General features: G+C 74.7%; 50 protein-coding genes (2 of these 50 running past the window's edge). 29 read left to right on the top strand and 21 right to left on the bottom strand.

Going from position 1 to position 57,671, the window contains the following annotated elements:
- A protein-coding gene (gene murA / locus ABIH81_RS16485; RefSeq protein ID WP_036345331.1) for a UDP-N-acetylglucosamine 1-carboxyvinyltransferase crosses the window boundary here: on the top strand, window positions 1-20 show its 3' end. The gene continues 1,336 nt to the left of window position 1, outside the view; the window shows 20 of its 1,356 coding nt (coding positions 1,337-1,356); its start codon lies off the left edge, out of view; it ends in the stop codon at window positions 18-20.
- Between the two features lie 113 nt (window positions 21-133).
- Window positions 134-742, top strand: a complete 609-nt coding sequence (locus ABIH81_RS16480) for a DUF3043 domain-containing protein (protein WP_349875833.1) — start codon at window positions 134-136, stop codon at window positions 740-742.
- A gap of 76 nt (window positions 743-818) precedes the next feature.
- Here ABIH81_RS16480 and ABIH81_RS16475 read toward each other — a convergent pair whose 3' ends face one another.
- Window positions 819-1,127, bottom strand: a complete 309-nt coding sequence (locus tag ABIH81_RS16475) for an AzlD domain-containing protein (protein ID WP_091421090.1) — start codon at window positions 1,125-1,127, stop codon at window positions 819-821.
- Entirely contained in the window at window positions 1,121-1,867 is a 747-nt protein-coding gene (locus tag ABIH81_RS16470) for an AzlC family ABC transporter permease (RefSeq protein WP_349875832.1), read from the bottom strand. Before ABIH81_RS16470 ends, ABIH81_RS16475 begins: the two co-directional genes overlap by 7 nt.
- A 67-nt stretch (window positions 1,868-1,934) precedes the next feature.
- Here ABIH81_RS16470 and ABIH81_RS16465 point away from each other — a divergent pair, with 67 nt between their 5' ends.
- The gene (locus ABIH81_RS16465) at window positions 1,935-2,495 is read left to right on the top strand and encodes an XRE family transcriptional regulator (protein ID WP_349875831.1); all 561 of its coding nucleotides are present in this window, start codon (window positions 1,935-1,937) and stop codon (window positions 2,493-2,495) included.
- Here the strand turns inward: ABIH81_RS16465 and ABIH81_RS16460 are convergent.
- From ABIH81_RS16460 to ABIH81_RS16445, 4 genes are all read right to left on the bottom strand, one after another.
- A complete protein-coding gene (locus ABIH81_RS16460; protein WP_349875830.1) occupies window positions 2,479-3,471 on the bottom strand; it encodes an ATP-binding cassette domain-containing protein in 993 nt (330 codons plus the stop codon). The genes ABIH81_RS16465 and ABIH81_RS16460 overlap by 17 nt on opposite strands.
- Window positions 3,468-4,280 carry an ABC-2 family transporter protein gene (locus ABIH81_RS16455; RefSeq protein WP_349875829.1) on the bottom strand — a complete coding sequence of 271 codons (813 nt, stop codon included), beginning with the start codon at window positions 4,278-4,280 and terminating at the stop codon, window positions 3,468-3,470. The genes ABIH81_RS16460 and ABIH81_RS16455 overlap by 4 nt, the downstream gene beginning before the upstream one ends.
- 46 nt (window positions 4,281-4,326) lie before the next feature.
- A complete protein-coding gene (locus ABIH81_RS16450) occupies window positions 4,327-5,178 on the bottom strand; it encodes an ABC-2 family transporter protein (RefSeq protein WP_349875828.1) in 852 nt (283 codons plus the stop codon).
- Between the two features lie 2,195 nt (window positions 5,179-7,373).
- Complete coding sequence (locus ABIH81_RS16445; RefSeq protein WP_349875827.1) at window positions 7,374-7,664, bottom strand: hypothetical protein; 291 nt, start codon at window positions 7,662-7,664, stop codon at window positions 7,374-7,376.
- 1,003 nt (window positions 7,665-8,667) lie between these two features.
- Here ABIH81_RS16445 and ABIH81_RS16440 point away from each other — a divergent pair.
- The gene (locus tag ABIH81_RS16440) at window positions 8,668-10,704 is read left to right on the top strand and encodes a WG repeat-containing protein (RefSeq protein WP_349875826.1); all 2,037 of its coding nucleotides are present in this window, start codon (window positions 8,668-8,670) and stop codon (window positions 10,702-10,704) included.
- Between the two features lie 101 nt (window positions 10,705-10,805).
- On the opposite strand, the gene ABIH81_RS16435 is transcribed toward ABIH81_RS16440, so the two are convergent.
- Window positions 10,806-11,285, bottom strand: coding sequence for a cupin domain-containing protein (locus ABIH81_RS16435; protein ID WP_216928362.1), 480 nt, complete (start codon window positions 11,283-11,285; stop codon window positions 10,806-10,808).
- A 79-nt stretch (window positions 11,286-11,364) separates the two neighbouring features.
- Here ABIH81_RS16435 and ABIH81_RS16430 point away from each other — a divergent pair, with 79 nt between their 5' ends.
- Window positions 11,365-12,024 (top strand): helix-turn-helix domain-containing protein, encoded by a 660-nt coding sequence (locus ABIH81_RS16430; RefSeq protein WP_349875825.1) that lies wholly within the window; start codon window positions 11,365-11,367, stop codon window positions 12,022-12,024.
- A 44-nt stretch (window positions 12,025-12,068) separates the two neighbouring features.
- Entirely contained in the window at window positions 12,069-13,067 is a 999-nt protein-coding gene (locus tag ABIH81_RS16425) for an aldo/keto reductase family protein (RefSeq protein ID WP_349875824.1), read from the top strand.
- 49 nt (window positions 13,068-13,116) lie between these two features.
- Here the strand turns inward: ABIH81_RS16425 and ABIH81_RS16420 are convergent, their stop codons facing one another.
- On the bottom strand, window positions 13,117-13,914 hold the full coding sequence (locus ABIH81_RS16420) for a site-2 protease family protein (RefSeq protein ID WP_349875823.1): 798 nt from the start codon (window positions 13,912-13,914) through the stop codon (window positions 13,117-13,119).
- Entirely contained in the window at window positions 13,911-14,111 is a 201-nt protein-coding gene (locus ABIH81_RS16415) for a hypothetical protein (protein ID WP_194801142.1), read from the bottom strand. Before ABIH81_RS16415 ends, ABIH81_RS16420 begins: the two co-directional genes overlap by 4 nt.
- 314 nt (window positions 14,112-14,425) lie before the next feature.
- Here ABIH81_RS16415 and ABIH81_RS16410 point away from each other — a divergent pair, with 314 nt between their 5' ends.
- From ABIH81_RS16410 to ABIH81_RS16400, 3 genes are all read left to right on the top strand, one after another.
- Window positions 14,426-16,342, top strand: coding sequence for a bifunctional adenosylcobinamide kinase/adenosylcobinamide-phosphate guanylyltransferase (locus tag ABIH81_RS16410; RefSeq protein WP_349875822.1), 1,917 nt, complete (start codon window positions 14,426-14,428; stop codon window positions 16,340-16,342).
- Window positions 16,332-17,105, top strand: coding sequence for an adenosylcobinamide-GDP ribazoletransferase (gene cobS, locus ABIH81_RS16405; RefSeq protein WP_349875821.1), 774 nt, complete (start codon window positions 16,332-16,334; stop codon window positions 17,103-17,105). Before ABIH81_RS16410 ends, cobS begins: the two co-directional genes overlap by 11 nt.
- Window positions 17,106-17,168: 63 nt before the next feature.
- On the top strand, window positions 17,169-18,458 hold the full coding sequence (locus tag ABIH81_RS16400) for a DUF2314 domain-containing protein (protein ID WP_349875820.1): 1,290 nt from the start codon (window positions 17,169-17,171) through the stop codon (window positions 18,456-18,458).
- Between the two features lie 10 nt (window positions 18,459-18,468).
- Here ABIH81_RS16400 and gcvT read toward each other — a convergent pair whose 3' ends face one another.
- The gene (gcvT, locus tag ABIH81_RS16395) at window positions 18,469-19,593 is read right to left on the bottom strand and encodes a glycine cleavage system aminomethyltransferase GcvT (protein ID WP_349875819.1); all 1,125 of its coding nucleotides are present in this window, start codon (window positions 19,591-19,593) and stop codon (window positions 18,469-18,471) included.
- Window positions 19,594-19,759: 166 nt separating this feature from the next.
- Here gcvT and ABIH81_RS16390 point away from each other — a divergent pair, with 166 nt between their 5' ends.
- Entirely contained in the window at window positions 19,760-21,331 is a 1,572-nt protein-coding gene (locus tag ABIH81_RS16390) for a leucyl aminopeptidase (RefSeq protein WP_349875818.1), read from the top strand.
- Between the two features lie 74 nt (window positions 21,332-21,405).
- Here the strand turns inward: ABIH81_RS16390 and ABIH81_RS16385 are convergent, their stop codons facing one another.
- Entirely contained in the window at window positions 21,406-21,735 is a 330-nt protein-coding gene (locus ABIH81_RS16385; RefSeq protein WP_064448299.1) for a hypothetical protein, read from the bottom strand.
- A gap of 179 nt (window positions 21,736-21,914) precedes the next feature.
- On the opposite strand from ABIH81_RS16385, the gene lpdA reads away from it, so the two are divergent.
- Together lpdA and sucB are read left to right on the top strand one after the other, a co-directional pair.
- Entirely contained in the window at window positions 21,915-23,306 is a 1,392-nt protein-coding gene (gene lpdA, locus ABIH81_RS16380; RefSeq protein ID WP_349875817.1) for a dihydrolipoyl dehydrogenase, read from the top strand.
- 66 nt (window positions 23,307-23,372) lie between these two features.
- Window positions 23,373-25,253 (top strand): 2-oxoglutarate dehydrogenase, E2 component, dihydrolipoamide succinyltransferase, encoded by a 1,881-nt coding sequence (gene sucB / locus ABIH81_RS16375; protein WP_349875816.1) that lies wholly within the window; start codon window positions 23,373-23,375, stop codon window positions 25,251-25,253.
- A 63-nt stretch (window positions 25,254-25,316) separates the two neighbouring features.
- Here the strand turns inward: sucB and ABIH81_RS16370 are convergent, their stop codons facing one another.
- Window positions 25,317-26,261 carry an SDR family NAD(P)-dependent oxidoreductase gene (locus ABIH81_RS16370; RefSeq protein WP_349875815.1) on the bottom strand — a complete coding sequence of 315 codons (945 nt, stop codon included), beginning with the start codon at window positions 26,259-26,261 and terminating at the stop codon, window positions 25,317-25,319.
- Between the two features lie 147 nt (window positions 26,262-26,408).
- On the opposite strand from ABIH81_RS16370, the gene ABIH81_RS16365 reads away from it, so the two are divergent.
- The 8 genes from ABIH81_RS16365 to ABIH81_RS16330 all read left to right on the top strand — a co-directional run bounded on the left by ABIH81_RS16365 (window position 26,409) and on the right by ABIH81_RS16330 (window position 33,154).
- On the top strand, window positions 26,409-26,975 hold the full coding sequence (locus ABIH81_RS16365; protein WP_349875814.1) for a helix-turn-helix domain-containing protein: 567 nt from the start codon (window positions 26,409-26,411) through the stop codon (window positions 26,973-26,975).
- Between the two features lie 45 nt (window positions 26,976-27,020).
- The gene (locus tag ABIH81_RS16360) at window positions 27,021-28,355 is read left to right on the top strand and encodes a low temperature requirement protein A (protein ID WP_349875813.1); all 1,335 of its coding nucleotides are present in this window, start codon (window positions 27,021-27,023) and stop codon (window positions 28,353-28,355) included.
- 73 nt (window positions 28,356-28,428) lie between these two features.
- Window positions 28,429-29,307, top strand: a complete 879-nt coding sequence (locus ABIH81_RS16355) for an oxidoreductase (RefSeq protein WP_349875812.1) — start codon at window positions 28,429-28,431, stop codon at window positions 29,305-29,307.
- A 128-nt stretch (window positions 29,308-29,435) separates the two neighbouring features.
- Complete coding sequence (locus ABIH81_RS16350; RefSeq protein ID WP_349875811.1) at window positions 29,436-30,383, top strand: LLM class flavin-dependent oxidoreductase; 948 nt, start codon at window positions 29,436-29,438, stop codon at window positions 30,381-30,383.
- An 11-nt stretch (window positions 30,384-30,394) separates the two neighbouring features.
- A complete protein-coding gene (locus tag ABIH81_RS16345) occupies window positions 30,395-31,408 on the top strand; it encodes an aldo/keto reductase (protein WP_349875810.1) in 1,014 nt (337 codons plus the stop codon).
- A gap of 73 nt (window positions 31,409-31,481) precedes the next feature.
- Complete coding sequence (locus ABIH81_RS16340; protein WP_116507635.1) at window positions 31,482-31,751, top strand: type II toxin-antitoxin system prevent-host-death family antitoxin; 270 nt, start codon at window positions 31,482-31,484, stop codon at window positions 31,749-31,751.
- Window positions 31,741-32,163, top strand: coding sequence for a type II toxin-antitoxin system VapC family toxin (locus ABIH81_RS16335; RefSeq protein ID WP_349875809.1), 423 nt, complete (start codon window positions 31,741-31,743; stop codon window positions 32,161-32,163). Before ABIH81_RS16340 ends, ABIH81_RS16335 begins: the two co-directional genes overlap by 11 nt.
- A gap of 91 nt (window positions 32,164-32,254) precedes the next feature.
- Window positions 32,255-33,154 carry a TIGR01777 family oxidoreductase gene (locus tag ABIH81_RS16330; RefSeq protein WP_349875808.1) on the top strand — a complete coding sequence of 300 codons (900 nt, stop codon included), beginning with the start codon at window positions 32,255-32,257 and terminating at the stop codon, window positions 33,152-33,154.
- A gap of 24 nt (window positions 33,155-33,178) precedes the next feature.
- Here the strand turns inward: ABIH81_RS16330 and ABIH81_RS16325 are convergent, their stop codons facing one another.
- Complete coding sequence (locus tag ABIH81_RS16325; RefSeq protein ID WP_349875807.1) at window positions 33,179-34,408, bottom strand: PHB depolymerase family esterase; 1,230 nt, start codon at window positions 34,406-34,408, stop codon at window positions 33,179-33,181.
- A 173-nt stretch (window positions 34,409-34,581) separates the two neighbouring features.
- Here ABIH81_RS16325 and ABIH81_RS16320 point away from each other — a divergent pair, with 173 nt between their 5' ends.
- The 3 genes from ABIH81_RS16320 to ABIH81_RS16310 all read left to right on the top strand — a co-directional run bounded on the left by ABIH81_RS16320 (window position 34,582) and on the right by ABIH81_RS16310 (window position 37,503).
- The gene (locus tag ABIH81_RS16320; RefSeq protein ID WP_349875806.1) at window positions 34,582-36,393 is read left to right on the top strand and encodes a DUF2079 domain-containing protein; all 1,812 of its coding nucleotides are present in this window, start codon (window positions 34,582-34,584) and stop codon (window positions 36,391-36,393) included.
- Between the two features lie 70 nt (window positions 36,394-36,463).
- Window positions 36,464-37,105, top strand: coding sequence for a lipoyl(octanoyl) transferase LipB (gene lipB / locus ABIH81_RS16315; RefSeq protein ID WP_030500098.1), 642 nt, complete (start codon window positions 36,464-36,466; stop codon window positions 37,103-37,105).
- 5 nt (window positions 37,106-37,110) lie between these two features.
- Window positions 37,111-37,503, top strand: a complete 393-nt coding sequence (locus tag ABIH81_RS16310) for a VOC family protein (RefSeq protein ID WP_349875805.1) — start codon at window positions 37,111-37,113, stop codon at window positions 37,501-37,503.
- A gap of 469 nt (window positions 37,504-37,972) precedes the next feature.
- On the opposite strand, the gene aspS is transcribed toward ABIH81_RS16310, so the two are convergent.
- On the bottom strand, window positions 37,973-39,259 hold the full coding sequence (aspS, locus tag ABIH81_RS16305) for an aspartate--tRNA(Asn) ligase (RefSeq protein ID WP_349875804.1): 1,287 nt from the start codon (window positions 39,257-39,259) through the stop codon (window positions 37,973-37,975).
- A 356-nt stretch (window positions 39,260-39,615) separates the two neighbouring features.
- On the opposite strand from aspS, the gene lipA reads away from it, so the two are divergent.
- Together lipA and ABIH81_RS16295 are read left to right on the top strand one after the other, a co-directional pair.
- A complete protein-coding gene (gene lipA / locus ABIH81_RS16300) occupies window positions 39,616-40,662 on the top strand; it encodes a lipoyl synthase (RefSeq protein WP_349875803.1) in 1,047 nt (348 codons plus the stop codon).
- A gap of 60 nt (window positions 40,663-40,722) precedes the next feature.
- Entirely contained in the window at window positions 40,723-42,315 is a 1,593-nt protein-coding gene (locus ABIH81_RS16295) for a DUF423 domain-containing protein (RefSeq protein ID WP_349875802.1), read from the top strand.
- 58 nt (window positions 42,316-42,373) lie between these two features.
- On the opposite strand, the gene ABIH81_RS16290 is transcribed toward ABIH81_RS16295, so the two are convergent.
- Window positions 42,374-45,298 (bottom strand): AAA family ATPase, encoded by a 2,925-nt coding sequence (locus tag ABIH81_RS16290; protein WP_349875801.1) that lies wholly within the window; start codon window positions 45,296-45,298, stop codon window positions 42,374-42,376.
- Between the two features lie 71 nt (window positions 45,299-45,369).
- Window positions 45,370-45,540, bottom strand: coding sequence for a hypothetical protein (locus ABIH81_RS16285; RefSeq protein ID WP_175438738.1), 171 nt, complete (start codon window positions 45,538-45,540; stop codon window positions 45,370-45,372).
- Between the two features lie 216 nt (window positions 45,541-45,756).
- On the opposite strand from ABIH81_RS16285, the gene ABIH81_RS16280 reads away from it, so the two are divergent.
- On the top strand, window positions 45,757-46,446 hold the full coding sequence (locus tag ABIH81_RS16280) for a DUF4191 domain-containing protein (protein ID WP_128138945.1): 690 nt from the start codon (window positions 45,757-45,759) through the stop codon (window positions 46,444-46,446).
- Window positions 46,447-46,506: 60 nt separating this feature from the next.
- Here the strand turns inward: ABIH81_RS16280 and ABIH81_RS16275 are convergent, their stop codons facing one another.
- Window positions 46,507-46,884 carry an RDD family protein gene (locus ABIH81_RS16275; RefSeq protein ID WP_222434125.1) on the bottom strand — a complete coding sequence of 126 codons (378 nt, stop codon included), beginning with the start codon at window positions 46,882-46,884 and terminating at the stop codon, window positions 46,507-46,509.
- A 206-nt stretch (window positions 46,885-47,090) separates the two neighbouring features.
- On the opposite strand from ABIH81_RS16275, the gene glnA reads away from it, so the two are divergent.
- Complete coding sequence (glnA, locus tag ABIH81_RS16270) at window positions 47,091-48,515, top strand: type I glutamate--ammonia ligase (RefSeq protein WP_349875800.1); 1,425 nt, start codon at window positions 47,091-47,093, stop codon at window positions 48,513-48,515.
- Between the two features lie 57 nt (window positions 48,516-48,572).
- Here glnA and mptB (ABIH81_RS16265) read toward each other — a convergent pair whose 3' ends face one another.
- Entirely contained in the window at window positions 48,573-50,060 is a 1,488-nt protein-coding gene (mptB, locus tag ABIH81_RS16265) for a polyprenol phosphomannose-dependent alpha 1,6 mannosyltransferase MptB (RefSeq protein ID WP_349875799.1), read from the bottom strand.
- An 11-nt stretch (window positions 50,061-50,071) separates the two neighbouring features.
- A complete protein-coding gene (mptB, locus tag ABIH81_RS16260; RefSeq protein ID WP_349881124.1) occupies window positions 50,072-51,475 on the bottom strand; it encodes a polyprenol phosphomannose-dependent alpha 1,6 mannosyltransferase MptB in 1,404 nt (467 codons plus the stop codon).
- Window positions 51,476-51,520: 45 nt separating this feature from the next.
- Here mptB (ABIH81_RS16260) and ABIH81_RS16255 point away from each other — a divergent pair, with 45 nt between their 5' ends.
- Complete coding sequence (locus ABIH81_RS16255; RefSeq protein WP_349875798.1) at window positions 51,521-53,092, top strand: hypothetical protein; 1,572 nt, start codon at window positions 51,521-51,523, stop codon at window positions 53,090-53,092.
- Between the two features lie 149 nt (window positions 53,093-53,241).
- Here ABIH81_RS16255 and ABIH81_RS16250 read toward each other — a convergent pair whose 3' ends face one another.
- Both ABIH81_RS16250 and ABIH81_RS16245 read right to left on the bottom strand, forming a co-directional pair.
- Window positions 53,242-56,265, bottom strand: a complete 3,024-nt coding sequence (locus ABIH81_RS16250) for a bifunctional [glutamine synthetase] adenylyltransferase/[glutamine synthetase]-adenylyl-L-tyrosine phosphorylase (protein WP_349875797.1) — start codon at window positions 56,263-56,265, stop codon at window positions 53,242-53,244.
- Window positions 56,266-56,267: 2 nt separating this feature from the next.
- Window positions 56,268-57,035 (bottom strand): type 1 glutamine amidotransferase, encoded by a 768-nt coding sequence (locus tag ABIH81_RS16245; RefSeq protein ID WP_349875796.1) that lies wholly within the window; start codon window positions 57,033-57,035, stop codon window positions 56,268-56,270.
- A 59-nt stretch (window positions 57,036-57,094) separates the two neighbouring features.
- Here ABIH81_RS16245 and ABIH81_RS16240 point away from each other — a divergent pair, with 59 nt between their 5' ends.
- A protein-coding gene (locus ABIH81_RS16240; protein WP_349881123.1) for an LD-carboxypeptidase crosses the window boundary here: on the top strand, window positions 57,095-57,671 show its 5' portion. The gene runs 353 nt beyond the window's last position; only the first 577 of its 930 coding nucleotides appear in the window; its start codon is at window positions 57,095-57,097; its stop codon lies beyond the right edge, outside the window.

Genomic DNA, 57,671 nt, shown 5'->3' with positions numbered 1-57,671 from the left:
CGCACGTCGAGCGTCCCTGACCGTCCCGTTCCGCGCCGCGACAGCGCCCCTGTCGCGGCGCCGCGAAACGGAGGCCGCGGCCCGGTGCACCCGTGATGTGCGCCGGGCGCGGCCGGTTGGCTACCCTTGCCGCGTGCCGTCGCTGTTTCGCCGCAAGCCCGCCGACCTCGTCGAGGAGTCCGTCACCACGGTGACGGCCGACGAGGAGTCCGCCGCCGCCCGCCCCCGGGGCTACACGCCCAGCAAGAAGGAACTCGGGCAGGTCACGCCGAAGCGCCCCGTCGCCGGCCGCCGGGCGACCGCGCCGGCCAAGCCGCTGACCAAGGAGGAGGCCCGCGCGCAGCGCCGCGCCGCCCGCGCCGAGGCCGCCGCCGAGTTCCGCCGCGAGGGCGGTCCGCGTGACCGGGGCCCGGAGCGGCTGCTGGCCCGCAACGTGGTCGACTCCCGGCGTACGATCGGCACCTGGTTCTTCGGCGGCGCGCTGATCGTGCTGTTCGGCTCCAACCAGGCCATGCCGCCGATCGTGCGGCTGCTGTCGAACGTGCTCTGGGGCGCGCTGGCGCTCGGCGTGCTGATCGACTCGGTGCTGATCTCCCGGAAGATCAAGCGGCTGGTCCGCGAGCGCTTCCCCAAGAGCACCGAGAAGCTCGGCTCGCTCTACTTCTACGCGATCATGCGGTCGATCACGTTCCGCCGGATGCGCGCGCCCGCGCCCCGGGTGAACATCGGCGACAAGGTCTGACCGGGGCGACCCGGACCGATCGGCCCCTTCCCGCTCCGGCGGTGAGGGGCCGTTCTCGTACGGGGCCGATGCCGCCTCAGGCCACGCCGAGCAGGCGCAGCACCGCGGTGGTGGCCGCCGCCGCGACCACGACCAGCACGAACGGCGCCCGGCGCCAGGCCAGCAGCAGGCCGACGAGCACACCGGCGGGACGGGCGTACCCGGCGAAGCCCCCGGCCTCGGTGAGCGCCGCGGTGGCGGCGAGCGCGGCAAGCAACGTGGCGGCGCCGACCGGCAGCAGGTGACGGGCCCACTCCGGCAGGTCGAGCCGGTCCCGCAGCAGTACCCCGGCGACCCGGAAGCCGTAGGTGCCGGCGGCCAGGGCGAGGATCACGGCGATCAGCACGAGACCTCCCCGGCCCGCACACTCCGACCGTTGCCCGTCTCGTCAGCGGTCTCGGGCGGCGCGGCGGGTGGGCGGCGGCGGGCCAGCAGGGGCAGGGCCAGCGCGGCGAGCGCGAGCAGCACCGGCAGCCCGGCCGGCAGCAGCGGGGTCGCCAGCACGGCCAGGCCGGCGCCGGCGAGCGCCACCCGGCGGGTCTCCCGGTCGCGCAGGCTGGGCAGCAGCAGGGCGGCCAGCCCGGCCGGGAACGCGGCGTCGAGTCCCAGGGCGGCCGGGTCACCGGCCGCGCCGCCGGCGAGCACGCCGACCGCGGTGCCGGCGTTCCAGGCCAGGAACAGCAGCACCCCGGCGAGCCAGAACGCCCGGCGCCGCTCCGGCCCGGCCGGGCGGGCCAGCGCGAACGCGGTCGCCTCGTCGGTCATCAGGTGGCTGCCGAGCAGCAGCTGCGTGCGCCGGGAGCCCAGCGCACCGCCGAGGGCCAGGCCGAACGGCAGGTGCCGGGCGTTGAGCAGCAGGCCGGCGAGCACCGCCGCGAGCGGGCTGCCGGCCGCGACGAGCCCGACGGCCATGAACTGGGCGCCACCGGCGTAGACGAGCGTGGACATGGCGAGCGTGGCCCAGGCGGGCAGGCCGGCGGCCACCGCCACGGCGCCGAACGACGCGCCCACGGCGAGCATCGCCGCGCCGATGGCGGCGACGTCGCGGAGCACCCCGGCGTCGCCCGTTCGGTATGCCGTACGCATGTCCATTATCCTGAACGGGAGCACGCTGGTTCGTCAAACCGAACAAACCGACCGATGGAGCGAACACATGGCGATCGACCCCGCTCCCCCACTCGCCACCATCGCCGCCTCGCTGCGCCGCGAACGCGAGCGGGCGGGCCTGTCGCTCACCGAGCTGGCCCGCCGCGCCGGGATCGCCAAGTCCACCCTGTCCCAACTGGAGTCCGGATCCGGCAATCCCAGCGTGGAGACGCTCTGGGCGCTCGGCGTGGCGCTGGACGTACCGTTCAGCCGCCTGGTCGAACCGCCCACCGCCGCCGTCCGGGTGGTCCGCGCCGGGCAGGGGCCCCGGATCCGGTCCGAACACGCCGACTTCTCGGCCACCCTGCTCGCCGCCGGAGGGCCGCACGCCCGGCGGGACGTCTACGTGATGGAGCTGGAACCCGGTGCGGTACGGCTCGCCGAGGCGCACACCCCGCGCAGCGTCGAGCACGTCGTGGTCGCCGCCGGGCGGATGCGGGTCGGCCCCGGGACCGACCTGGTCGAGCTGGAGCCGGGCGACTACGCCACCTTCCCCGGCGACACCCCGCACCGGTACGAGGCACTGGCCCCCGGCACCTTCGCCGTACTCGTCATGGAGCACCCGTGACCGCGGACGCCGCGCCCCCGGCCGGCGCCCGGTAGAGCCGGGTCACCACCTCCTCGATGTCCGGCTCCACGATCGAGATGTCCCGCAGCGTGGTCAGGCCGGCCAGCCCGGCCACCACCTCGGCGACGGTCGCCCGTTCCAGCGCGAAGACCAGCCGCCGCCCGTCCGCCTCCACCCGCTGCACCGGCGCGCCGGGCAGCACCGGCGGCTCGGGCAGCGCCGCGTCCAGCTCGGCGACCACCATCCGGCGCGAGCCGTACCGGCGGTGCAGCTCGGCGATCGACCCGTCGTGCACCACCCGCCCGTGGTCGATCACCACGAGCCGCCGGCACAGCCGCTCGATGTCGGCCAGGTCGTGCGTGGTGAGCACGAGCGTGGTGTCCCCGGCCCGGCCCAGCTCGGCCAGGAAACCGCGCACCGCCTGCTTGCTCACCACGTCCAGGCCGATCGTCGGCTCGTCCAGGAACAGCACCTCCGGGCCGTGCAGCAGCGCCGCGGTCAGCTCGCCGCGCATCCGCTGGCCCAGCGAGAGCTGCCGGACCGGCGTGTCCAGGAACCCGTCCAGGTCGAGCAGCTCCCGGCAGCGGGCCAGCCGGGCCGCGTGCGCGCCGGCCGGCACCCGGTAGACGTGCCGCAGCAGGTCGAACGAGTCCCGCAGGGGCAGATCCCACCAGAGCTGCGAGCGCTGCCCGAACACCACCCCGATCCGCAACGCCAGCCGGGTCCGGTCGGCCACCGGGCGCAACCCGCACACCCGGGCCCGCCCCGCCGACGGCGTCAGCACGCCGGTGAGCATCTTCAGCGTGGTCGACTTCCCGGCGCCGTTCGGGCCGATGTAGCCGAGCATCTCGCCGCGCTCCACCCGCAGGTCGACCCCGTCGACGGCGGTCACCGTCCGCTTCTCGCGCCGCAGCGGCCCGGCCTTCACCCGTACCGTGAACTCCTTGCGCAGCCCGTCCATCTCGATGACGCTCATGACCCCGTACTCCGGTAGTGACGGACCCCGACGCGCCAGGCCAGGGCGGCCAGCGCCGCCGCGACCACCGCGACGCCCGGCGCGGCCCAGCCCGCCCAGGGCGGCAGGCCGAGCGGGTCGGCGCGGCCCAGCAGCGCCAGCGCCGGGTGATAGCTGACGAAGGCGAACCCCATCCCGTACGCGAACAGCGCGCGGAACCAGCCGCCGTAGACGGTGATCGGGTACGAGGTGAAGTCGCGCCCGCCGTAGGTGACCGCGTTGGCCAGCTCGCCGGAGTCGACCCAGTAGAACGACACGGTGGCGGTCAGCACGAAGACCGAGCCGAAGAAGACCACGGCGGCCATCGGGGCGACCACCGCCAGCGCGATCCGGCCCGGCGTCCAGTCGATGCCGGCCGAGACGAGCGCGAACAGCAGCACGGCGAGCCCGAACACGGCCCGGGACAGCTTGCGCAGCGGCAGGTCCATCAGCAGCAGTTGCGGCAGCGCACCGAGCGGGCGTACCAGCACGGCGTCGAAGAGGCCGGTGCGCACGTACCGGGGAAGCCGTTCGATGTTGCCGACCAGCAGGTCGGCGGTGGCGAAGCCGCACGACGACAGGCCGACCACGACGAGCGTCTCGCGCAGCGTGAAGCCGCCCAGCTCCCGCGTCACACCGAAGATCACCAGGACGGTGACCACGTCGAACACGGTGGCGCCCACGTTGCCGACCAGGTCCACCACGAACGAGGTGCGGTACGCCGCCTGCGAGCGCGCCTGCGCACCGAGCAGCGCCCGGTACGCCCGCAGTTCACCCGCGCGCTCAGCCACCCTGGGCGCGCTGCCGCCCTCAGCCACCCTGGGCGCGCTCGCGCGCTCAACCACCCTGGACCACCAGGCGGCGCTCGGCGCGGCGCTGCACCAGCCGGCACAGCGCCAGCAGCAGCACCGCCCAGCCGGCCTGCACCCCGACCAGGGTGAGACCGGTGGCCATCGGCTCCCGCTCGACGAGCACGTCAAGCGGCACCTGGAGGATGCTGGGGAACGGGGTGGCGTACCGCAGGACCGCCTCCAGCGGGCCGGGCAGGAAGCCGAGCGGGAAGTAGAGCCCGGCCAGCACACCGGAGCCGAGCGTCCACAGGATCATCGGGCCCCGGACGTCCTGCAACCAGTACGCGGTGGCGTTGACCAGATAGCGGCAGCCGAAGCAGACGACCACCGCGAGCAGCGCGGAGAGCAGGAACAGCGGCACCGTGGCCCAGTGCCGGGGCACGTACACGGCGAAGAAGAACGGGCCGATCACCAGCGGCGGCACCAGCCGGGCCAGCGACGCGAACCCGGCCCGGCCCAGGTCGGTGGCCAGGTAGCTGGTCACCGGGTGCACCGGCCGCAGCAGGTCGGCGGCCACCTCGCCGGTACGGATCCGGTCGGCCAGATCGGTCCAGCCCCAGACGGCGATCACCGCCAGCAGACCCTGGCCGGCCCAGACGAACGTGGCGAGCTGCGCCCGGTCGTAGCCGGCCACGGTGCCCGCCGCGCCCGTCGCCGCGAGGAAGATGTAGCAGCGCAGGAAGCCGAACACGGTATTGGTGCACAGCCCCGCCACGGCGGCCTGCCGGTAGGTCGCGTGCCGCCGGAACCCGGCCGCCGCGATCGCGCCGAATGTCCGAAACCATGGGGTAACGTGTGCGCCGGTGGGTGGTGCCACAGTGGCGGTGACCGAGCCCACGCCGTTACCCTCCTTCCGCAGCCACGACGTGCTGGACCGGGCGACTGTACCGGCACGTCCGGCGCCCCAGCGCGAGAATTTCCAATGAGGTGACACCGCCGTGAGCGAGCGACGCGAGCCGGCCCCGGGGCCGTCCCGCGCGAGCGGCGGGAGGGGTTGCCGATGAGCGGCTGGGGCAGCTGGCGCGAGCCGGCCGAACCGGCCTGGGCCGCCGAGCCCACCCACGAGTGGAAGCCGCAGTTCCCCGGGCAGCGCTACCCGGGTGACATCGGCATCGAGAACCTGACGGCGCGCCCTCGCGCCGTGGTCGGCCGGGCCGAGGTACGCCCGGTCAGCCCCGCGCCCGACGTGGACACGTACCCGGTGAGCCCCGCGGGCTCCGGGCCCCCGGGGCACGAGGGCGGGCGCCCGGTGAGTCCGGCGGGTCCACACGACGCCTACCCGGTCAGCCCGGCCGGCGGTCGCGACGCGCACCGGCCCGGCCCGGCCGGTGTCCCGGACGCGTACCCGGTCAGCCCGGCCGGCCCGCACGGCGCATACCCGACCAGCCCGGCGGCCCCGCGCGAGGCGTACCCGATCAGCCCCGCGGTCCCACCCGGCGTGCACCCGACCAGTCCGGCCGGGCCACGTGGCGCGCATCCGGACGGACCAGCAGGGCCACGCGGCGGGCATTCAGCCGGGTCGGCCGGACCACGCGGCACGTTCCTGGACGGGCCGGCCGCCTCGCGCGGGGCGTACCCGATGGGTGCCGCCGGTCCCGGCGGACAGCGCCCCGCGGGGCCCGACGAGCGGCGCGGGCATCCCGACGGCCCCGGCGCGTACGGCCGCCGGCCCCACCGCCCCGGTCCGCCGCCGGAGCGGCTCGACCAACGCTGGGTACACCCCGACGGCCCACCGCGCCGGGCCGCCCAGCCGGGCTGGATGCCGGAGCCGAACGAGACGCCGCACCCCGCCCCGCGCCGGACCGACCGCCCGGCGGACGGCAGGCGCACCCCGGCCGACGGTCGTCCGGCGGCCTCCGGCGAGCGATGGGGCACGCCACCCGACGCCCGCCAGGACCACTCCCCCGGCGGGCGTCGCGAACCCCTGCCCGACGGGCGCCGCGGCCCCTTCCCGGAGCCGTCACCGAACGATCCCGGCCGTGGCCGGCGCGCTCCCGGCATCGACCGGCGCGACGATGCCGTGCCACCGCCGGAGCGGAGCGCGGCAGGCTGGAGCGAGCCGGGCCGCCGTGAACCGGCCTGGAGCGACCCGGGCCGGCGTGATCCCGGCTGGGGCGGGCCGGGCCACGACGGACGGCGTGAACCCGGCCGTGACGGCTGGCGAGAGCCCGGCCCTCGTCCCCCGGCGGACCGGCGCGAGCCGGCGGACAGCCGATGGGACGGGTACGCGCCGGGCCGTGAGGCCGCCGCGTACCCGGACACCCAGCGCCGGGCGCCGGAGAACGGGCGACCCGCGCGGCAGGGCGAGCCCGACCGGTACGGCGCACAGGGACACCGTCCGGCTGACCCGCACGCCACCGCCCCAGCCCGTCCGGGCGCCGACCAGCGTTGGCAGCGCCCACCGGCCGACCGGCCCCGCCCGCACCAGGGCGAGTGGCCCATCGTCGAGCCGCGCCCCCGGCCGGAACCCGACGCGCACCGGCCGGACGAACGGCACCGCCCGCCCGTGGACCGGCCGGTACCGTCCCGGCACCCGATGCCGCCCGCCGACGACTCGCGCCGCCCCCAGCAGGACGGTTCCGTCCGCCCGGATCCGCGCGACGCTCGGCCTGCCGGTCCGGGCGCCCAGCCCGACGGCGCCGGTCCGCGTACGCAGCCCCACGCCACCCGGCCGCCCACCGCCCCGTCCCGCCCGGACACCGCCCCGTCCCGCCCCGAGGCCGGCCGAGCGCAGCCGGAGCAGGACCGTCGCCGGCCAGACGGGGTCGCCGCGCGTCCGGATTCCCGGCCGCAGCAGTGGCCGGTACGGCCCGACGAGCGCCGTCCGGCATCCCCGGATCAGACCGCCGCGCGCTCCGACGAGTCCCGTCCGGCATCGCCGGATCAGTTCGCCGCGCGTTCGGGCGAATCCCGGACTGCCCGGCCGGATCAGACGGCCGCACGCTCGGACGAGCCCAGGACGGCGCGGCCGGACGAGCGCCGGACGCCGCCGCAGGCACCGAGTACGGCACGGCCCGGGCAATGGCCGGACGCTCATCCGGTCCGAGCCTCCGACAGCCGGAGCACGGCCCCGGCCGAGCCGACCGGACGCCCGCGCGCCGACGACCGTCCCCGTCCCGCCCCGGCTGCGCCCGATCCGCTGTCGGCACAGCGCGCGCCCGTGCGTCCCGGCGACGGCGCGCCTTCGGGTTCCACGTCCGGCGTGCCCGCCTCCGTGGGTCCGGTGGCCGGCGCACCCGTCTCGGGGATGCCGGATTCCAGCAGGCCCGTCTCCGGCGCGCCCATCTCGGGCGCGCCGGTTTCCAGCGCACCGTTCTCGGGCACGGTCACTCCCGCCGCGCCGGTTGCCGGCACGCCCAGCGGCGGTGCGCAGACTCCGACCGGCACCGGACGGGCGGAGCGAAGCGCGGAGCCCGCTCGCCCCACGCCGTCGCAGGGCCGGCCCGAGGAACGGCCGGGCCCGCCTCCGGCCGATCCGGTCCAGCCGGCCCAGGCCGCGTCGGCCCGTCCCGCGCCGCCCGCCTATCCCGGCCCCGCCCCTGCCCGGCCGACCGCGCCACCACCGGTCGTCCCGGCGATGCGCCCCGCCGACCCGGAAGCACAGGCCGCTCGACCCGCGGCGGTCCCCGGTACCCGCCCCATTCCGGGCACGGACGCCCACCGTGTCGAGGCCGGCGCTGGAGCGACGCCCGACACGGGTGCCCGGGCCGTCCCCGGCACGGATGCGGATCGTCCCGTAGCCGAGCCGCGTCCCCGAACCACGCTCGGCACCCCGACTCCGCCAGGCACGGACGCCGGTCGGCCCGGGGCCGATGCGGACGTTCGAGCCGCGGAAATCGACCGCCCCGGAGCCGGCACGGGCGCGCGACCGGAGTCCCGCACGGACGGAGGCCGGCCCGATGCCGAGGTGGACGCCCGAGCCACGTCCGGCACGGACGCCGGCCGTCCCGAAGCCGACACGATCGCTCGGCCCACGCAGGGCACGGACCGTCCCGAAGCCGACGCGGCCGCTCGGCCCACGCAGGGCACGGACCGTCCCGAAGCCGACACGATCGCCGACCGGAGCGACGAGCCGTCGGAGAACGGCCGCGCGGAGAAGACACCTCCGCCCGCCCACGATGCCGAGACATGGTTCCGCCCAGCCCAGCCCACGGGAACCCCGGAACCGCCAGAGATCTTGGAAGATTCCGGCCCTTCTGGGGGCCGTTCCGTACCAAGATCTCTGCCCGGTCACGCTCCCGTGCCGGGGCCGAGCGCCGGTCCGGCGCGAACGTCCACTGCCGACCCGGCCGAGGCCGCAACGACCACCGGCTCACCGGCCGCAGCCGTGGACACGCCGACCATCCCGGAAGTCGAGCGGACGACGGCAGTGGCCGGCACCCCCGCCACCGAATCCGGCAGGTCGGCCGTTGTTCCCGAGCCGCACGTCGCGGTGGCGGCGGCACCCGGCCTGCCCGGCTCCGGTCCGGAGCGCACTCCGACCGATGTCTCCTCCGGCACCGCCGATGTCCGTCAGGACGGCGCGGCACAGCAGAGCACCACCGACGAGACGGCACGGGAGACCATCGCCGAGGACGCGGCCGAGGAACCGACGGCGATCGACGGCACCACGGGTGCCGGCTACGACGGGCCCGTACCGCCCGCTTCCCAGCAGGCCGACACGACGGCCGGTGCCGGCGACGCCACGCCCGCGCAGCCTTCGCCCACCGCTGACGGGATCGCCGTCACCGACAGCGCACCCGCCGAGCACGCCGGCACCCCGGCCGGCACCGAGGGGCCTGACGAAGCGCCGCTCGTCGGCCCCCCTCCGACCGACACCGACCACAGCGAGACCGCCGGCGACGGACCAGGGCTCGACCACGACCACGACCACGACCACGCCGCGCCCGCGCAACAGGGACAGGCGCAGGCGCAGGCGCGGACCCACACCGACGACGGCGAACCGACCCCGGCCGGCACCGGCCACGCCGACGACGCGCAGGAACCGCGTACCCCGGAAGAAGCCGGGACCGACGACGGCGCGGAACCGGCGGCGGACGCCGAGCCGCCGCCTCCGGTCGACCCGGAGCAGGCGCTCGCCGCGGTCGGCTGGGAACTGGATCCGCGTACGCTGCGCGAGCAGGCCCCCGACCCGGCGCAGTTGCGGGACATCCGGGACGGGCTGACCGGCAAGCTGGACACCACGCTCGACAACCGCAGCCGGGCCCGGCTGCTCAGCCTGCGGGCGGTGGCGTCCCGGATCCTCGGTGACCTGGACGACGCGCTCGGGGACGCACGGCTGGCCGTCACGTACGCGGAGGCCACGGGCGAGTTCCGGCGGACCGTGCTGGCCCACGCGCGTCTCGCCGAGGCGCTGCGGTGGCGGGGTGACCACGCGGAGGCGGACCGGCTCTTCGCCGAGGCGAACTCGCCGGAGCTGCCGGACCGGCTGCGCGCGCTGCTGCACGAGCACGCCGGGCGGTGCTGCTACGACCAGGGCCGGCTGACCGAGGCGTGCCTGCACTTCGAGCGGGCGCTGGACCTGCGACACGGCGAGGACGCGCAGCTCAACGCCCGGGTCGAGGTCGCACTGGACGCGATCGCGGAGCGGGCCGCCGCGGACGGCTTCGGTCCCCCGCCGCGCCGGCCCGAGGAGGTGCTCGGCACCCCGCGTCCGCCGGTGGCGACGTTCGACGAGGAGCGGCAGCTCTGGGGGTACGCGGACGCCGACGGCGAGATGGCCATCGCGCACCGGTACGCCGAGGCGCAGCCGTTCCACGAGGGACTGGCCTGGGTACGGCGGCCGGAGGCGTCCCGGTGGGCACTCATCGACACGTCCGGCGCGGCGCTGATCGAGGCGAACAACGGCTACCGGTCGGTGGTGCCCTTCTCGGAGGGGCTGTCCTGGGTGTCGATGGACGGCAAGGGCCGGTGGATGGCCGTCGACCGGATGAACATCGTGAAGATCCCGCCCGGGTACGAGGAGGCCCGGCCGTTCCGCAACGGCCTGGCGGCGGTACGGCAGAACGGCGGCTGGGGCGCGGTGGACCTCACCGGCGAGGTGGTGGTGCCGACCCGCTACCACCGTCTCGGCACGCCGCTCGCGGACGGGCGGGAGGTCGACGGGTTCACCGCCGACGGGCTGGCGGTGGTCGAGCTGGCCGGCCGCCGGGGCGTGGTGAACCGGGCCGGCCGGGTGGTGGTGACGCCGGCGTACGCGACGGTGGTGGTGCATCCGGTGGCGTTCCTGGTCGCGACCGAGTCGGGCCGGTGGGGCGCGCTGGACCGGCGCGGCGAGCCGCTCATCGACCCGGTGCACCCGGGCCGCGCTGCGGTGGTCGCGGAGATCAACCGGCTGCTCGCCGACGCCAGCCCGGTGCTCTGACCCGCGTCCGCCACGCCACCCGGACCGCCACGCCACCCGGACCGCCACGCCACCCGGACCGCCACGCCACCCAGGACCGGCAGCGCCCCCGCGCCGGCCGCTCACGCCGTCGGCGGAGGGCCGAGCAGTTCGATGCCGTTGCGGGCGGCGGCGTGCCCGAGCGCGGCCGGGTCGATCGGCGCCGGGTCGGGCAGCCGGCGGTGCGGCGCCGGTACGCCGGCCTCGGCGGCGAACCGCTCGAACCCGGCCGGCGTGGTGATCTGGAGCGCGCGCAACGGCTCGTCCGGACCGACCACGAAGGTGTGCGCCAGGCCCACCGGCAGCAGGACGAAGTCACCGGGACCGGCGGTGAGCGTGTCGCCGTCGCAGTGGAACCGGGCGGTGCCGGAGAGCAGGTAGAACATCTCGTCCTCGACCTGGTGGCGGTGCAGCGGCGGGGCGAAGCCGGGCGGGTTCACGAACTCGGCGACGGTGAGGCGGTCCCGGGTGTGCCGGCCCCCGGCTTTCAGCGTGCACAGGTTGCCGAGGAACCAGTACGCCTCGCCGTCGTCGGGGCCGAGCAGGTAGGGGCGGACGGACATGGCGGCCTCCGATTTCGGTGAATGCGAGAACATTCGATAGTCAGGAGTCTATTGAATACATTGTTAGTATCGCGAGGTCATGGCTGGAGTCAAGGACGGCAAGTCGACACGCCCCTACCGCTCGGCGGTGCGCGAGGAGAGCGCCCGGCGTACCCGGCAGGCGGTGGTGCGGGCGGCGACCGACCTGTTCGTGACGCGCGGCTACGCGACGACGTCGCTGGCCGACGTGGCCGCCGAGGCGGGCGTCGCCCGGCCCACCGTGTTCGCCGCGTTCGGCTCCAAGGCCGCCCTGCTGCGCCAGGTGCTCGACGAGGCGCTCGCCGGTGACGACGAGCCGGTGCCGGTGGCGCGCCGCCCGTGGTTCCAGCCCGTCTGGGAGGCGACCGACCAGGGCGCGGTGCTCGACGCGTACGCCGGGGTCTGCACGCTGATCGGCCACCGCGCGGCCGGCGCCTTCGAGACGGTGCGCCGCGCGGCCGACGAGGCGCCCGAGGTGGCCGACCTGTGGGAGACGCTGCTGCGTAACCGTCGTGCCGGCGCCGCCATGGTGGTCGACCGGCTGCTCACCCTGGACGGCCCGCTCCGGCCGGGGGCGGGCGCCGAGCGCGCGGTCGACACGCTGTGGTTCTACAACGACCCGGCGCACTACGCGGCGCTGGTGCAACGGTGCGGGTGGGCGGAGGAGAGCTTCCGGCAGTGGCTCGCCGCCCGAATGAGAGACGTGCTGCCGGCGGTGTGAGCGCCGAACGGCGTCCGGGACCGGGCAGGTCTAGGGTCAGGAGCATGGAATTCCGTCACCTGGGCCGCTCCGGCCTGATGGTCAGCGAGATCTCGTACGGCAACTGGATCACCCACGGCTCGCAGGTCGAGGAGGACGCGGCGGTCGCGTGCGTCCGCGCCGCCCTCGACAGCGGCATCACCACCTTCGACACCGCCGACGTGTACGCGGGCACCCGCGCCGAGTCGGTGCTCGGCCGCGCGCTCAAGGGCGAGCGTCGCGAAGGGCTGGAGATCTTCACCAAGGTCTACTGGCCGACCGGTCCCGGCCGCAACGACCGGGGCCTGTCCCGCAAGCACATCATGGAGTCGATCGACGGCTCGCTGCGCCGCCTCCAGACCGACCACGTGGACCTCTACCAGGCCCACCGCTACGACTACAGCACCCCGCTGGAGGAGACGATGGAGGCCTTCGCCGACGTCGTACGCTCCGGCAAGGCGCACTACATCGGTGTCTCCGAGTGGAAGGCGTCCCAGCTGCGCGAGGCGCATGCCCTCGCCCGCGAACTGCGCATCCCGCTGATCTCGAACCAGCCGCAGTACTCGATGCTGTGGCGGGTCATCGAGACCGAGGTGATCCCCACCAGCGAGGAGCTGGGCATCGGCCAGATCGTCTGGTCGCCGATGGCCCAGGGCGTGCTGTCCGGAAAGTACCTGCCGGGCCAGCCACCGCCCGCCGGCTCCCGCGCCACCGACGACAAGTCCGGCGCCGGGTTCATCGCGCGGTTCATGACCGACGACGTGCTCACCCGGGTGCAGCGGCTCAAGCCGCTGGCCGAGCAGGCCGGGCTGACCATGGCGCAGCTCGCCGTCGCCTGGGTGCTCCAGAACCCGAACGTGTCCTCGGCGATCGTCGGCGCGTCCCGGCCGGAGCAGGTGCACGACAACGTGAAGGCGGCGGGCGTGAAGCTCGACGCCGACCTGCTCAAGGCGATCGACGAGATCGTCGAGCCGGTCACCGAGCGGGATCCGGCGAAGACCGAGAGCCCGGCTCAGCGCCCGTGACGTCGCGTCGTTCCCGGGCCGGGCTCGCACCGGCCCGGGGACGACCCGGTCAGCCCTCCCAGAAGCGGATCAGGGCGTAGCTGATCTGGTACAGCTCGCGCGGCAGGCCGAGGGCGTCGCCGACGGCGAAGACCGCACCGAAGAACGCCCGGTTGATCTGCGGGCTCCACAACAGCGCGAAGAGCAGAATGAAGCCGTACGGGGCGAACAGGTCGTACATCCGCCGGTAGGCGGGGCTGAGCCAGGGCTGGAGCATGTTGCCGCCGTCCAGGCCCGGCACCGGCAGCAGGTTGAGCACGCTGGCGGTGAGCTGGAGGAACGCGAGCAGCCCGACGCCGGCCCAGAACTCCAGCGGCCCGCCCAGCTCCGGCCCCCACGCCACGGCCGCCACCAGCACCAGCGTGAACAGCACGTTCGTGGCCGGCCCGGCCAGGCTGACGAGCGTGTGCCGCAACCGGCCGGGGATGGCGTGCCGGTCCACCCAGACCGCGCCGCCGGGCAGGCCGATGCCACCGAGCAGCACCACGACCACCGGCAGCACGATCGACAGCAGCGGGCTGGTGTACTTCAGCGGGTTGAGCGTGAGGTAGCCCCGGTGCGCGATGTCCCGGTCACCGGCCCGGTAGGCGACCACGGCGTGCGCGTACTCGTGCAGGCACAGCGAGACCAGCCAGCCGGAGACGACGAAGAGGAACACGTCGAAGCCGACGTTGCCGTACCGGTTCCAGGTCATCACCCCGGAGGCGACGAAGAGCGCCACCAGGGCCAGGAAGATCGGGCTCGGCCGGAACGCCGCCCGGGGCACGCCGAGGACCAGCGGCTCGCCCGGGCGGTCGTAGCCGGTCATTCGGCCGGGGGTTGCAGGCTCATCCGGTAGTCCACCCGGTCGTCCTCGACCAGCACGACGGTGGTGACGCCGGATGCCGCGAGCTCCCGCCAGGTCTGGCCGATCCACGACTCGGCATCCGCCTGGCTCGTGAACGACTCGGCCGGCCCGTCGGCCGCGTCGCCGTTCGTGCCCTCGTACCGCCAGCTCCACGCCATGCCGCGTCTCCCCTCGCCGCCGTCGTCCCGTGGGACGCCAAACCTCCGCAAGCCTAGTCGGCCCCGCCGACGACGGCCCGCCACCACATGGATCATGCCCACCCCCACCCCCGGCCGCACCCCGCGATCCCCCGGGCCGCACCCCTCGATCCCCCGGGCCGCCACCCGCGATCTTGCGGTTTCCGCCCCGGCAGAGCGGTCATTCCCGGCATCCCGGGGGCCGCAACTGCAAGATCAGCGCGGCGAGGGGGTGGGGAGGGGACAGCGCGGGGGCGAGCTGCCCGGGACGGGGGCGGGCGAACTAAGGTACGGGCATGTCCGTTGACGGGTGGCACACCCTCCTGGTGCTCGGCGGTATCCGCTCCGGCAAGTCCGAGTTCGCCGAGTCACTGGTCGCCGACGCGCCCACGGTCCGGTACGTGGCCACCGCCCCGGCCGGGGATCCGGAGGACACCGAGTGGGCGACCCGCCTCGCGGCGCACCGCGCCCGTCGGCCGGGGAGCTGGAGCACCGAGGAGACCGCGGCGGACCCGGGCCGGCTGGTCGAGGTGATCGCCGCCGCCGGGCCGAACGAGACGCTGCTCGTGGACGACCTGGGCGGATGGGTGACGGTGCTGCTCGACCCGGCCCACCAGCCGGCCGACGACACCGCGACGATCGCCGAGCTGGCCGCGGCGGTGCGCGCCAGCACGGCCCGGCTGGTGCTGGTCAGCCCGGAGGTGGGCCTGTCCCTGGTGCCCACCACGCCGCTGGGCCGGGCGTTCACCGACGCGCTCGGCGCGACCAACCGCGCGGTCGCCGACGCCTGCGACGCGGTCGCGCTCGTGGTGGCCGGTCAGACCGCGTGGCTCAAGCCGGCCACCCCGGCGGCCCCCGCGCACGCCGTGCCGCCGGCCGCCACGTCGCCCGAGGCCACGTCGCCCGAGGCCGTGCCGGCCGACCTCGGCGCCGGGGACGTGACGCTGCCCGAGGTGCTCACCCCGGCCGCCGCCCCGGTGCCCGCCCCGGAAACGTCCAGCAGGCCCGGTACGGGCGACTGGGCCGCACCCACGATGGCGCTGCCGATGATCGCCACCGGTCTGGTCATCCAGCCGGGCATGGAACTGCCGATGCCCGACGACTACACCGGGCCGCAGGCCGTCGACCGGCTCGCCACCCTCGACATCCCCGGCGCCGGTCTCGGCGTGCTGGAGCAGGTGGTCGGCTTCGCCGCCGCCACCCAGGGCACCTCGGCGCCGCGTCCGTGGGACTCGGTGCGCGTACTGCTGATCAAGGGCGACCACGAGGGCGGCGCGTCGGCCGGCGCGGCGCCCGGCGAGTCGGCCCGCCGCGCCCGGCAGGCCCGCGCCGGCCGGGGCGCGCTGGCCCGGCTCGCCGCCGAGAACCGGGCCGGCCTCCAGATCGTCGAGGCGCCCTCCTCGGCGCCGATGGAGGACGGCCCGGCCCTGTCCGCCGACGAGGTCGAGGCGGCGCTGCGCTACGGCTGGCGGCTCGCCGAGCAGGCCGCCGACGCGGGGGTGCAGCTGCTGGTGCTGGCCGCGTGCGGTGCGGGCGCCGAGGCCGCCGCCGCGGCGGTGCTCGCGGCCACCGCCGGCGCGGAACCGCCGACGGTGCTCGGCCGGGTGGTCACCGAGCAGGGCGAGATCGACGACACCGCCTGGATGGTCCGCTGCGCGGCGGTACGGGACGCGCTGCACCGCACCCGGCGCTCCGCCCGGGAGGCCAAGGACGTCCTGGCCGAGCTGGGCGGCGGCGACATCGCGCTGGCCACCGGCGTACTGCTGGGCGCCACCGCCCGCAAGGTGCCGGTGCTGCTGGACGGACCGGTCGGCACCGCCGCCGCCATGGTCAGCCGCGACCTGGCCGGCCAGGCCCGGCACTGGTGCCTGCTACCCGACCACGGCGGCCGTCCGGGCGTGCGGCTCGCCGCCGACGTGCTCGGCCTGACCCCGCTGGTGGACCTGCGGCTCGACCTGGGCGAGGGGGCGACCGCGCTGGCCGCGCTGCCGCTGCTGCGCTCCGCGCTGACGCTCGCCGCCACGCTGCCGGTGCACCCGTCGCTGGGCGGACCCGACGACGAGGGCGGCACCGACGAACGCACCGGCGACGACGGCCGCGACGCCGGCCGGACCGAGGACGAACCGGACTTCGCCGAGCCGGAGCCGGCCGGGCCGGGACCGACCACGATCGGGGCCGACGAGCCGGTCTCCCCCGGCCGACGTGCCGACTGAGGCGCGGCTCGCCGACGGCATCCGGCTGGCGCTCACCACGTTCACCACTCTCCCGGTACGCGCCGGCCGGGTCGACCGGGCCGCCGCCGGCACCGCGATGGCGCTGGCCCCGCTGGTCGGCGCGCTGCTCGGCGCCGTACTCGGCGGGGTGCTGCTGCTCACCGGCGCGCTCGCGCCGCCCTTCGTCGCCGCGGTGGTCACGGTGGGACTGGGCGCGCTGCTCACCCGGGGCCTGCACCTGGACGGGCTGGCCGACACCGTGGACGCGCTCGGCTCGTACCGGCGCGGTCCGGCCGCGCTGGAGATCATGAAGCAGCCGGACGTCGGCCCGTTCGGGGTGGTCGCGCTCGTGGTCGTACTCCTGCTCCAGAGCGCGGTACTCGCGGAGCTGGCCGGCCGGGACGCCCTCGCCGCGTTCGCCGCGGTGGTCGCGGCCACCGCGGCCGGGCGGCTCGCCGTCGGCCTGGCCTGCCGGCGCGGCGTGCCGGCGGCCCGGCCGGAGGGCCTGGGCGCGCTCGTGGCCGGCACCGTGGGCTGGGCCGCGCCGGCGCTCGGCGCGCTCGCCGTCGCGCTGGCGGCCGTGCCCGCCGTGCCGGACCGTCCGTGGCAGGGGCCGCTCGCCGTGCTCGGCGCGCTCGCCGTCGCGGCCGGGCTCCTCCGGCACCTGGTACGCCGCTTCGGCGGCATCACCGGCGACGTGCTCGGGGCGCTCGTGGAGATCGTCACCACGCTGTCCTACCTGGGACTGGTGCTGACCGGCTGAGCGCCGGCGGTCCGGGCGGGTAGCGTTCGGGGCGAGTGCACCGGCGCGGTCGAGGGGGACGGCATGCTCATCACGGACGACTTCCTGCCGGTACCGGTGCCCGAGTCGCTCGACGCGACGTACCTGGTGCCGATCACCGGGCTGCCGAAGGTGAGCCCGAAGACCGCCGTGGAGGGGCTGGCCGGCCGGCTCGCCGAACCGGTCCACGGGCTGGCCCGGCAGATGCTCGACAGCCCGCTGATGACCGTGGACACCCGTACCGTCGACGAGTTCCCCGAGCTGCCACCGGACCTGCTCACCGCGTTCGGCGCCACCGAGGAGCAGCTGGCCCGGCTGGCCGCCGCCACCCACCTGGTGGTGGTGCAGGCGGAGTACCGGCCGGGCTGGCCGCCCGCGCACGAGTGGGCCGCCCGCGCGGTCGCCGCGGCGGTCGCCGAGACGGTCGGCGGGGACGTGGTGGACGTCTTCGGGCTCCAGTTCCTCGACCCGGCGGCGGCGCTGCGCTCGCTGCCGGACGAGCAGGGCCGGATCCGGCTCGTCGACTGGGTGCTGGTGCCCTACTCCTCGGACTCCGACGGGCTCTGGTTCACCACGAAGGGGCTGCGCCGGTTCGGGCTGCTGGAGTTGCAGGCCCAGGGCGTGCCGGACCACCTGACCCGGGCGTGGGGCGCGGTGATGACCGGCGCGGCCCGGCGGCTGCTGCGGGACTGGACCGACGGGCTGGCCGGCGAGGAGGTGCCGGCGTTCGTGCAGCTTCCGGTGCTGGCCACGGTGACCGGACACGACATCGCCGTGGCGTACGGCAACCCGGAGCAGCACGGCGCGACCGCGCCGGTGCTGCTGCGGCTGGAGCTGGACCCGGCCACCGACCCGGACGCCGACTCGTTCCTGAGCCTCAACCCGCCGCCCGGGCACCCGGGTCCGCCCGGCCGCTACTTCGCCGCGGCCTGCGCGACGCTGTTCAACGGCATCCAGCCGGACGTGCGCTACACCCGCGCCGGTGACGCGATGAGCCGCGCGGTGGAGACCGCCCGGGCCGCGCTCGGCGACATCCGGGCCCGCTTCCTGGCCGGGCGGCTGCCCGAGGAGAGCCAGCTCGTGGTCAAGTACGGCCTGCCCGGCGACGACGGCCCCGAGTACGTCTGGGCCGGGGTGACCTCGTGGGACACCCCGGAACGGATCGTCGGCGCCAGCGCCAGCGACGCCAACACCGACCCGAGCGTGCGGATCGGCTCGCCCGTGGTGGTGGAGGCGTCGGACGTGGTCGACTGGGCGGTGCTGGACGGCACCGGCGTGCTGGAGGGCGGCTGGACGCAGGCAGTCCTCGACGCCGGGGAGCGCGGCGAGGACTGACCCGCGCGGCTCAGCGCACCGAGGGCTTGACGAACGGCGGCCTGGTCAGGCGCATCCGGGCGCGGCGGCCACGGATGTCCACCTCCAGCTCGTCGCCGTCGGGCAGCTTCGGGTCGGTGTCGACCAGCGCCAGCGCGACGCCCTGCTTGAGCGTCGGGCTGAACGTGCCGCTGGTGATCGTGCCGACCTGCCGGTCGCCCGCGTACACGGCCATGCCGGGGCGCGGGATGGCCCGGTCGACGGCGGTGAGGCCGCGCAGCGTACGGGCCGGGCCGGCGGCCTTCTCGGCGCGCAGCGCGTCGCGGCCCCAGAACGCCGCCTTGTCCCAGCCCACCGCCCAGCCGGAGCGGCCCTGCACCGGGGTGATCTCCGGGGACAGATCCTGCCCGTGCAGCGGGTAGCCCATCTCGGTGCGCAGCGTGTCCCGGGCGGCCAGGCCGCAGGCGCGTACGTCGTCGGCCGCGGCGAAGATCGCGTCCCAGACGGCGACCGCGTGCCCGGACGCGACGACCAGCTCGTAGCCCAGCTCGCCGGTGTAGCCGGTGCGGCACACGGTCAGCTCCACCCCGTCCAGGGTGGCGGTGGAGAAGCTCATGTAGTCGTGCCCGGTGGGCAGGCCGAGCGCGTCCAGCAGCTCCGCCGAGCGCGGACCCTGGACCGCGAGCACCGCGTACGCCTCGTGCTCGTCGATGACGGTGACGCCCCCGGGCGCGGCGGCGCGCAGCCGGCGGGCCACCTCGGCGGTGTTGGCCGCGTTGGGCACCAGGAAGACGTGGTCGTCGGCGTGCAGGTAGGCGATGATGTCGTCCACCACGCCGCCGGTGGCGTCGTCGCAGCAGAGCGTGTACTGCGCCTGGCCGGGCGTGATCCGGCCGAGGTCGTTGGTGAGGCAGGCGTTGACGAAGTCCGCCGCGCCCGGCCCGGTGACCCGGATCTTGCCCAGGTGCGAGACGTCGAACACGCCGACGCCCTCGCGGACGGCCGTGTGCTCCTTGAGCACGCCGCCACCGGCGTACTCCAGCGGCATCTGCCAGCCCCCGAAGGGGGCGAACTTCGCGCCGAGCGCGGTGTGCCGCTCGTGCAGCGGGGATCGGCGCAGCCGGGTCTCGGCAGCGTCGGAGGTCACCTCGGTCATGGGTGGCAACTTACCGGCCCGGAACGCTGTGGTTAGCATCGGCGGGATCCCGCCGGCACGCATCGGCGGGACAGCCACGCCTCCCGGCGGGTAGGTTGCCGCCGGAGAGACCTTCATCGCCGGTACGCGACGACGCGGCCGGCCCGGCCCGCCCGGAGTAGCTTTCGTGACATCGCCCCGCACCACCCTCAGCCTGGTCGACACCGACCCCGCCGAACTCGCCGTCGACGCGATCGTGATCGGCGTGCACAGCCAGACCACCGAGCCGGGCAGCGGCGCACCCGCCCACGCCCTGCTGCTGGCCACCGGCGGGGAGAGCATCGCCGCCGCGTTCGACGGAAAGCTGACCGAGACGCTGGCCCTGCTCGGCGCGACCGGTGGCCCGGGCGAGGTGATCAAGCTGGCCACGCTGGGCACCGTGACCGCGCCGCTGGTCGTGGCCGTGGGCCTCGGCCCGGAGCCGTCGGGTGCCGCTCCGGCCCCGGAGTCGCTGCGCCGGGCCGCCGGTGCCGCGGTGCGGGCGCTGGCCGGCGCCCCGCGCGTCGCCCTGGCCCTGCCGCTGCCCGACGACGCCGACGCCCCGGCCGCGCTGCGCGCGGTCGCCGAGGGCGCGCTGCTGGGCGGCTACCGGTTCGCCGGCTACAAGACCAAGCCGCAGCCGGCCCGGCGCGAGCCGGTGGGCGAGGTGCTGGTGGCGGTGCCGGACGCGGCCGACGCGACCGCACAGGCCGAGATCGCGCGGGCGCAGGCGGTGGCCGGCGCGGTGCGGACCAGCCGGGACTGGGTCAACACCGCGCCGAACGAGCTGCGTCCCCCGGCGTTCGCCGACGTCGTCTCCGCCGCCGCCCGCGAGGCGGGGCTGGAGGTCGAGGTGCTGGACGAGGCGGCGCTGGCGGCCGGCGGCTACGGCGGCATCCTCGCCGTCGGTCAGGGCTCCGAGGCCCCGCCTCGGCTGGTGAAGCTCACCTACACGCCCGACGGCGGCGGCGGCAACGGCAAGCGGGTCGCGCTGGTCGGCAAGGGCATCACGTTCGACACCGGCGGCATCTCGATCAAGCCGGCGCAGGGCATGTGGGAGATGAAGTCGGACATGGCCGGCGCGGCCGCGGTCGGCGCGGCCATGCTGGCGGTCGCGGCGCTCAAGCCGTCGGTGACCGTCACCGGCTACCTGCCGATGGCGGAGAACATGCCGTCGGGCACCAGCTACCGGCCGGGCGACGTGATCAGCATGTTCAACGGCAAGAAGGTGGAGGTGCTCAACACCGACGCCGAGGGCCGGATGGTGCTGGCCGACGCGATGGCGCGGGCCTGCGCGGACGGCGCGGACTACCTGTTCGAGACCTCGACGCTGACCGGCGGGCAGGTGATCGCGCTGGGCAAGCGGATCGCCGGCGTGATGGGCACCCCGGAGCTGTGCGAGCGGGTGCGGGTGGCCGGCGACGCGACCGGTGAGCCGGCGTGGCCGATGCCGCTGCCGGACGACGTGCGCAAGGGCATGGAGTCCGACGTCGCGGACATCTCGCAGGTGAACGCCGGGATGGACCGGGCCGGGCACATGCTCCAGGGCGGGGTGTTCCTGCGCGAGTTCGTCACCGACGACGTGGCCTGGGCGCACATCGACATCGCCGGTCCGGGCTACCACTCGGGCGAGGCGACCGGCTACTGGACCAAGGGCGGCACCGGCGTGCCGGTGCGTACGCTCGTGCACCTGGTCGAGGACGTCGCCGCCAACGGCTGACGTGTAAGGAAGGGCCCCTTCTTAACGCCTCGCGTTGTAGAAGGGGCCCTTTTTAACACCCGCGCGCAGATAGCTCAGTACAGCTCGGGGCGGCGCTTCCGGCGCTCGTTGTAGTCGCGCATCCGCTGCGGATAGCCCATCAGCCGCACGTCGTAGATCGGGATCGCGATCCGGTGCGCCCAGCGGCGGGCCTCGTCCGGCCCGCCGACGCGGCGCCGGGTCCACTCGCCGTCGTCGGCGATCAGCATGATCGTGGTCTCGGTGACAGTCGTGCGGGGCTCGATGTACGCCTCGACGCCCTTGCGGGTCCGGACGAAGTTCTCCAGATGGTCCAGATCGGCGCGGTCGGCTGCGCGGTCGCGGCTCGCCGGGGCCGCCCGCTTGCGTCGTCGGAACAGCCCCACCGAATCCACTCCTCCCCCACCGCCGTCATCGAGGACGGTGCCAAGGGTACGTGCCATCGACGTGTCGTTGGGCACCTCGGTACGCGCCCGGTCCGTGGTGGTGACAAGATGACCGAGGTGGGGTGTGCCTGTTACTCCGCCGTAACCCCCGATGCAGTGACGCGACCTGGGAGTTGGATGTGAGCGAGCCGAACGACACGACCTTCGACATCGTCATCCTCGGAGGTGGTAGCGGCGGCTACGCGGCGGCGCTGCGTGCCGCCCAGCTGGACCTCTCCGTCGCGCTCATCGAGAAGGGCAAGCTGGGCGGGACCTGCCTGCACAACGGGTGCATCCCGACCAAGGCGCTGCTGCACGCCGCCGAGATCGCCGACCAGACCCGCGAGTCCGAGCAGTTCGGCGTGAAGGCCGAGCTGGTCGGCATCGACATCACGGCGGTCAACTCGTACAAGGACGGCGTGATCTCCCGCCTGTACAAGGGCCTCCAGGGCCTGGTGGGCGGCAACAAGAAGATCACCTTCGTGGCGGGCGCCGGCAAGCTGGTCGGCAAGAACGTCGTCGAGGTCGACGGCAAGCGCTACACCGGCCGCAACGTCGTGCTGGCCTCCGGCTCGTACGCCAAGAGCCTGCCCGGCCTGGACGTCGACGGCGAGCGGATCATCACCAGCGACCACGCGCTGACGCTGGACCGCATCCCGTCGTCGGCGATCGTGCTCGGCGGCGGCGTGATCGGCGTCGAGTTCGCCAGCGTCTGGAAGTCCTTCGGCGTGGACGTGACCATCGTCGAGGCGCTGCCCCGCCTGGTCGCCGCCGAGGACGAGGAGTCGTCGAAGGCGCTGGAGCGGGCGTTCCGCAAGCGGAAGATCAACTTCAAGGTCGGCAAGCCGTTCGAGAAGGTCGAGAAGACCGACAAGGGCGTGAAGCTGACCATCTCCGGCGGCGACACGGTCGAGGCCGAGCTGCTGCTGGTCGCCGTGGGCCGCGGCCCGACCACCGCCGGCCTCGGCTACGAGGAGCAGGGCGTCAAGATGGACCGCGGCTACGTGCTGACCGACGAGCGGCTGCGCACCAGCGTGCCGAACGTCTACGCGGTCGGCGACATCGTGCCCGGCCTCCAGCTCGCGCACCGCGGCTTCCAGCAGGGCATCTTCGTCGCCGAGGAGATCGCCGGGAAGAACCCGGCCGTGATCGACGAGGCCGGCATCCCGCGCGTCACCTACTGCGACCCGGAGCTGGCGTCGGTCGGCCTGACCGAGGCGAAGGCCAAGGAGCAGTACGGCGCCGACAAGATCAAGACCTACAACTACAACCTGGGTGGCAACGGCAAGAGCCAGATCCTCAAAACCGCCGGCCACGTGAAGCTGGTCCGGGTGGACGACGGCCCGGTGGTCGGCGTGCACATGGTCGGCGCCCGGGTCGGTGAGCTGATCGGCGAGGCGCAGCTCATCTACAACTGGGAGGCGTACCCGGCGGAGGTGGCGCAGCTCGTGCACGCCCACCCGACGCAGAACGAGGCCCTGGGCGAGGCGCACCTGGCCCTGGCCGGCAAGCCGCTGCACGCGCACGCCTGACACGACAACCGCGGCGTCCGGCGACGGGCGATGATCCCACCAGGGGAATGAAGGAGTCTGGAGAACATGCCGGTATCGGTCACCATGCCCCGGCTCGGCGAGAGCGTCACCGAGGGCACCGTCACGCGCTGGCTCAAGCAGGAGGGTGACACCGTCGAGGTCGACGAGCCCCTGCTCGAGGTGTCGACCGACAAGGTCGACACCGAGATCCCGTCCCCCGCGGCGGGCGTGCTGAGCCGGATCGTGGTCGGCGAGGACGAGACCGCCGAGGTCGGCAGCGAGCTGGCGGTCATCGCCGGCGAGGGCGAGGACGCGGGCGCGGCTCCCACCGAGAAGGCCGAGCCGGCCACCGAGCCGACGGCCGCCGCCGAGGGCACCGGCCCCGAGCCGGAGCAGGCCGAGCAGGCCGCCGCCGAGCCGGGCGCCGAGGCCGAGCAGTCGGCCGTCGAGGAGCCGTCCCAGCCCGCCGCGTCGTCGGGCGAGGGCACGCCGGTGACCATGCCGGCCCTGGGCGAGAGCGTCACCGAGGGCACCGTCACCCGCTGGCTCAAGCAGGTCGGCGAGACCGTCGAGGTGGACGAGCCGCTGCTGGAGGTCTCGACCGACAAGGTCGACACCGAGATCCCGTCGCCGGTCGCCGGCACGCTGCAGGAGATCAAGGTCGCCGAGGACGAGACCGCCGACGTCGGCGCCGTGCTGGCGATCGTCGGAGTGGCCGGCGCCGCGCCCGCGAAGCCCGAGCCCAAGGCCGAGCCCAAGGCCGAGGCGAAGCCCGAGCCCAAGCCGGAGCCCAAGGCCGAGGCGAAGCCCGAGCCCAAGCCGGAGCCGAAGGTCGAGCCGAAGCCGGAGCCGAAGGTCGAGGAGCCCACCCCGGGCCTGTCCTACAACGAGCCGGCCGCCGAGGCGGAGCAGGCCGCGCAGCCGGCCAAGGCCGAGGCGGCGGCACAGCCCGCAGCGCCGACCGCCACGCAGCGCCCGAGCGTCTCGGCCGAGTACGGCGAGGACGCCGCCGGGTACGTGACGCCGCTGGTGCGCAAGCTCGCCGCCGAGCACGGCGTGGACCTGGGCTCGATCAAGGGCACCGGCGTGGGTGGCCGCATCCGCAAGCAGGACGTGCTGGAGGCGGCCGAGAAGGCGAAGGCCGCCAAGGCAGCGCCCGCCGCCGCTCCGGCCGCCAAGGCCGAGGCCCCGGCCAAGCCGGCCGCCAAGCCGGAGCCGAGCGCCAAGCGGGGCACCACGGAGAAGCTGCCGCGGATCCGGGCCACCATCGCCAAGCGGATGCAGCAGTCGCTGCACGAGACGGCGCAGCTGACCACCGTCGTCGAGGTCGACGTCACCAAGGTCGCCAGGCTGCGGGCGCGGGCCAAGGACTCGTTCCAGGCCAAGCACGGCGTGAAGCTGTCCTTCCTGCCGTTCTTCGCGCTGGCCGCGATCGAGGCGCTCCAGAGGTACCCGATCATCCAGGCCAGCATGGACCTGGAGAGCGGGACGATCACCTACCCGGCGGCCGAGAACCTCGGCATCGCGGTGGACACCGAGCGCGGGCTGCTCGTGCCGGTCATCCACAACGCCGGTGACCTCAACATGGCCGGCATCGCCAAGCGGATCGCCGACCTGGCCGAGCGCACCCGGGCCAACAAGATCACCCCGGACGAGATGGCCGGGGCGACGTTCACGATCACCAACACCGGCAGCCGGGGCGCCCTGTTCGACACCCCGATCGTGCCGTCGCCGCAGTCGGCGATGCTCGGCACGGGTGCCGTGGTCAAGCGCCCGGTCGTGGTAAACGACCCGGAGCTGGGCGAGGTCGTCGCGATCCGGTCGATGGTCTACCTGGCCATGTCGTACGACCACCGGCTGATCGACGGCGCCGACGCGGCCCGCTTCCTCACCGCGGTGAAGGAGCGGCTGGAGGCCGGCAACTTCGAGGCCGAGCTGGGTCTGTAGATCCGAGACGGCGAGGGGGCGCGCGGCGACATGCCGCGCGCCCCCTTCGTCGTTCCGCGGGGGTCAGCCGCGCAGGTGCTCCTCGGAGACGGTCCAGAGCCGCTCGGCGGCCTCCGGGTCGCGGGCGTACGCGGCCCAGCCGGTGCGGGTGCCCGGCTGGTTCGGGCCGGCCTCCTGGCAGTCCTCGAAGTACCGGCCGCCGACGCCGTCGAGCAGCGGTGAGGTGGCGACCAGCACCGAGGTCGCCGCGCCCTGCTCCGGGGTCTTGAACGAGGCCGCGCCGCCGCCGCTCTGCGCGCGCATCCGGGCCAGCTCCTCCTCGGTGATGTAGCGCTGCAGGTTGGTCCGGATCGCGCCGGGCATCAGCGCGTTGGTGTAGATGCCGTCGTCGGCCCAGCGGCGGGTCGCCTCCACCGCGAACAGCACGTTCGCGGTCTTGGACTGCCCGTACGCCAGCCACGGGTCGTACGGCCGCTGCCGGAAGTGGATGTCGGAGAACACCACTGGTGAGCGCAGGTGCGCCGCCGAGCTGACCGAGACGATCCGCGCGCCGCCGGCCGCGGCGAGCGCCGGGCGCAGCCCGGTGGCGAGCGCGAAGTGCCCGAGGTGGTTGGTCGCGAACTGCATCTCCCAGCCCTGCTCGGTGCGCATCTCGGGTGAGGCCATGATCCCGGCGTTGTCGACGAGCATGTGCAGCGGCCCGTCCCAGGTGCTGACGAACGCGGCCACCGAGGCGAGGTCGGCCAGGTCGAGCGGGGCGACCAGGATCCGGTCGTTGCCGGTGGTGCCGGTGATGTCGTCGGCGGCGCGCTGCCCGGCCTCGGTGTCGCGGACGGCGAGGGTGACGTCCGCTCCGGCGGCGGCGAGCGCGCGGGCGGTCTCCACGCCGATCCCGGAGGCGCCGCCGGTGACGACGGCCCGGCGGCCGGTCAGGTCCAGGTCGCGGACCACTTCCAGGGCTGTGGTCTCGGCGGAGAACGGGGTGGTGACTGGTGTCGGGGTTGTCATGGTCCATCCTTGTCGACGGCGACGCGGACCGATGTCCGCCCGCTACGATGAGAAGCGGAGGATCCTCCGTTACTCCGCCAGCATAACCGGAGGGGGCTCCGGTTACCACCGTGCCGGGCTGGCGACCCGGCCGAGGGAGGAGGGCCCGTGCCCGACCGACCGCTGCGCGCGGACGCGCTGCGCAACCGGCAGCGCCTGCTGGACGCCGCGGTCCAGGCGTTTTCCCAGGACGGTCCGGAGGTAACGCTGGACCGGGTCGCCAAGGAGGCCGGCGTCGGCATCGGCACGCTCTACCGCCACTTCCCGAGCCGGGAGGCGCTGATCGAGGCGGCGTACCGCAACGAGCTGGAGAAGCTCTGCGACGCCGCCCCGGCGCTGCTCGCGGCCCAGCCCGCCGACGCGGCGCTGCGCGCCTGGATGGATCGGTTCGTCGACTACCTCGCCACCAAGCGGGGCATGGCCGACGCGCTGCGGCTGGTCATCGCCTCCGGCGCCAACCCGTACGCGCAGAGCCGCGACCGGCTGCTCGCCGCGCTCGGCGAGCTGCTCGCGGCGGGTGCCGCCGCGGGCGTCGTACGCGCCGACGTGGCCGCCGCCGACGTGCTCGCCAGCCTCAGCGGGGTCTCCCTGGTGGCGGGCGAGCCGGACCAGCGCGCCCAGGCCGGACGCCTGCTCGACCTGCTGATGGACGGGTTGCGTCACCGGCCGGGCTGACCGGAATCGGCCCGCGGCCCGGACCGGCGCTGACAGACTCGGCCGGTGGGCTCGTACGGGTGGCGGGGACGCCTGGGGCCGGCCGTGCCGGTGGCCCCGGGCGCCCGGGTCGACCGGTTCGAGATCTTCTTCGACCTGGTCTTCGTCTTCTCGTTCTTCATCATCACCCGGGCCACCGCGCTCCAGGTGACCGGCGGGGCGCTGCTGCACGCGCTGCTGGTCCTCGCCGTGCTCTGGTGGTCGTGGGTGGTGCACAGCGTGGTCGCCACCCGGGTACGCCTCGGCGAGGGCTTCGTCCCGGTGCTCATGACAGTCGGCATGGCCGCGCTGTTCACGTTCGCGCTGTCGCTGCCGCACGCCTTCCGCGACCCGCGCGGCAACGAGGCCGGGCCGATGGTCGCGGCGCTCAGCTACACCGTCCTGCGGGTGGTGCACCTGCTGCTGTACCGGCATGCCGTCCGGGACAGCCCGAACGAACGCCGGCAACTCGTCCGGTTCGCCCCCGAGGTGATCGGCAGCACCGCGCTGCTGCTGGTCGCCGCACTGCTGCCGCCGAGGATCGACGACCTGGTCTCGGCCGCGATGCTCCGGGACGTGCTCTGGGCCGGCGTCATCCTGCTCCAGTACGGCACCGGCATACTCGCCGGCACCTGGGGCTGGGGCGTCGCGTCCGCCGAACACTGGACCGAGCGGTACGACCTCATCCTGATCATCGCGCTGGGCGAGTCGGTCATCTCCGTCGGCGTGGGCAGCAACCTGCTCGGCCAGCCGCCCACCTGGCCGGCCGTGGCGGCGGCGGTGCTCGGCATCTTCTTCACCGCCGCGCTCTGGTGGGCGCACTACGACATGGTCGGGCCGGCCGCCCGCATCGCGTTGCACGCCGCGCAGGACGGTCCCCGGGTGGCGATGGCCCGGGACGCGTACGCGTACCTGTTCCTGCCGATGATCGCGGGCATCATCCTGTTCGCGCTCGGCGCCGAGACGATCGTGCACGGGATCGCCGACCCGAACGTGCCACCGAGCGAGCCGGGGCACGGCCCGGGCGTGCCGCTGCTGTTCGGCGGCGTCATCTGCTACCTCTGCGGCAACATGCTGTTCCAGCTGCGTACCCTGCGCACGCTGAGCTGGACCCGGGTCGGCACGGCGCTGCTGCTCGGTGTGACCATCCCGGTCGCGGAGCGGGTGCCGGGGCTGGCCGCGCTGGGCATGCTGACCGCGATCACCGTGGGTATGGTGGCCGTCGAGGTGATCGTGTTCGCCGAGAGCCGGCAGGCGCTGCGCAAGCTGGTCTTCGAGGAGCGCACCAGCCACGAGGCGCACGAGGCGGCCTGGCGGGCCCGCTGGCACGAGCAGCCCGAGGACCGCGACGAAGGCGGGTGAACCACCTGCCCGCCGCCCCCGTGGTACCTGTCGGCCCCGTCGTGGGGCCGCAGACGAGGGATACGGGGACCGCATGACCATCGACACCGTCCACGCCGGCGCGGCCGGCACCTGGCAGCTCGGCGACCTGACCGTCAACCGGATGGGCCTGGGCGCGATGCGCCTGACCGCGAACGCCGACGGCAGCCCGAGCGACCGGGACCGGGCCGTCGCCGTGCTGCGCCGCGCGGTCGAGCTGGGCGTCGACCACATCGACACGGCCGCGTTCTACTTCTCGCCGCTGCGCTCCGCCAACGAGCTGATCAACCGGGCGCTGTCGCCGTACCCGGAGGATCTGGTCATCGTGACCAAGGTCGGGCCCGGCAAGGACCCGTCCGGGCAGTGGCTGCCGGCGGCCCGCCCGGAGCAGCTGCGCGGGCAGGTGGAGGAGAACCTGCGCCAGCTCGGCCGCGACCACCTGGACGTGGTGAACCTGCGGGTGCACGGCCCGGAGCCGCTGTCCGAGCACTTCGGCGCGCTGGCCGAGCTGCGCGACGCCGGGCTGATCCGGCACCTCGGCGTCTCCGCGGTACGCCCGCACCAGGTCGCCGAGGCGCGCGCCATCGCCCCGGTGGTGTGCGTGCAGAACTCGTACGGCCTGGGCTACCGCCGTACCCACGACGAGCTGATCCGGGACTGCGCGGCGCACGGCACCGCGTTCGTGCCGTTCTTCTCCATCGTCACCAGCGGCCGGGAGGCCGGCGCCACCGGCGAGGAGCACCCGGAGGTGCACGCGGTGGCCCGGGAGCACGGCGTGACGGCGGCCCAGGTCCGGCTCGCCTGGACGCTGGCCCGGGGCCCGAACGTGCTGGCCATCCCCGGCACCGGCGACCCGGCGCACCTGGAGCAGAACGTCGCCGCCGCCGCGCTGCGCCTCTCCCCCGCCGACCTGGCCCGTCTCGACGCCGTGTGACGCGTGTTAAGAAGGGGCCCTTTCACCTCGCTAGGCGTTAAGAAGGGGCCCTTCCTTACCGTTCGGCCGTCGGCAGAATCGGCGCGTACGGGGTGGCCCATCGCCGCGTGCGCGCCGATGCTGGGCCGATGGCGACCTTCTCCGTACAGGCCCAGCCCACCGACGCGGCGAGCTGGACCGAGCTGGCCCGTACCGTCGAGGCGGCCGGTTTCGACGCGCTGTTCGCGGCCGACCACCCCGGCGACTGCGCGTCACCGTTCGTCGCGCTGGCCGCCGCGGCGGCGGTGACCAGCACGCTGGGCCTCGGCTCGTACGTCTCCAACGCCGGTGTCCGGGAGCCGATCCTGCTCGCCGCCGACGTGGCCACGCTGGACGTGGTCTCCGGCGGGCGGGCCCGGTTCGGCGTCGGCGCGGGCCACACGCCGGCCGAGTGGCGGGCCGTCGGGCGCGAGCGCCCGGACGTGGCCGGCCGGGTCCGCCGCTGCGTCGCGGTGACCGAGGCGGTACGGGCGCTGCTGGCCGGCGACGAGGTCACGGTGGACACCGAGGAGCTGACCGCGCACGCCGCCCGCCTCAAGAAGCCCCGGCCGGTCCAGGACCGGATCCCGCTGACGGTGGGCACGTCCAACTCGACGCTGCTGCGCTGGGCCGGGAGGCACGCCGACGTGGTCGGCCTGGCCGGCTTGGGCCGTACCCTGCCCGACGGCCACCAGCACACCGTCCGGTGGCGGGCCGACCAGATCGAGGCGCAGCTCGCGCACGTGGCGGCCGGCGCGGCCGGCCGGGACACCCCGCCGGTCCTGGAGGCGCTGGTCCAGCACGTCGCGGTCAGCGACGACGCGGAGGCGGCCGCCGCCGGAACGGCCGCCGAGACCGGACTCACCCCGGCGGAGGTGCTGGCCACCCCGTTCGTGCTGGCCGGTACGCCCGACGAGATCGTCGCGGCCGTGGCCGGGCACGAGCGCCGCTGGGGCGTCACCCGCTTCGTGGTACGCGCCGGAGCCGTCGACGCGCTCGCCCCGCTCCTGGCCCGGCTGGCGGGAAGAGAGCTGGACTTCGAGCACGCTCGAAAGTGAACACTGTGCGCATGACGACGACGACACGACGGCTGGGCCGCAGCGGCATCGAGGTCAGCGCGATCGGCATGGGCTGCTGGGCGATCGGCGGCCCGCTCTGGGACGGCACCCAACCGCTCGGCTGGGGCGAGGTGGACGACGACGAGTCGGTGCGTACCGTCCACCGGGCCCTCGACCTGGGCGCGACGCTGTTCGACACCTCCAGCAACTACGGCGCGGGGCACAGCGAGCGGGTGCTCGGGCGCGCGCTCGCCGGCCGCCGGGACCGCGCGGTCATCGCCACCAAGTTCGGCTACCCCACCGACGAGGCGACCCGGCAGGCCCTCGGCGAGGACGCCACAGCGGGCTACGCGCGGCGCAGCCTGGAGGGTTCGCTGCGCCGGCTCGACACCGACCACGTCGACCTCTACCAGCTCCACCTGGGCGGCCTGCCGGTGCCGCGGGCACTGGACCTCGTCGGCACCCTCGAGGACCTGGTCGCCGAGGGGAAGATCCGGGCGTACGGCTGGAGCACCGACGACCCGGCCTCGGCGCGTGCCTTCGCCGAGGCGGGACCGCACTGCGCGGCGATCCAGCACGACCAGTCGGTGCTGCGGGACAACGCCGCCATGCTCGCGGTCTGCGCGGAGTTCGACCTGGCCGCCCTGAACCGGGGACCGCTGGCGATGGGCCTGCTCACCGCGAAGTACCAGGACGCGCCGGCCGCCCGGGGCGACGACGACGTGCGCGGCGTGGCACCGGAGTGGCTGGACTGGTTCACCGGCGGCGTACCGCGCGCCGAGTGGGCGCAGCGGGTGGCCCGGGTCCGCGAGGCGCTGACCGCCGACGGGCGCACCCTCGCCCAGGGCGCGCTGGGCTGGCTGCTCGCCCGCAGCCCGCACACCCTGCCCATCCCCGGCTGCCGGACCGTCGCCCAGGCCGAGGAGAACCTCGGCGCGCTGGCGTACGGGCCGCTGCCGCAGGACGCGTTCGCCGAGGTGGAACGACTGCTGGCCGACCTGCGTGCCGCCCCGGCGGACGCCTGACCGGGCCGGCCGCACCGGCAGCCACACCGCAGACCTGTAGCACTTCGTAGCACACAGGCGGTAGGCTGCCGGTGTGGCCGAGCACGCTCATCGCGAGATCACCCAACGCGAGCTGCGCAACGACTCCGGCGCCATCATGCGCGGAGTCGAGCGTGGAGAGTCCTTCACCATCACCCGCAACGGCACCCCGATCGGGCGGTTGATCCCGATCCGGCGGCGCACCTTCGTGCCGCGAGCCGAGGTTCTCGCGGCCTTCGCCAGCGCACCCCGGTTGGACGAGGCACGCTTCCGGGCCGACCTCGACGCCGCGATCGACCAGGATCTACCCAGCCGTGACTGGTGACCTCCCCGTCCGCGGTCTGATCGACACCAACATCGTCATCCATCTGGGCGGACTCGACGGGGCGGAGCTGCCCGACGAGATGGTCATCAGCGCGGTCACGTTAGCCGAACTCTCGGCCGGTCCACATCACACCGACGATCCGCGCGAGCGCGCCCGCCGGATGAGCGTCCTGCAACACGTCGAGGCCACGTTCGAGCCGCTTCCGTTCGACGCCGAGGCGGCGCGGGCCTTCGGCCTGGTCTCGGCGGCGGTGCTCGCCGCCGGCCGGGGAACGCGCCGCCGGGTGGCGGACCTGATGATCGCCTCCGTCGCACACGCCAACGCGCTTCCTCTCTACACCACGAACCCCGGCGACTTCCTCGGGCTCGACGGTCTGGTCACCGTGCATCCGGTCAGCAGGCCGACCGGCTGAGGCCGCCCACCGCCGCGGGAACGGCGGGCGTGACGAGTGAGTGATTTCGCTCAACGCATCCGAATCGCGCTCCGTACTCGAAGATGTGAGCATGCGGATCCTCATGGCCGGCGCGTCCGGTTTCCTCGGCACCCGACTGGTCGACTGCCTCACCGCGGACGGCCACCAGGTCACCCGCCTGGTCCGCCGCCCGCCACGCACCCCCGCCGAGCGGCAGTGGAACCCGTCCGCCGCGCAGCTCGACCCGCAGTGCGTCGCCGACGCCGACGCGGTGGTGAACCTGGCCGGCGCCGGGGTGGGCGACAAGCGCTGGAACGACGAGTACCGGAAGCTGATCCGGACCAGCCGGGTGGACAGCACCACCACGCTCGCCATCACGATCGCCGGCCTGCCCGCCGCCGACCGGCCCGCGGTGCTGCTGAACTCCTCCGCCGTCGGCTGGTACGGCAACACCGGCGACCGGACGGTCACCGAGGAGGCGCCGGCCGGTGAGGGGTTCCTCGCCGACGTCTGCCGGGTCTGGGAGGCCGCGACCCGCCCGGCCGAGGACGCCGGCGTACGGGTGGTGCGCCTGCGTACCGGACTGCCGCTGCACCGCGACGGCGGCCTGCTCAAGCCGCAGCTCCTGCCGTTCCGGCTCGGCGTCGGCGGCAAGCTGGGCAACGGACGGCAGTGGCTGCCGTGGATCTCGATGCGGGACTGGCTCGACGCCGCGAAGTTCCTGCTGGCCCGCGACGACGTGGCCGGCCCGGTGAACGTGGTCGGCCCGGCGCCGGTCACCAACGCCGAGTTCACCCGGGAACTGGCCCGGCAGCTGCACCGCCCGGCGATCATGCCGATTCCGGCGCTGGCGCTGAAGGTGGCGCTCGGCGGTTTCGCACAGGAGGCACTGACCAGCGCGCGGGTGCTGCCCGGTGTGCTCGACAAGGCCGGCTTCTCCTGGACGCACCCGGACCTGCCGGGCGCGCTGCGCGCCGCCCTCAACGACTGAGCGAGGGCGGCGCGACGCGGCGGATCAGCAGCCGATCACCCAGTACGCGGGCCCGGTCTGCTTCAGCGTGCTGGTGTAGAAGGTGTTGTAGAGGCCCATCCGCTGCCCGCTGCCGAGCGCGTAGGCGTACCCGCCGGACTGGTAGGCCCGCCCGGCCACGACGTGCGCGTAGTTGCTGGCGGTGACGCAGACCGGCGCGCTGGTCGGCGTGGACGTGGGCGACGCGGTCGGGGTGGGTGACGCGGTCGCCGTCGGGGTCGGGCTCGGTGAGGCGCCGCCGCCGCCGAGCCCGAAGAAGACCGCGTCCCGGTACGTCGAACAGATGGTGTCCAGGAAGTACGCCCCGGCGGTGCCGCACTGGTCCGCGCCGGAACCCGGGTCGACGGGGGTGCCGTGGCCCATCCCGGAGACCCGGTAGAGGCGGACCTGGTCGCTGCCGTAGACCTCCAGGCTCGTACCGGCCGGCAGCGTGGACGTGCTGGTCGGGGTGGTCGAGACGCCCAGCACGTTCGTCCACTGGTCCCGCGACTCGGCGGCGTTCGCGGTCGCCACCGTGGTGTCGCTGGTGCCGTGCCAGATCGCCACCCGTGGGCGCTTGCCGGAGTAGCCGGCGTACGCGCCGCGGACCAGGTCGCCCCACTGCGCCGGGGTCTTGTCCACGCCCGGGTTCATGCAGCTGAACGCGGTGACGGTGCTGGTGGCGCAGCGGTACGGGATGCCCGCGATGATCGAGCCGGCGGCGAAGACGTCCGGGTAGGCGGCGAGCATGGCCGCGCTCATCGCGCCACCGGCGGAGAGGCCGCTGACGTAGACGCGGGCGCCGTCGGTGCCGTACGTGTTCTTGGCGTAGTCGACCATCTGCTTGATCGACAGCACTTCGCCCTGGCCGCGTGCGGTGTCGCCGGTCTCGAACCAGTTGAAGCAGGAGTTGGCGTTGTTGCCGCTGGGCTGCTGCGGCGCGATGAGCGTGAACTTCCACTGGTCGGCGTACTTCTGCCAGCCGGAGTTCGCGACGTACGTCGAGGCGTTCTGCACGCAGCCGTGCAGCAGCACCACGGCGGGCGCGCCGGCGGGCAGGCCGTCCGGGCGGTACGCGTACATGGCCAGGTTGCCGGGGTTGGAGCCGAACCCGGTGACCTGGGTCAGCGAGGCGGCCTGGGCGGGAAGGGCGGCGACCAGGGCGGTGGCCGCGGCCAGCACGACCCCGGCCGCCGCCCCGGCGACGCGGGCGATGAGAGATGAGGAGCGGGGCACGGGGACCTCCCGATCGTGGAATGTGAACTGAGTCACCTCCGAGTTGCCGCGACGTTACGGCCGCGTTTCGTCACACCGGAATGGCGGTCGCTCACACATTCACGACCACCGAAGTGTGCGGCGAGTTCCGTGTCCGGGCGGTCTGCCCAGGTCCGGTTGGTAACGTCCGCTGCGTGCCCTCCTCCCCGTCCCCGGCCGCCGGCCCGGCGCCGGCGCGCGTCCGCGACCGGCGCGCAGACCTGCTGGTCACGCTCGCCGCGCTGGCCCTGGCCCTCTGGGTGACGAGTGGCATGTGGCGGGATCCCAACAGCCGCGCGATCACCGTCAACTCCAGCGACCAGGCGCTGTTCGAGTGGCTGCTGGCGTTCGGCGGGCACGCGCTGACGCACGGGCAGAACCCGCTGTTCACCACGCTGATCAACGTCCCGGACGGGGTGAACCTCGCGGTCAACACCTCGATCACCGTGTACGCGGCGGTCTTCGCGCCGCTGACGTACCTGATCGGGCCGCCCGCGACGTTCCTGGTGATCCTCACGCTCAACCTGGCCGCGACGGCGGTGGCCTGGTACTGGCTGCTCAGCCGGCACCTGGTGGGCAGCCGGCTGGCCGCCGGTGTGGGCGCGCTGTTCATCGCCTTCTGCCCGGCGATGGTGTCGCACGCGAACGCGCACCTGAACTGGACCGCGGGCTGGCTGGTGCCGCTGCTGATCTGGGGCGTGTTCCGGCTGCGCCGCCCCGGCCGGGCGGTCACCGGCGGGATCGTGCTCGGCCTGCTGGTGGCGGTCGCGTTCTCGATCGCCGCCGAGGGGCTCTTCTTCACCGCGCTGGCGCTCGGCGTGTTCCTCGCGGTGTGGGCCCTGCACCCGGCCCGCCGGTCCGAGGCGCGTGCCGCGCTGCCCCGGATGGCGGCCGGCCTGGGCGTGACCGCGCTGGTCGCCGGGGCACTGCTGGCGTACCCGCTCTGGCTGCACTTCCTCGGACCGCAACGGTTCCACGGCACCGGGTTCGACCCGCTGATCCACTCCGAGGACATCGCCGCGTACGGGTCGTACCCGCGCCGGTCGCTGGCCGGCTGGGCCGGGTGGGGCACCTCGCTGGCGCCCAATCCGACCGAGGAGAACTCGTTCTTCGGCGTACCGCTGCTCCTGCTCGCCGTCGCCTGCTTCGCGCTGCTGTGGCGGCGCGCGGACCGGGCGTTCCGGGCCACGCTCGCGGCGCTCGGGGTGACCGCCGTGGTCTTCGCGGTGCTGTCGTGGGGGCCGACTGTGAAGTGGAACGGCCGCCGCTTCGACCAGACGCTGCCGTTCGGGGTGCTGGACAACCTGCCGGTGATCAACGCGGCTCTGCCGTCCCGGCTGGCCCTCGTCGTCGCGCCGGTCATCGGCCTGCTGCTGGCGTACGCGATCGACACGCTGCGCGCCCGGCCGCCCCGGCATCGGGTGAGCGGGCTCGCCTGGGCGCTCGGCTTCGTCGCCGCGCTGCTGCCGCTGGTGCCCACCCCGCTGCTGACCAGCGTCCGGGAACCGGTCCCGGCGTTCATCACCAGCGGCGCCTGGCAGCGCTACGTCCCGCCCGGCGGGGCGCTGACCCCGCTGCCGCTGACCGTCGACGTCTACCCGGACGGGCAGCGCTGGCAGGCGTACGTGCTGGCGAACCGGCAGGGTGAGTTCCGGATCCCGTCCGGGTTCTTCCTCGGGCCGGGCGGCCCGGAGGGCCGGGGCCGGATCGGCCCGGTGCCGCGCACCTTCGACTCGCTGATGGACCAGGCCGGCCGGACCGGGCTGGTGCCGATCATCACCGACGGCAGCATCCGCGAGTCCCGGGCGGACCTGCGCTACTGGGGCGTCCAGGCGGTGGTGCTGCCGGACCGGGTGCACGGCGCCAAGTTCGACGTCGACGAGGAGACGCTACGGCGCACCGCCACCGCGCTGCTCGGCCCGCCCGAGCGGGTGGAGGACGTCTGGCTGTGGCGGGTGCCGGAGTGATCGTCGCCGCGGCGCGATGGCGACGAGGCTCACGGGTCCGGTTCCCGGAGGGCGGGACTAGGCTGGACGGGTGAGCGTGACGACTTCCGGGCTGACCGCCGTCCGCGCCGGCCTGCTCGACTACCAGGCCGCCTGGGACGAGCAGCGCCGGCTGCACGAGGCGGTGGTGGCCGGCGAGCAGGGCGACACGGTGCTGCTGCTGGAGCACCCCAGCGTCTACACCGCCGGCAAGCGCACCGAGCCGTGGGACCGGCCGATGGACGGCACCCCGGTGGTGGACGTGGACCGCGGCGGCAAGATCACCTGGCACGGCCCGGGGCAGCTCGTCGGCTACCCGATCGTCCGGCTGCCCGACCCGGTCGACGTGGTCGCGTACGTCCGGCGCACCGAGCAGCTGCTGATCGACGTCTGCGCCGAGTTCGGGCTGGCCGCGGGCCGGGTCGAGGGGCGCAGCGGCGTGTGGGTGCCGGAGGACGACCGGGGCCCGGCCCGCAAGGTGGCCGCCATCGGCATCCGGGTGGCCCGCGGCGTCACGCTGCACGGCTTCTCCATCAACTGCGACTGCGACCTGGGCTTCTTCGACCGGATCGTGCCCTGCGGCATCCGCGACGCCGGGGTCACCTCGCTGACCGCCGAGCTGGGCCGGCCGATCACCGTCGCCGACGTGCTGCCGGTGGTCGAGCGGCACCTGCCGACGCTGACGCAGGTCTGAGCCCGGTGCGGCTCGACCTGGTCACGCTCGTCGTGGCCGAGTACGACCCGGCCATCGCCTTCTTCACCGAGGTGCTCGGCTTCGAGCTGGCGGAGGACAAGCCGTCGCTGACCAACGACGGCCGGCCCAAGCGCTGGGTGGTCGTACGCCCGCCGGGCGGCGGCACCGGCCTGCTGCTGGCCCGCGCCGACGGCGAGCACCAGGCCGAGGCGGTCGGCGACCAGACCCACGGCCGGGTGGGCTTCTTCCTCCAGGTCGACGACTTCGAGGCGGTGTACCGGCGGATGGCCGACGCGGGCGTCGAGTTCGTCCGGCCACCCCGCACCGAGCCGTACGGCCGGGTCGCGGTCTTCCGCGACATCGCCGGCAACCCCTGGGACCTGCTCGGCCCGGCCTGACCGCTTCTCCTCCCTCGCCTCTCGGTGCGCGGTGGCCGACCGGTGCGGGTCGCCGCCCGCCCAGAACCGCTCGCTATTGGTCACGGTTAGTGACAAGGCCGCGTCCGCGGCATGTGACCTCCCGCCGACTTTGCTCTGCAGCCGGATCCGCAACAGTCACTCCCGGTCAATCGTCGCCTCCTTGGCTGCAGAGCAAAGTGCGCAGACACCCTTCCCTCCCTCCCGAGGATCGTTCGCCATAACCCCTGCTCAGCGAGGTTCGTCGGCGCCAAGGGCATCTCGGCAACTCCGGACACGCCATCACCGAGCGTGACCGCGGGCCTGCGCGACCTCTCATCACTCTCAGTGGCCAACCCCGAGCCGGTTCCGGAGGGCGGCTCGACCGACGGCTCCGTCGAGCCCGCTCCCCGCCATCGGGGACGGGCAGAGGGGAAGGCCGGCACGGCGCGAGCCGTACCGGCCACAGCCGTCAGGGCGTGAGGCGGTGCAGGTCGCGCGGGAAGGCGGTCACCTCCCGGACGTTCGCCGCTCCGGTGAGCCGCGCGACGAACCGCTCCAGCCCGATCGCGAAACCGCCGTGCGGCGGCATGCCGTGCCGGAACGCGTCCACGTACCCGGCGTACGGCTCGACCGGCTCGCCCCGCGCCGCCAGGGCGGCCAGGTAGTCGGCGTGCCGGTGCAGCCGCTGCCCGCCGGTCACCAGCTCCACGCCCCGGAACAGCAGGTCGAAACCGTTCGAGTACGCGGGCCGGGCCGGGTCCGGGTGGGTGTAGAACGGGCGCTTCGCCATCGGATAGCCGGTAACGAAGAGGAAGTCGCTGCCGTGCTCGCGGAGCGCCCACTCCCCCAGCGCCCGCTCGTGCGCCGGCGCCAGGTCGGGTTCGTCGGCCGGCGCGCCGGCGATCTTCAGCGCGTCGGTGAAGTGCACCGCCGGGATCTCGGCCGGCACCTCCGGCACCGTCACGCCGAGCGTGGCCAGCGGGCCGCCCGCCCGGTCGGCGACTGTCGCCACCATCCCGGCCAGGGTGCCCCGCAGCACCGCCATCACGTCCCGGTGGTCGGCCACGAACCCCAGCTCGACGTCGAGCGACGTGTACTGGGCCAGGTGACGCACCGTGTCGTGCGGCTCGGCGCGGAACACCGGCCCCACCTCGTAGACCCGCTCGAAGACGCCGACCATGAGCTGCTTGTAGAACTGCGGCGACTGGGCCAGGTAGGCGGGCCGCCCGAACCAGTCCAGCGCGAACACGTTCGCCCCGCTCTCGGTCGACGAGGCGACCACCTTCGGCGTGTGCACCTCGACGAAGCCCTGCCCGTCGAGCGTGGCCCGGAAGCCGGACACGGCCGCCGCCGAGATCCGCAGCGCGGCGGATCGGCTCGGGTGCCGCAGCGCGGTGGGCGCGTGGTCGAGCTGGGTGGGCAGGGTGGCGGTGAGCACCGGCCGGTACAGGTCGAACGGGGGCGGGACGGCGGGCGGCCCGAGCGGACGTACCGTCGGCTCGACGACCTCGGCCCCGGCGGGCGCGGTGGGGTTCGCGACCACGGTGCCGACCACCTCGACGACCGTCTCCTCGGTGAGCGCCTCGATCTGCTCCCGCACGGCGGGCGCGGCGACCACCACCTGGGCGAGCCCGGCGGCGTCGCGGAGGATCAGGAAGGCCACCGACTTGAGCAGCCGGCGGCGGTGGACCCAGCCGGCGAGCCGCACGGTGGCGCCCACATGGGCGGGGAGTTGGGTGGACAGGATGCGTTGCACGACGACTACCTCCTTGACCAATCGCAACGCGATCCCCAGGGAGGTGTGGGCGAGCGGGAACCTCGCGGTGCCACCACACCTTCGCCCCCGCCGGGGCGGGAGCCTCGTTCGTCGCCTTTTCACCGGGGCCGGCCGGGCGGGCTCTACTGGGCGCGACACGCCGTTCTTCCCGCAGCTCGGGAGGGTCTTCGCGAACCGGCGCCAGACCGCCTCGCAGCAACCGGCGGCTCTCTCGACTGGCGGATCGGTCCGTTACTCGGCTCCGTCACAGCTCTGCCCGGCACGCTAGCACCGAGTGCGCCACGCTGTGACCGGGTTTTTTCGCCACTGGTGTCCGGTGTCACAGCGATTCCGGCGTGACGGCCGTCGCCCGCCGTTCATCGACCGGCGCCGACCGGCGTACGCTCGGTTTTGTGACGATCGAGCAATCCGCGCCGTCGACTGAGCAGCCAGCGCGCACCGCGACCGTCGCCCCGGAGGGGCGGCGGATGCTGCGGATCGAGGCGCGCAACGCCGAGACGCCGATCGAGCGCAAGCCGCCGTGGATCAAGGTCAAGGCCAAGATGGGCCCGGAGTACACCCAGCTGCGCGGGCTCGTCTCGCGCGAAGGGCTGCACACCGTGTGCCAGGAGGCCGGCTGCCCCAACATCTACGAGTGCTGGGAGGACCGGGAGGCCACCTTCCTCATCGGTGGTGACCAGTGCACCCGGCGCTGCGACTTCTGCCAGATCGACACCGGCAAGCCGGCCGAGTTCGACGCCGACGAGCCGCGGCGCGTCGCCGAGTCCGTCGCCGCGATGGGCCTGCGCTACGCGACCATCACCGGTGTCGCCCGCGACGACCTGCCCGACGGCGGGGCCTGGCTCTACGCCGAGACGGTCCGGCAGATCCACGCCCTTCAGTCCGGCTGCGGTGTCGAGCTGCTGATCCCCGACTTCAACGCGGTGCCCGAGCAGCTCGCCGAGGTCTTCGGCTCGCGGCCCGAGGTGCTGGCGCACAACGTGGAGACCGTGCCGCGCATCTTCAAGCGGATCCGCCCGGCGTTCCGCTACGAGCGTTCGCTGGACGTGATCCGCCAGGCGCGGGCCGACGGCCTGGTCACCAAGAGCAACCTGATCCTCGGCATGGGCGAGGAGCGCGCCGAGGTGTCCCAGGCGCTGCGCGACCTGCACGAGGCGGGCTGCGAGCTGATCACCATCACGCAGTACCTGCGTCCCTCCCCCCGGCACCACCCGGTGACCCGCTGGGTCAAGCCGGAGGAGTTCGTCGAGCTGCGCGAGGAGGCCGAGGAGATCGGCTTCGCGGGCGTGATGAGCGGCCCGCTGGTCCGCTCGTCGTACCGCGCGGGCCGCCTCTACCAGCAGGCGCTCGACGCCCGCCGGGAGGTCACCGTCGCCGGCTGAGGCCGGGCGGCCACCGCGTCACCCGCCGCCGGCCGCCCGCCGGATGCCATGATCACAGGCATGACCGCCGGGGTACGCGAGGAGCCACGCGAAGCCGTGCGCCCTCGTACGCCCCGGCGGCTGCCGTTGCCGACGCTGCTCGCCCTGCTCGTCGGGTTCGCCGGTGTGGGCTACCGGCTGGCGCTGCTGTTCGCCGACGTGCCGCCCACGAACAGCGACGAGGCGACGATGGGGCTGGCCGCCCTGCACATCGCCCGTGGTGACGGCTTCCCGGTCTGGTTCTACGGCCAGGCGTACATGGGCACGCTGGAGGCGTACCTGGCCGCGCCGCTGGTCGCACTCGCCGGGGCGTCGGTGCTCGTGCTGCGGCTGCCCACGCTGGCGCTGTACGCGTTGTTCCTGCTGCTGTCCTGGCGGCTGACCCGGCGGCTCGGCGGCGACCGCTGGTACGCCCTGCTCGTCGTCGCCGTGCCGGCGCTCGGCGCGGACCGGGTGGTGAAGAACCAGCTCATCGCCGGTGGCGGCTATCCGGAGCTGAACCCGGCCGGTGCGGCGCTGGCGCTGCTCACGGTCGGGCTCTGCGTGACCGGGCCGGGCGCGCGGCTGCCCCGCTGGGCGGCCTGGGGACTGGTCTCCGGGATGCTGCTCTGGGTGGACCCGCTGATCCTGCCGTACGTGCTGACGCTCGGCGCGCTGCTCGTGGCGTGGCGCCGGCGGGAACTGGCGGGACGGGCCGGGTTCGTGCTGGCCGGCGCGCTGCTGCTGGGCGCGGCGCCGATGCTGGTGGACAGCATCCGGCACGGCCGCAACCCGGTGGCGGCGGTGCTGGCCGCGGGTGGCTCCGGCGCTCCCGTGGACTGGGCGGACCGGCTGCACGGCGCGCTGGTTCTCGGGCCGCCGCTGGCGATGGGCTTCTGCTCGCCCGGGCGGTGTGCCACCTGGCAGCTCTGGTGGGCCGTCGTGTTCCCGGTGCTGCTGGTGCTCGCCGCGCTCACCGCGTGGCACACCCTGCGCCGTGCCTCCGGCGGTCCGGGCTCGGTGGAGCGGGTGTCGGCCGGGGTGCGGCTGGCGCTGCTCGGCGGCGCGGCGGGGGTTCTCGCCGCGTACGCGGTGAGCAACGCGGCCGGTCGGACGCCGATCGAGAGCAGCCGTTACCTGTCGTGCCTGGCGGTCGCCGTGCCCGCGTTGCTCTGGCCACTGTGGCAGGCCGTCCGCCGGCCGGCGGCCCGGGTGGCGGGGATCGCGGCGGCGGCTGTGCTCGCCGGCGTGCTCGGCACCGGCGCCGCGGCCACTGTGGACGTGATCCGGGTGGCGCCCGCCGTGCACGCCGAGGCCGACCGGCACCGGTCGCTCGTGGACACGCTCGGCGCGCTCGACGTCCGGCACGTACGCGGCGGCTACTGGACGTGCAACCGGCTCACCTACGCGACCGGCGAGAACGTGGTCTGTGCCGTGGTCGACGACGATCTCACACCCGGTTTCGACAGGCTGCCCGCGTACCGGCGGGAGGTGGCCGACGACCCGGACGCGGCGTGGGTGGCGCCGGCCGGCTCGCCGCTGGCCGCGCGGCTGGACGAACGCGTCGGTGCCGAATCGGGGGCGCTCGACGTCGTCACCGTGGCCGGCTGGCGGATCTACCTGCCGCGCCGCTGACCCGGACCCGGCGCGGGTACCGCCCCGGCGCCCGGCCGACGCGGCGCGGACCGGCGCGCTAGCGGACGCGGCGCTGGGCCGGGGCGGGTGACGGCCGGTCGAGCAGTCCGAGGCGGTGGGCCAGCGCGGCGGCCTCCACCCGGTTGGTCACGTCGAGCTTGGCGATGATCCGGGACACGTGCACACTCGCCGTCTTCGGCGAGATGAACAGCCGCTCGGCGATCCGGCTGTTGCTGTGCCCCTCGGCGACCAGCCGCAACACCTCCTGCTCCCGGCTGGTCAGCAGGTCCGGCCCGGGTCGCCCGGTGCCCCGCAGCCCGACCCGGCGGGCCAGCGTCGCCGCCTGCTCGCCCAGCGGGGTGGCGCCCAGCCGGGCGGCCAGCTCGGCCGTCTCCCGTACCGCGGCGGCGACCTCGTCCCGCTCGCCCGCCGCCGCGGCCGCCTCGCCTAGCCCGAGCAGCGCCCGGCCCAGCGGGTACGGCTGCCCGACCGTCCGCCACGCCGCCACGGCCGCCCGCCACGCGGCGAGCGCCTCGGCGGGACCGGTGGACCCGAGCCCGGTCAGGACGGCGGTGACGTGCGCCGCGTGGGCGTGCTCGGCCCGGTGCCGGGCGGGCAGCGCGGCGGCCACCGCCGACACCTCGGCGGCGAGCGTCGCGTCCCCGGTCAGCGCGGCGGTACGCGCCAGCGCGTTCAGCAGCGGCCAGCCCTCACGGGGCAGGTCGGCCAGGTGCGCGTCGGCCAGGGCGGCGCGCGCCGCGCGTACCGCCTCCAGCTTGTCGTCGGCGGCGAGCGCGGCCTCCACGCGCAGCTCGTGCAGCGGCAGCCGGTGGTTCGGCCAGAGGTAGGGCCGGCTGAGGAACGCCAGCGCCCGCCCGACGATCTCGTCGGCGCCGGGATGGGCGCGGGCCAGGTGGAGCCCGGCGCGCAGTTGCAGCCAGTGCAGCCCGGACACGCCCGGCGGGTCGATGCGGGCCGCCTCGGCGCAGGTGGCCTCCGCCTCGTCCCAGCGGCCCAGCGCGATCAGCGCCTCGGCCCGGTTCGACAGCAGGTACGCCCCGATCGAGCGGCTGATGCCGACCCGGCGCGCCTCGCTCACCCCGGCCGCGGCGGCCTGTTCGGACTCCTCGTAGCGGCCCAGCTCGTAGAGCACGTCGGAGAGGAAGACCAGCGCGCTGACCAGGGCCCGGGAGTCACCGGCGGTGCGGGCCCGCGCCTCCACCCGGCGCAGTTCGGCCAGGCCGAGATCGGGGGTGTCGTCGGTGCGGTGCAGCACCGCGATCCGGGTGGGCAGCAGCGCCAGGTCGGCACCGGTCTCGGTCACGCCCGCCACCGCCTCGGCGGCCACCGAGGCGGCCTCCCGGGGGTCGACCTTGATCAGGTGCGCGGCGATGTCGGCGAGCACGCCGAGGCGTTCCGGGCCGTGCGGTGCGGCGGCCGCCAGCCGGTACGCCTCGCGCAGCTCGGTCGCGCCGTCGCTCTTGCCGAGCAGCGCGAACAGCCGGCCCCGCTGGTCGAGCAGGCGGGCGGCGCGCAGCGGTTCGGCGTCGGAGTCGACCTCGGCCAGCGCGGCCCGGGTGAGCGTGAGCGCCCGGCTGAGGTCTCCGGCGGTGACCGCCGCGGTGAGCGTGTCCTCCAGCACCCGCAGGTGGTCCATACCGAGCCGGTCGGCGGCGTCGGGCACCTGCTCCCACAGTTCGAGGACGCGCTCCAGCAGCCGGCTCTGCTCGGCGTACGCGTACCGTTCGGCCGCCGCCCCGGCGGCGACCCGGGCCGCGGTGAGCGCGCGCGGGTGGTCGTGTGCCGCGTACCAGTGGTGGGCGATCTCGGCCGGCGCGCGACCGGCGGCGACCAGATGCGGATGGGCCTCGATCACGGCGGCGTACCGGGCGTGCAGCCGCGCGTGCTCGCCGGGCAGCAGGTCGTCGTGCACGGCCTCGCGGACCAGCGCGTGCCGGAACTCGTAGTCGCCGTCCGGGTCGGCCACCACGAGCTGCCCGGCGACGGCCGCGCGCAGCGCGTCCTCCAGTTCGGCCTCGGGCAGGCCGGCCACCTCGGCGAGGAGCTGGTGGGCGAACCGGGTGCCCCCGGCGGCGGCGATCCGCAGCACCCGCTGAGCCTGCTCGGGCAGCCGGTCGACGCGGGCCAGCAGCAGGTCGCGCAGTGTCTCCGGCATGGTCGCGCAACCGACCGGGCCACCGGCGGCGGCCAGCTCCTCGATGAAGAACGGGTTGCCCTGGGTGCGTTCGTGCACGTCGTCAACGGTCCGGGCGACCTGCTCGGTACCGAGCAGGTCGGCCAGCACGGCGGCGGTGCCGTCGCGGTCGAGGCGGCCCAGCTCGATCCGGTCCACGCCGCGGACCCGGTCCAGCTCGGCCAGGAACGGCCGCAGCGGGTGCCCGCGGTGCAGTTCGTCGGTGCGGTACGTGCAGACCACCAGCAGGCGGGTGGCGCGGGCGGCCCGCACCAGGAAACCGATCAGATCCCGGGTGGACCGGTCGGCCCAGTGCAGATCCTCGATCACCAGCACCAGCGGGCGTTCCTCGGCGATCCGCCGGAACAGCTCGGCGACCAGGTCGAACAGGTAGCCGCGCGGGGTGTCGGCGAGGGCCGGGCCGGCGGGCGCGGCGACGCCGGCCGGCATCCGGGCCAGTTCCGGCAGCAGCCGGGCGAACTCCGCCTCGTAGCCGGCGAAGGCGGCCGGCCCGTCGTGGCGCAGCACGTCGCGCAGCGCGGCGGCGAACGGGGCGAACGGCAGACCGGCCTCGCCCAGTTCCAGGCACTGGCCGACCAGCAGGCGCGCGCCGGCGGCGTCCACCTGCGTGCCGAACTCCTCCAGCAGCCGGGTCTTGCCGACACCCGCCTCGCCGCCGACGAGCACCGTCGCCGGCTCGCCGGACCGGGACCGGGCCAGCGCGTCGCCGAGCGCGGTCAGCTCGGTCCGGCGGCCGACGAGGACGGTGCTGGCGGCGCGTACGGTCACGCCGTCGAGCATGCCACGGCCCCCCGACGGCCCGACCGGGCCGATCGGGTCGCGGAGAGCCGCCGGTGCGGTCACCGGCGGGCGTCGGTGGTGCGGGCGCTGTGCTGCCGGCGGCTGAGCCAGCCGCGCGGGTGCCGCCGTGGCAGCGACCGGGCGAGCCGGTCCTGCGCCGCGTCGGCCTGCAACTCGGCGGCGTGGCTGCGGTGGATGCTGAGGATGAAGTCCGCGTCGTTGCCGAACATCTCGGTTCTCCCTTGTCGTGCGGTGTCGTTCCCTGTCGAGATCGACTCTCCGCGCGAAGGTGCCCCCGGGGCATGGGTACGCCGCCTGATCTTCGCCCGCCCGGCCTCCTTACCGGCGGGCCGGTTCGGGCCGGCGCGGCCGTAAGGTACTCAGCCCTCGGCGGAAGGGGCGGCCACGGATCAACGTGACGTGCGCCGACCACTAGACTCTGCGGTATGGCAAAGCCCCAGGAGAAGGTCTCGTTCGGCCAGCGGCTGAAGCAGATCGGGATGGTGTTCCGGTTCACCGCCAAGCAGGACAAGTGGTTCGCGCCGCTGACCGCGGCGGCGGTGCTGATCCCGCTCGCGCTCACCGTGGTCGCGGTGATCGCCTGGGGCTGGATCTGGCTGCCGATCGGCATCCTGCTCGCCCTGCTGGCCGTGCTGATCGTGCTCAACCTGCGCTCCAACAAGGCGATGATGAACGCCGCCGAGGGGCAGCCGGGCGCGGCGGCGCAGATCATGGAGAGCATGCGCGGCGACTGGCGGGTCACCCCGGCGGTCAGCTCGACCACTCAGATGGACATGGTGCACCTGGTGGTGGGCCGGCAGGGCGTGATCCTGCTGGCCGAGGGCAACCCGCAGCGCGTACGCGGCCTGCTCGGCCAGGAGAAGCGCCGCCTCGCGAAGGTGATCGGCACCGCTCCGCTGCACGACTACGTGATCGGGCAGGGCGAGGGCGAGCTGCCGGTCCGCAAGCTGCGGATGACGCTGATGCGGCTGCCCCGCGCCCTGTCCCCGAAGGACGTCAACGCCCTCGACAAGCGGCTCAAGGCGCTCACCGCCCGGCCGCAGATGCCCAAGGGCGCGATCCCGAAGAACATGCGGCCGCCGCGTGGCGCGTTCCGGCAGACCCGGGGTCGCTGACCTTCGCGTACGCGGAAAGGAGCCGGTCCCCGTGCGGGGCCGGCTCCTTCTTCGTGCGGGTCAGCGGCGCGGGGCGTCGGTGACGACCGACCCGGCGAGCCGGTCGTGCAGGCCGCGCCGGTGCTCGTCCATCAGCAGGGCCGGCACCACGAGGGCCAGCAGGAATCCGCGCAACAGTCCCCGGAGCAGCCCGATCCGGCCGCCGTCGGCCCAGGACACGCAGCGCAGCCGGGTCAGGTACATGCCGGGGGTCTGGGCGAACAGGCCGATGAAGAAGCCGTACTCCAGGATCAGCACCAGGACCGGCGGCCAGCCGTCGCGGACCGGGTCGGAGAAGGCCCGGGCGACCATCAGGCACAGCACCCAGTCGATGATCAGGGCGCCGAAGCGACGGCCGAGGCTGGGCGGGGTGAAGGCGGGGTCGGTGGCGGGCGGCACCGGCGTGGCGGCGGTATCGGTCACAGCGGCCAGGGTAACGCCGCCGCGACCCTGGCGAAAAATACGACATTCAGCATCAGAGCGTGCCGGAGTGACGCTCCGCAGGCGACGTAACACGGCGGAAACAGACGAGACACGGCCGGGCAACCCCCCGGCCATAGCGTCGCCAGTAGCCAGCTACCGGACTGGACCTGCCAGGAGGACGTGTGTTCGCCAATTCCGAGGAACTCCTGCGATACCTCGCCAACGAGGACGTGAAGTTCGTCGACGTACGTTTCTGTGACCTGCCCGGCGTGATGCAGCACTTCAACCTGCCGGTCGAGTCGTTCGACGACAGCGTCTTCACCGACGGCCTCGCCTTCGACGGATCCTCGATCCGCGGCTTCCAGGCCATCCACGAGTCCGACATGCTCCTGCTGCCGGACGTCGCCACCGCCTTCATCGACCCGTTCCGGGCCCAGAAGACGCTCGCGCTGAACTTCTTCATCCACGACCCGTTCACCCGCGAGGCGTACTCCCGCGACCCGCGCAACGTCGCGAAGAAGGCCGAGGCCTACCTCGCCGCCAGCGGCATCGCCGACACCGCCTACTTCGGCGCCGAGGCGGAGTTCTACATCTTCGACTCCATCCGCCACGAGACCTCCGCGCACCAGTCGTTCTACTACATCGACTCGATCGAGGGCGCCTGGAACAGCGGCCGGATCGAGGAGGGCGGCAACCGCGGCTACAAGACCGCCTACAAGGGCGGCTACTTCCCGGTGCCCCCGGTCGACCACTACGCCGACCTGCGCGACCGGATCGTGCGGCGCCTCGTCGACGGCGGCTTCACCGTCGAGCGCTCGCACCACGAGGTCGGCACCGCCGGCCAGTCGGAGATCAACTACAAGTTCTCCACCCTGCTGCACGCCGCCGACCAGCTCCAGCTGTTCAAGTACATCGTCAAGAACGAGACCTGGGCCGCCGGCAAGACCGCGACGTTCATGCCCAAGCCGCTGTTCGGTGACAACGGCTCCGGCATGCACACCCACCAGAGCCTCTGGCGCGGCGGCGAACCCCTGTTCTACGACGAGACCGGCTACGCCGGCCTGTCCGACACCGCCCGCTGGTACATCGGCGGCCTCCTGCACCACGCCCCCTCACTGCTGGCCTTCACCAACCCCACGGTGAACTCCTACCGCCGCCTGGTACCCGGCTTCGAAGCCCCGGTCAACCTGGTCTACTCCCAGCGCAACCGCTCCGCCTGCACCCGCATCCCGGTCACCGGCAGCAACCCCAAGGCCAAGCGCGTCGAGTTCCGGGTGCCGGACCCGTCGAGCAACCCGTACCTGGCGTTCTCGGCCATGATGATGGCCGGCCTGGACGGCATCAAGAACAAGATCGAGCCGCCGGCGCCGATCGACAAGGACCTGTACGACCTCCCGCCGGAGGAGTGGGGCGACGTCAAGCAGGTGCCCGGCTCGCTGCCGGAGGTGCTCAACGCGCTCGAGGCCGACCACGACTACCTGCTCGACGGCGGCGTGTTCACGCCGGACCTGATCTCCACCTGGGTCGACTGGAAGAACGCCAACGAGGTCGACCCGGTGCGTCTGCGCCCGACCCCGCACGAGTTCGCGATGTACTTCGACTGCTGAGCACGTACGTCAGCACCGGCAGGGCCGGCTCCGCGATGGCGGAGCCGGCCCGGCCGTTCACGCGGTGCGGCGGCGCAGCGCGGCCCGGACGCCGGCCGCCGCGACGACCAGCACCAGCACCGTCATCAGCACCGCGCCCGGTGCCTTGCTGAACCGGGCCAGGCTGGATCCGTCCGGCAGGGTGAGCAGCGAGGCCACCGCGCAGGGTGCCACGAACCAGACCTGCCGGGCCAGCGGCACCGCCGCGACCGCGAGCAGGGTCAGCGGCCAGATCGCGTACCAGGGGTGGAAGACCGGGGCGAGCAGCACCGTGGCGGCGAGCGCCAGCCCCGCGCCGAGCAGCGCCACCCGGGGGCGGGCCAGCGTCAGCCGGGCCACCCGCTGCCGGGCGTCGTTGAGCCGCCGCAGCGCCGTCCACGCCCACCACCAGAGCGCGACGAGCGTCCCGGCCAGCAGCACCAGCGCGACCACCCGGGCAACCGGGACCGCCTGCGGCCGTAGGCCGGCCAGCTCACCGGCGTAGTCGATCACGAAGCCGACGGCTGTGGGCGGGGAGGTCCACTGCTGCGAGTCGCCGCTGTGGCCGAGCCCCTCCACCCAGCCCAGCCCGAGGCCGGTGGCGAGCGAGACGACCAGCAGCGTGCCGAGCACCGACGCGGCGAGCTGCCCGCCGTCGCGCAGCAGCGCCCGCCAGGTGTAGCGGCCGAGCACGGCGGCGAGCGCCGCGAACGGCAGCGCCACCACCGCGACCGCCTTCACCGCCACGGCCAGGCCCAGCAGCACGCCGGCCACCAGCAGCGCGCGGGGCCTGCCCGGCAGGCGGACCAGCACCAGCAGGCCGAGCAGGAGCAGCCCGAGCGCGAGCGCGTCGTTGTGCGCGCCCGCCACGAGGTGGATCCCGACCAGCGGGCACGCGAGCACCAGCCAGGCGGCCCGCCGGGTGGGCACCCCGGCGGCGCGGGCCAGGCCGGGCAGGCAGAGCGCGGTCAGCAGCACACCGGCCACCGCGACCAGCCGCAGCGCCACGATCGTCCCGATCAGGCCGCCACCGGCGAGGACGGCGAGCCCGGCCAGCAGGACGAAGAACGGCCCGTACGGTGCCGGGGTGTCCCGCCAGATCGGCGACACCGAGCCGGTCCACGGGCAGCCGGCCGCGGCGACCCCCACCCGGTACGGGCTTAGTCCCTGCGTCCACGTCCAGCCCTGGCAGGCGTACGAGTAGACGTCGCGGCTGCCGATCGGCGGCGCGGCGAGCAGCGGCAGTGACCAGAGCCCGGCGGTCACGTACGCCCACCGGCCGGACGGCGTGCCCCACCGCAGCGACCACCAGGCACCGACCAGCAGCAGCGTCCCGGTCAGCCAGCAGACGAGCGTCACCGGCCCGTGCGGGGCCGCCCAGATCGCGGCGAGTGTGCCGCGCGGGGGCGTGCCGGGCAGCGCGCCGCCGAGCCACCCGGCGACGGTGAGCAGCACGGCCCCGGCGAGACCGGTGTAGCGGGCGAGACCGGCGGCGATCGGCCGGACGGGTCCGTCGGGCTCGCTCACCGGCGCTCTCCTCAGTCCACGGGAACCGGCTGCCGGCCCTTGCGAGCCGACCGTACCAACCACACGACCAGCCCGATCACGAACAGCGTCATCAGGGGCGCACCGGGCATCTTGGTGTACCGGGGTAAACCGGTGCCGTCGGCCAGCACCAGGAACGACGACACCACTGTGACGATCGAGAACCAGAGCGTGCGGCGTGCGGTGGCGGCGAGCACCGCCAGTGGCCACAGCCAGTACCAGGGGTGGAACAGCGGCGAGAGCGCGACGGTGGCGGTCAGCGCCAGCCCGGCGTGCCAGAACGGCTCACCGCGACGCAGCGACCGGAACCAGAGCCAGATCAGCACGGCAACCAGCACGACCATGCCGATCGCCCGGGTCACCGGCAGCGCGTCGACGTGCACCCCGAACGGCGCCAGCAGGTAGCCCACGGTCTGCCCCACCGCCGTCGGCGGCGAGGTCCAGGCCACCACCAGCCCGCCCTGCTCCAGCCCGCTGATGAACCCCAGCCCCAGGCCGGAGGCGACTGTCGCCGCGGCGAGCGCCGCGAGCGAGCCGCCGACCACCCACCCGCCGTCGCGCACCAGCGTCCTGATCCGGTACGCCCCGGCGATGGCGGCCAGCGCGGCGAACGGCATCACGACCAGCGCGGTAACCTTGACGGCGGCGGCGAGTCCGAGCAGCGCCCCACCGGCGAGCAGCGGTCCGGGCCGGCCCGGGCGGGCCGCCACCACCGCCAGCCCGGCGACCAGCAGGCCGATCATCAGCGCGTCGTTGTGCGCGCCGGAGACCAGGTGCACGGGCACCAGCGGGCTCGCCAGCGCCAGCCAGAGCGCCCGCCGTGGCGGCACCCCGCAGCGGCGGGCCAGCACCGGCAGCGCCCACGCGGTGAGCGCCACCCCGGCCACGGCGAGCACCCGGAACAGCGCGACCGCGGCGAGCAGCGAGCCGGTGGCCTCCACCACCGCGCCGGCGAGCAGCACGAACAGCGGCCCGTACGGCGCCGGGGTGTCCCGCCAGATGTAGGAGATGGTGTCCAGCCAGGGGCAGGGCAGCGCTGACACGCCCTGCTCGTAGGGGTTGATCCCGGCCGAGAAGCTGGCGCCCTGGCAGGCGTACGCGTACACGTCGCGGCTGCCCAGCGGCGGCGCGACAAGCATCGGCAGCAGCCAGAGCGCGACGGTGACCAGCACCCACCGCGACGACGGCACCCGGTTCCGCAGCGACCACCAGGCCCACGCCAGCAGCGCGGTGCCGACCAGCCACAACCCGATGATCAGCGGCCCGTCCGGGCCCTGCCAGATGCTGACCGGGGTGGGACGCAACTCGCCGTCGGGCAGGGCGCCGCCGAGGAACGCGGCCACGGCGAGCAGTACGGAGCCCGCCAGGCCGATCCAGCGCGAGAGGTGGTGAGGCACGTCCGACATGCTGCCAGTACGGTGGTTCGCGATCAGGAGGTGGGCATGCGGGGCGGTCGGGTGGTGGCGGTCTCCGCCGTGTCGGCGCTCGTCCTCGCCACGTTCTACCTCACGCTGCCGGCCACCGGCTCGGACCTGTCCGCGCAGGTCGCCCGCGCCGGATTCTTCGCCGAGCACGGGGCCGCCCTGGTCGACCTGCGCTGGTACGGCGGCGTGCACCCGTGGGGTTACAGCCTCGTGTCGCCGCCGCTGATGGCGCTGCTCGGGGTACGCGTCACCGGCGTGCTCGCCCTGCTCGCCTCCGCCACCGCGTTCGCCGCCCTGCTGGTGCGGACCCGGGTGCCCCGCCCGCTGCTGGGCAGCCTGGTCGGCGTCGTCACGATCGCCGGCAACCTGGTCTCCGGGCGGGTCACCTACGCCCTCGGCGTCGCGTTCGGCCTGGCCGCGCTGCTCGCGCTCACCGTCCCCGCCCGCCGCACCCGTCACGTCGCCGCCGTCGCCGCCGCGCTGCTCGCCTCCGCGGCCAGCCCGGTGGCCGGGCTGTTCGTCGGGCTCGCCGGCGTCGCGCTGCTGCTGACCCGCCGGTACGCCGACGGACTGCTGCTCGCCGTACCGGCCGCCGCGCCGCTCGCCGTGACCGGGCTGCTGTTCGGCGAGGGCGGCTGGATGAACATCAGCACGGCCGACACGGTGCACGCCGTGGTGACGAGCCTGGTGGTGGCGGCGCTCGTGGCGTACCGGCCGGTGCGGGTGGGTGCGCTGCTGTCCGCGGCCGGGGTGCTCGCGTCGGCGCTGCTGCACACGCCGGTCGGGCTGAACGCGACCCGCCTGGTGGTGATGTTCGCGCTGCCGGTGCTGGCCGCCGCCGCGACGCTCCCGGCCCCGCTCTCCGATCGGCTTCGCGCTGCCGTTCGGCGCTCCCGGGCCGTCGGCGCGCTCGGGCTGGCCGCGCTCCTGGTGGTGGTCTGCTGGTGGCAGCCGCCGGTGGTCACCGCCGACCTGCGCAGCGCCGACGACCCGACGGCCGACCCGGCGTACTTCGCGCCGCTGCGCGCGGAGCTGGCCCGGCGCGGGCTCACCGGGCGGGTGGAGGTGCCGCCGACCCGCAACTACTGGGAGGCGGCCCACATGGGGGACGTGCCGCTGGCCCGGGGCTGGCTGCGGCAGGCCGACATCGACCGCAACGCGCTGTTCTTCACCACTGTGCCCGGCGCGGACGGCACCGGCGTCCCGCTGACCCCGATCACCTACCGGGACTGGCTGGCCGACAACGCGGTGCAGTACGTGGCGGTGCCCGACGCCGAGTTCTCCTGGGTGGGGTCGTCGGAGGCGGAGCTGGTGGAGATGGGCCAGCCCTACCTGACCGAGGTCTGGTCGGACCGGCACTGGAAGCTGTACGCGGTCGCCGAGCCCACACCGCTGGTCGGCGCGCCGGGTGAGCTGGTCCGCCAGGACGGCGCCTCGATCACGTTCCGCGCACCCGCCGCCGGCCCGATCCCGATCCGGGTACGCCACGACCGCTGGCTCACCGCCAACGGCGGCGCCACAGTAACCCAAGACGGCAAGTGGACCACCGTAACGATCCCCCGAGAGGGCACCTACACCCTCACAAGCTGACCCACCCCGCCCGCCCCTCCCCGCCCCTCCCGCTGATCTTGCAGTTGCGGCCCCTCCGGAGCCGCATATGCCCCTTTCGCACGGGCCGAAAGTGCGAGATCAACGCCGAGGTGGGGCGCGGCGGGGGCGGGGGCGCGGGCGGCGCGAGGTTAGAGGGGGGACTCCAGGATTCGCTGGACGACCGTGCGGGAGTGGCGGGCGGTGCGCAGGTACTCGTCGAGGAACTCGCCCTGATCCTCGTGCCCCAGCAGCCGCACCACCCCGGCCAGCTCCACCCCGTGCCGGGGCAACTGGTCCCCGGCCCGGCCGCGTACCAGCATCAGCGCGTCGCGCACCTCGGCGGCGAGCGTCCAGCCGGCGGCCAGCTCGGCGGCGTCGGAGGGGTCGAGCAGACCGGCGTCGCGGGCGGCGGTGAGGGCGTCGAGCGTACGGGTGCCGCGCAGCGCGGGCACCCGACCGGCGTACCGGAGCTGGAGCAACTGCACCGCCCACTCGACGTCGGCCAGCCCGCCCCGGCCCAGCTTGGTGTGGGTCGCCGGGTCGGCGCCGCGGGGCAGCCGCTCGGTCTCCACCCGCGCCTTGATCCGGCGGATCTCGACCACCTGCTCGCGGCTCAGCCCCTCGGCCGGGTAGCGCACCGGCTCGATCATGGCCTCGAACTCGGCGCCCAGGTCGGCGTCGCCGCAGACGAACCGCGCCCGCAGCAGCGCCTGCGCCTCCCACACCCGCGACCAGCGCGCGTAGTACTGGGCGTACGCGGCGAGGCTGCGGACCAGCGGGCCCTGCCGGCCCTCGGGGCGCAGGTCGGCGTCGACGCCCAGCGGCGGGTCGGGGGCGGGCGCGGACAGCAGCCGGCGCAGCTCCTCGGCGATGGCGTGTGCGGCGGCGCTCGCCACGCTCTCCTCCACCCCGGGCGGCGGGTCGTAGACGAACAGCACGTCGGCGTCGGAGAGGTAGTTCGACTCGTACCCGCCGAGCCGGCCCATGCCGATCACCGCGAACCGCAGGCCGGGCGGTCCGGGATGGACGGTACGGGCGGCGCGCAGCGCGGCGGCCAGCGTGGCGTCGGCGACGTGCGACAGCGCGGTGCCGACCGCCGTCACGTCCACCACTGTGGGCCGGCGTTCCCCGCCGCCGACCGGGCGGGGGGTGAGCGGGGCGAGCGAACCGGCGCGGCTGAGCACATCGGCGGCGGCGATCCGGACCAGTTCCCGGCGGCGCAGCGCGCGGACCGCCCGGATCGCCTCGACCGGGTCGTCGTGGCGGGCGGCAGCGGCAGCGAAGCCCTCGACGAGCGTCTCCCGTGGACGCGGAGTCAGTTCGCTGTCCTCGGCGAGCAGCCGCAGCGCCTCCGGTTCGCGGGCCAGCAGGTCGGCCGCGTACTTGGAGGACGACAGCACCCGGGCCAGCCGGCGCGCGACCGGGCCCGAGTCACGCAGCAGGCGCAGGTACCACGGGGTGCTGCCGAGCTTGTCGGAGACCTGCCGGTAGTTGAGCAGCCCACGGTCCGGCTCGGGGGCGTCGGCGAACTCGTCGAGCAGCACCGGCAGCAGCGTGCGCTGGATGGCGGCGGTACGGCTGACCCCGCCGGTGAGCGCCTGGAGGTGCCGCAGCGCGCCGGCCGGGTCGGCGAAGCCGAGCACCTCCAGCCGGTGCCGGGCCGCCTCGGGCGTGAGGCGCAGACCTTCGGCCGGTACGCGGGCCACGGATTCCAGCAGCGGCCGGTAGAGCAGTTTGGCGTGCAGCCGGCGTACCTCGGTGGCGTGGGTGACCCACTCGGCGCGGAACTCCTCGACGGCGCTGCGGCCCGGCGTGGCCGCGTAGCCGAGCGCGGCGGCGAGCCAGCGCAGCGCGGCCGGTTCGGTCGGCACGGTGTGGGTACGGCGCAGGGCCTGGAGCTGGAGCCGGTGCTCGACGGCGCGCAGGAAGCGGTAGCCGCGCAGCAGCGCCTCCCCGTCGGCGCGGCCCACGTAGCCGCCGGCGACGAGCGCGCGCAGCGCCGGTACGGTGCCGGGCACCCGCAGCGACTCGTCGCCCCGCCCGTGCACGAGCTGGAGCAGCTGGACGGCGAACTCGATGTCGCGCAGCCCGCCCGGACCGCGCTTGATCTCGCGTTCCACCTCCTTCGGCGGCACGTTTTCGAGGATCTTGCGGCGCATGGACCGGACGTCCTCGACCGCCTCGGGGCGTTCGGCGGCGGTCCACACGAGCGGGGCCAGCGCGTCGATCCACTCCTTGGTCAGCTCCAGGTCACCGGCCGCCGGGCGGGCCTTGAGCAGCGCCTGGAACTCCCACGTGCGGGCCCAGCGCTTGTAATAGGCGAGGTGGCTGGCGAGCGTACGGACCAGCGGCCCCCGGTTGCCCTCGGGCCGCAGCGCCGCGTCGACCGGCCAGGCCACCAGCCCGCAGATCTGGATCAGCCGGGTGGCGATCTGGGTCGCGGCGGGCAGGTCGTCGTCGGTCGCGGAGACGAAGATGACATCGACGTCGGAGACGTAGTTCAGCTCGTCGCCACCGCACTTGCCCATCGCCACCACCGCCAGCCGGGGGCGCGCCGTGCCCTCGGGCAGCTCGTCGGCGGCGATGTCGTAGGCGGCGGCCAGCGTGGCGTCGGCGAGCCCGGACAGCGCCGCCATGGTCTGCTCCAGGCCGCGCCCGCCGGTCAGGTCGGCCGCCGCGATCCGCAGCAGCGCCAGCCGGTACGCCTGCCGCAGCAGCGGGACCGCGCCGGTCACAGTGGTGAGCCGGGCGGCGACGCTCAGGTCGAGCCGCCCGTCCGCGGTGGGGGCGAGCCCGTCCGGCTCGGTCGCCAGCACGGCCCACTGCCCGGGGTTGGCGACCAGGTGGTCGCCGAGCGCGGAGGAGGCGCCGAGCACCGCGATCAGCCGGCGGCGCAGCCCGGGGTCGGCGGCCAGGGCGTCGCGTACGGCCACCTCGTCGCCGGAGCGCCGCTCGGACTCGACCAGCCGGTGCAGCTGACGCAGGGCCAGGTCCGGGTCGGCGGCGCGGGACAGCGCGCCGAGCAGCTCGGCGGCGCGTTCGTCGACGGGCTCCTGGGTGTCGGGCCGCCACAGGGCGAGCCCGTCCGGGCCGAGCAGGTCGGCGGCGCGGGTGGCGCCGTCGCCCTCGGCGAATCCGTAGCGGGCCAGGCGCCCGCGGGCCGGCCGGGTCACCGTCAGGCCCCGAGCAGCGGCAGGCTGCGGCGCGGGTTGTCGTCGCCGAGTTCGCCGAGCGCGAGCGCGGCGAACCGGATCGCGAACGGCTGCCACGCCTCCTCGACGTCGGCCATCACCCGGTCGCAGGCGGCCACCACCAGCTCCGGGTCGTAGTCCAGCTCGGCCAGCACGGCCGAGTCGCGGGACCACTCGGCGATCATCGCGGTGTCGCACTCGATGTGGAACTGCAACCCCCAGGCCCGGTCACCGAGGCGGAACGCCTGGTGCGGGTAGCGGGTGGACGCGGCCAGCAGCGTCGCGCCGTGCGGCAGCTCGGTGATCTCGTCGGCGTGCCACTGGAGCACGTCGGGCATCAACGGCACGTACCGGAACAGCGGGTCGTCCTCGGCGGCGTCGCGCCGGCCCACGAGCGCCGGCCCGACCTCCGGGCCGGACGGGCTGCGCTCGACCCGGCCGGCGTGCGCGGTGGCGAGCAGTTGCGCGCCGAGGCAGACCGCGAGCGTGGGCACCCGCCGGCGGACCGCCTTGCGCAGCAGCCCCTCCAGCGCCGGGAACCAGGGCGCGCCGGGGCCGCCGTCGGACAGCGGGTACGCCTGCTGGTCACCGCCGAGCACCACGAGCGCGGCGTACCCCTCCAGGTCGGCGGGGAGCGCGTCACCGGCGTGCGGACGCAGCACGCGCAGCTCCAGGCCCCCTTCGGTGAGCCACTCCCCCAGGCGGCGGAGGTCGTCGGTCGGGTCGTTCTCGATCACCAGCGCGGTCGCCACGACGTCGAGGCTAGCCGGTGCGGCCGACAGGGCACGGTCCGGCAGGCCCTAGGCTCGCGATCGTGCCTGACGACTGCCTGCGCCCACCGGCCCTGCGTCCCGGCGACGCGGTGATGCTGGTGTCCCCGTCCGGGCCGACCCGTCCGGAGCGGGTGGCCCGCGGCATCGAGCTGCTCACCGGCTGGGGGTTGCGGCCGGTGCCCGCGCCGAACGCGTACGCCCGGCGCGGTTACCTGGCCGGCGACGACGCGCTGCGGGCCGCGGACCTGAACACCGCGTTCGCCGACCCGGAGATCCGCGGGGTGATCTGCACCCGGGGCGGCTACGGCGCGCAGCGGGTGGTCGACCTGATCGACATGGCCGCGGTACGCCGGGATCCGAAGGTGGTGGCCGGGTTCTCCGACATCACCGCGTTGCAGTTCGCGCTGTGGCGGGGCGCCCGGTTGGCCGGGGTGCACGGGCCGGGCGCCGCCTGGCGGGACGAGCGCACGCCGATCCACTCGGCGGAGTCGCTGCACGCCGCGCTGACCAGCACCGAGCCGGTGACGGTGGCGGCGGTCGAGGCGGAGGAGACGTACCCGGTGCGGGTGCCCGGGCGGGCCGAGGGCCGGCTGCTCGGCGGCAACCTGTGCCTGA

The sequence above is a fragment of the Micromonospora sp. HUAS YX12 genome (genome assembly GCF_040215685.1).
Classification (GTDB): Bacteria; Actinomycetota; Actinomycetes; order Mycobacteriales; family Micromonosporaceae; genus Micromonospora; species Micromonospora tulbaghiae.
Note: the sequence above shows the minus strand (reverse complement) of the source record. Positions and strands in the feature narration are given on the sequence as shown.

Bases quoted from the DNA above. Each gene is read 5' to 3' on its own strand.
- ABIH81_RS16470 (WP_349875832.1), bottom strand. From the start codon at position 1,867: ATGCGTACGGCATACCGAACGGGCGACGCCGGGGTGCTCCGCGACGTC.
- ABIH81_RS16465 (WP_349875831.1), top strand. From the start codon at position 1,935: ATGGCGATCGACCCCGCTCCCCCACTCGCCACCATCGCCGCCTCGCTG.
- ABIH81_RS16460 (WP_349875830.1), bottom strand. From the start codon at position 3,471: ATGAGCGTCATCGAGATGGACGGGCTGCGCAAGGAGTTCACGGTACGG.
- ABIH81_RS16435 (WP_216928362.1), bottom strand. From the start codon at position 11,285: ATGTCCGTCCGCCCCTACCTGCTCGGCCCCGACGACGGCGAGGCGTAC.
- ABIH81_RS16430 (WP_349875825.1), top strand. From the start codon at position 11,365: ATGGCTGGAGTCAAGGACGGCAAGTCGACACGCCCCTACCGCTCGGCG.
- ABIH81_RS16425 (WP_349875824.1), top strand. From the start codon at position 12,069: ATGGAATTCCGTCACCTGGGCCGCTCCGGCCTGATGGTCAGCGAGATC.
- ABIH81_RS16420 (WP_349875823.1), bottom strand. From the start codon at position 13,914: ATGACCGGCTACGACCGCCCGGGCGAGCCGCTGGTCCTCGGCGTGCCC.
- ABIH81_RS16415 (WP_194801142.1), bottom strand. From the start codon at position 14,111: ATGGCGTGGAGCTGGCGGTACGAGGGCACGAACGGCGACGCGGCCGAC.
- ABIH81_RS16410 (WP_349875822.1), top strand. From the start codon at position 14,426: ATGTCCGTTGACGGGTGGCACACCCTCCTGGTGCTCGGCGGTATCCGC.
- ABIH81_RS16400 (WP_349875820.1), top strand. From the start codon at position 17,169: ATGCTCATCACGGACGACTTCCTGCCGGTACCGGTGCCCGAGTCGCTC.
- gcvT (WP_349875819.1), bottom strand. From the start codon at position 19,593: ATGACCGAGGTGACCTCCGACGCTGCCGAGACCCGGCTGCGCCGATCC.
- sucB (WP_349875816.1), top strand. From the start codon at position 23,373: ATGCCGGTATCGGTCACCATGCCCCGGCTCGGCGAGAGCGTCACCGAG.
- ABIH81_RS16370 (WP_349875815.1), bottom strand. From the start codon at position 26,261: ATGACAACCCCGACACCAGTCACCACCCCGTTCTCCGCCGAGACCACA.
- ABIH81_RS16355 (WP_349875812.1), top strand. From the start codon at position 28,429: ATGACCATCGACACCGTCCACGCCGGCGCGGCCGGCACCTGGCAGCTC.
- ABIH81_RS16350 (WP_349875811.1), top strand. From the start codon at position 29,436: ATGGCGACCTTCTCCGTACAGGCCCAGCCCACCGACGCGGCGAGCTGG.
- ABIH81_RS16345 (WP_349875810.1), top strand. From the start codon at position 30,395: ATGACGACGACGACACGACGGCTGGGCCGCAGCGGCATCGAGGTCAGC.
- ABIH81_RS16330 (WP_349875808.1), top strand. From the start codon at position 32,255: ATGCGGATCCTCATGGCCGGCGCGTCCGGTTTCCTCGGCACCCGACTG.
- ABIH81_RS16295 (WP_349875802.1), top strand. From the start codon at position 40,723: ATGACCGCCGGGGTACGCGAGGAGCCACGCGAAGCCGTGCGCCCTCGT.
- ABIH81_RS16285 (WP_175438738.1), bottom strand. From the start codon at position 45,540: ATGTTCGGCAACGACGCGGACTTCATCCTCAGCATCCACCGCAGCCAC.
- ABIH81_RS16280 (WP_128138945.1), top strand. From the start codon at position 45,757: ATGGCAAAGCCCCAGGAGAAGGTCTCGTTCGGCCAGCGGCTGAAGCAG.
- ABIH81_RS16255 (WP_349875798.1), top strand. From the start codon at position 51,521: ATGCGGGGCGGTCGGGTGGTGGCGGTCTCCGCCGTGTCGGCGCTCGTC.